The sequence below is a fragment of the Marinobacter sp. DY40_1A1 genome (genome assembly GCF_016597815.1).
Taxonomy (GTDB): Bacteria; Pseudomonadota; Gammaproteobacteria; order Pseudomonadales; family Oleiphilaceae; genus Marinobacter; species Marinobacter xiaoshiensis.
Genome location: NZ_VCHA01000006.1, coordinates 57,672 through 113,851 on the forward strand (window position 1 = coordinate 57,672; position 56,180 = coordinate 113,851).

General features: G+C 55.1%; 58 protein-coding genes (2 of these 58 cut by a window edge). 34 read left to right on the forward strand and 24 right to left on the reverse strand.

What is annotated here, in order from left to right; translation table 11 throughout:
• From pepQ to FFI61_RS15260, 4 genes are all read left to right on the forward strand, one after another.
• Positions 1-1,213, forward strand: the 3' portion of a protein-coding gene (gene pepQ, locus FFI61_RS15245) for a Xaa-Pro dipeptidase (protein WP_200371631.1). 80 nt of this gene lie to the left of the window's left edge; only the last 1,213 of its 1,293 coding nucleotides appear in the window; its start codon lies off the left edge, out of view; its stop codon occupies positions 1,211-1,213.
• A gap of 98 nt (positions 1,214-1,311) precedes the next feature.
• Positions 1,312-1,518, forward strand: a complete 207-nt coding sequence (locus FFI61_RS15250) for a bacterioferritin-associated ferredoxin (RefSeq protein WP_200203197.1) — start codon at positions 1,312-1,314, stop codon at positions 1,516-1,518.
• A gap of 182 nt (positions 1,519-1,700) precedes the next feature.
• Positions 1,701-2,177, forward strand: a complete 477-nt coding sequence (gene bfr, locus FFI61_RS15255; RefSeq protein WP_200203199.1) for a bacterioferritin — start codon at positions 1,701-1,703, stop codon at positions 2,175-2,177.
• A gap of 8 nt (positions 2,178-2,185) precedes the next feature.
• On the forward strand, positions 2,186-3,538 hold the full coding sequence (locus FFI61_RS15260; protein ID WP_200371632.1) for a phosphomannomutase: 1,353 nt from the start codon (positions 2,186-2,188) through the stop codon (positions 3,536-3,538).
• Between the two features lie 172 nt (positions 3,539-3,710).
• Here the strand turns inward: FFI61_RS15260 and FFI61_RS15265 are convergent, their stop codons facing one another.
• Together FFI61_RS15265 and FFI61_RS15270 are read right to left on the reverse strand one after the other, a co-directional pair.
• Entirely contained in the window at positions 3,711-4,835 is a 1,125-nt protein-coding gene (locus FFI61_RS15265) for a phospholipase A (RefSeq protein ID WP_200371634.1), read from the reverse strand.
• A 13-nt stretch (positions 4,836-4,848) separates the two neighbouring features.
• Complete coding sequence (locus tag FFI61_RS15270) at positions 4,849-5,187, reverse strand: hypothetical protein (RefSeq protein WP_200203206.1); 339 nt, start codon at positions 5,185-5,187, stop codon at positions 4,849-4,851.
• Positions 5,188-5,386: 199 nt separating this feature from the next.
• Here FFI61_RS15270 and FFI61_RS15275 point away from each other — a divergent pair, with 199 nt between their 5' ends.
• Positions 5,387-5,800, forward strand: coding sequence for a c-type cytochrome (locus tag FFI61_RS15275; RefSeq protein ID WP_200371635.1), 414 nt, complete (start codon positions 5,387-5,389; stop codon positions 5,798-5,800).
• A 50-nt stretch (positions 5,801-5,850) separates the two neighbouring features.
• Here FFI61_RS15275 and rep read toward each other — a convergent pair whose 3' ends face one another.
• On the reverse strand, positions 5,851-7,869 hold the full coding sequence (gene rep, locus FFI61_RS15280) for a DNA helicase Rep (RefSeq protein WP_200371636.1): 2,019 nt from the start codon (positions 7,867-7,869) through the stop codon (positions 5,851-5,853).
• Positions 7,870-8,018: 149 nt separating this feature from the next.
• Here rep and FFI61_RS15285 point away from each other — a divergent pair, with 149 nt between their 5' ends.
• The 4 genes from FFI61_RS15285 (at position 8,019) to rmf (ending at position 14,144) form a co-directional block, all read left to right on the forward strand.
• Complete coding sequence (locus tag FFI61_RS15285) at positions 8,019-9,755, forward strand: putative bifunctional diguanylate cyclase/phosphodiesterase (RefSeq protein ID WP_200371638.1); 1,737 nt, start codon at positions 8,019-8,021, stop codon at positions 9,753-9,755.
• Between the two features lie 47 nt (positions 9,756-9,802).
• Entirely contained in the window at positions 9,803-12,160 is a 2,358-nt protein-coding gene (locus tag FFI61_RS15290) for a Tex family protein (RefSeq protein ID WP_200371640.1), read from the forward strand.
• A 68-nt stretch (positions 12,161-12,228) separates the two neighbouring features.
• On the forward strand, positions 12,229-13,782 hold the full coding sequence (gshA, locus tag FFI61_RS15295; protein ID WP_200371642.1) for a glutamate--cysteine ligase: 1,554 nt from the start codon (positions 12,229-12,231) through the stop codon (positions 13,780-13,782).
• A 143-nt stretch (positions 13,783-13,925) separates the two neighbouring features.
• Positions 13,926-14,144 (forward strand): ribosome modulation factor, encoded by a 219-nt coding sequence (rmf, locus tag FFI61_RS15300; protein WP_200203218.1) that lies wholly within the window; start codon positions 13,926-13,928, stop codon positions 14,142-14,144.
• A 38-nt stretch (positions 14,145-14,182) separates the two neighbouring features.
• On the opposite strand, the gene FFI61_RS15305 is transcribed toward rmf, so the two are convergent.
• Positions 14,183-14,644, reverse strand: coding sequence for a flagellar basal body-associated FliL family protein (locus tag FFI61_RS15305; protein ID WP_413785039.1), 462 nt, complete (start codon positions 14,642-14,644; stop codon positions 14,183-14,185).
• A gap of 96 nt (positions 14,645-14,740) precedes the next feature.
• Here FFI61_RS15305 and FFI61_RS15310 point away from each other — a divergent pair, with 96 nt between their 5' ends.
• Entirely contained in the window at positions 14,741-15,247 is a 507-nt protein-coding gene (locus FFI61_RS15310) for a disulfide bond formation protein B (protein WP_200203222.1), read from the forward strand.
• Between the two features lie 102 nt (positions 15,248-15,349).
• Positions 15,350-15,829: a sigma D regulator gene (gene rsd, locus FFI61_RS15315; RefSeq protein WP_200203224.1), complete on the forward strand. Its 480-nt coding sequence runs from the start codon at positions 15,350-15,352 to the stop codon at positions 15,827-15,829.
• 98 nt (positions 15,830-15,927) lie between these two features.
• Here the strand turns inward: rsd and FFI61_RS15320 are convergent, their stop codons facing one another.
• The 3 genes from FFI61_RS15320 to FFI61_RS15330 form a co-directional block, all read right to left on the reverse strand.
• A complete protein-coding gene (locus tag FFI61_RS15320) occupies positions 15,928-16,662 on the reverse strand; it encodes an FKBP-type peptidyl-prolyl cis-trans isomerase (protein WP_200371644.1) in 735 nt (244 codons plus the stop codon).
• A gap of 160 nt (positions 16,663-16,822) precedes the next feature.
• Positions 16,823-17,209, reverse strand: a complete 387-nt coding sequence (locus FFI61_RS15325; protein ID WP_200203228.1) for a DUF4124 domain-containing protein — start codon at positions 17,207-17,209, stop codon at positions 16,823-16,825.
• Complete coding sequence (locus tag FFI61_RS15330; RefSeq protein WP_227714974.1) at positions 17,203-17,763, reverse strand: DUF2390 domain-containing protein; 561 nt, start codon at positions 17,761-17,763, stop codon at positions 17,203-17,205. Before FFI61_RS15330 ends, FFI61_RS15325 begins: the two co-directional genes overlap by 7 nt.
• A gap of 46 nt (positions 17,764-17,809) precedes the next feature.
• Here FFI61_RS15330 and FFI61_RS15335 point away from each other — a divergent pair, with 46 nt between their 5' ends.
• Positions 17,810-19,786 (forward strand): ATP-binding cassette domain-containing protein, encoded by a 1,977-nt coding sequence (locus tag FFI61_RS15335; RefSeq protein ID WP_200371645.1) that lies wholly within the window; start codon positions 17,810-17,812, stop codon positions 19,784-19,786.
• Between the two features lie 22 nt (positions 19,787-19,808).
• Here FFI61_RS15335 and ppx read toward each other — a convergent pair whose 3' ends face one another.
• Positions 19,809-21,290, reverse strand: coding sequence for an exopolyphosphatase (gene ppx, locus FFI61_RS15340; protein ID WP_227714996.1), 1,482 nt, complete (start codon positions 21,288-21,290; stop codon positions 19,809-19,811).
• 358 nt (positions 21,291-21,648) lie between these two features.
• Between ppx and trxA the strand changes: the two genes are divergently transcribed.
• Positions 21,649-21,975 carry a thioredoxin TrxA gene (gene trxA / locus FFI61_RS15345; RefSeq protein ID WP_100639177.1) on the forward strand — a complete coding sequence of 109 codons (327 nt, stop codon included), beginning with the start codon at positions 21,649-21,651 and terminating at the stop codon, positions 21,973-21,975.
• Between the two features lie 58 nt (positions 21,976-22,033).
• On the opposite strand, the gene FFI61_RS15350 is transcribed toward trxA, so the two are convergent.
• Together FFI61_RS15350 and FFI61_RS15355 are read right to left on the reverse strand one after the other, a co-directional pair.
• Positions 22,034-23,158: a putative sulfate/molybdate transporter gene (locus FFI61_RS15350; protein WP_200203242.1), complete on the reverse strand. Its 1,125-nt coding sequence runs from the start codon at positions 23,156-23,158 to the stop codon at positions 22,034-22,036.
• A gap of 35 nt (positions 23,159-23,193) precedes the next feature.
• Positions 23,194-24,078 carry a helix-turn-helix transcriptional regulator gene (locus FFI61_RS15355; protein ID WP_200371646.1) on the reverse strand — a complete coding sequence of 295 codons (885 nt, stop codon included), beginning with the start codon at positions 24,076-24,078 and terminating at the stop codon, positions 23,194-23,196.
• A gap of 117 nt (positions 24,079-24,195) precedes the next feature.
• Between FFI61_RS15355 and FFI61_RS15360 the strand changes: the two genes are divergently transcribed.
• The 7 genes from FFI61_RS15360 to FFI61_RS15390 all read left to right on the forward strand — a co-directional run bounded on the left by FFI61_RS15360 (position 24,196) and on the right by FFI61_RS15390 (position 29,765).
• On the forward strand, positions 24,196-24,894 hold the full coding sequence (locus FFI61_RS15360) for an ABC transporter permease (RefSeq protein ID WP_200203246.1): 699 nt from the start codon (positions 24,196-24,198) through the stop codon (positions 24,892-24,894).
• Complete coding sequence (locus FFI61_RS15365; protein WP_200203248.1) at positions 24,891-25,634, forward strand: ATP-binding cassette domain-containing protein; 744 nt, start codon at positions 24,891-24,893, stop codon at positions 25,632-25,634. The genes FFI61_RS15360 and FFI61_RS15365 overlap by 4 nt, the downstream gene beginning before the upstream one ends.
• 32 nt (positions 25,635-25,666) lie before the next feature.
• The gene (locus FFI61_RS15370) at positions 25,667-26,473 is read left to right on the forward strand and encodes a substrate-binding domain-containing protein (RefSeq protein WP_200371647.1); all 807 of its coding nucleotides are present in this window, start codon (positions 25,667-25,669) and stop codon (positions 26,471-26,473) included.
• A gap of 65 nt (positions 26,474-26,538) precedes the next feature.
• Complete coding sequence (fdhD, locus tag FFI61_RS15375; RefSeq protein WP_200203252.1) at positions 26,539-27,408, forward strand: formate dehydrogenase accessory sulfurtransferase FdhD; 870 nt, start codon at positions 26,539-26,541, stop codon at positions 27,406-27,408.
• Positions 27,401-27,988 (forward strand): molybdenum cofactor guanylyltransferase MobA, encoded by a 588-nt coding sequence (gene mobA / locus FFI61_RS15380; protein WP_200371649.1) that lies wholly within the window; start codon positions 27,401-27,403, stop codon positions 27,986-27,988. Before fdhD ends, mobA begins: the two co-directional genes overlap by 8 nt.
• Complete coding sequence (gene mobB / locus FFI61_RS15385) at positions 27,985-28,521, forward strand: molybdopterin-guanine dinucleotide biosynthesis protein B (RefSeq protein WP_200371651.1); 537 nt, start codon at positions 27,985-27,987, stop codon at positions 28,519-28,521. Before mobA ends, mobB begins: the two co-directional genes overlap by 4 nt.
• A complete protein-coding gene (locus FFI61_RS15390) occupies positions 28,518-29,765 on the forward strand; it encodes a molybdopterin-binding protein (protein ID WP_200203262.1) in 1,248 nt (415 codons plus the stop codon). Before mobB ends, FFI61_RS15390 begins: the two co-directional genes overlap by 4 nt.
• Here FFI61_RS15390 and FFI61_RS15395 read toward each other — a convergent pair whose 3' ends face one another.
• The 4 genes from FFI61_RS15395 to FFI61_RS15410 are packed head-to-tail and all read right to left on the reverse strand — an operon-like array spanning position 29,766 to position 33,683.
• Complete coding sequence (locus tag FFI61_RS15395; protein ID WP_200203264.1) at positions 29,766-30,242, reverse strand: DUF6505 family protein; 477 nt, start codon at positions 30,240-30,242, stop codon at positions 29,766-29,768. It abuts the gene before it with no gap.
• Complete coding sequence (locus FFI61_RS15400; RefSeq protein ID WP_200203266.1) at positions 30,239-30,943, reverse strand: biotin/lipoate--protein ligase family protein; 705 nt, start codon at positions 30,941-30,943, stop codon at positions 30,239-30,241. Before FFI61_RS15400 ends, FFI61_RS15395 begins: the two co-directional genes overlap by 4 nt.
• Entirely contained in the window at positions 30,940-31,788 is an 849-nt protein-coding gene (locus tag FFI61_RS15405) for an Mrp/NBP35 family ATP-binding protein (protein WP_200203268.1), read from the reverse strand. The genes FFI61_RS15400 and FFI61_RS15405 overlap by 4 nt, the downstream gene beginning before the upstream one ends.
• 17 nt (positions 31,789-31,805) lie before the next feature.
• Complete coding sequence (locus FFI61_RS15410) at positions 31,806-33,683, reverse strand: 4Fe-4S binding protein (RefSeq protein ID WP_310965304.1); 1,878 nt, start codon at positions 33,681-33,683, stop codon at positions 31,806-31,808.
• Positions 33,684-33,928: 245 nt separating this feature from the next.
• Here FFI61_RS15410 and FFI61_RS15415 point away from each other — a divergent pair, with 245 nt between their 5' ends.
• The 9 genes from FFI61_RS15415 (at position 33,929) to FFI61_RS15450 (ending at position 41,300) form a co-directional block, all read left to right on the forward strand.
• Positions 33,929-34,507: a DUF3305 domain-containing protein gene (locus tag FFI61_RS15415; RefSeq protein WP_200203272.1), complete on the forward strand. Its 579-nt coding sequence runs from the start codon at positions 33,929-33,931 to the stop codon at positions 34,505-34,507.
• Positions 34,507-35,133, forward strand: a complete 627-nt coding sequence (locus FFI61_RS15420; protein ID WP_200371653.1) for a DUF3306 domain-containing protein — start codon at positions 34,507-34,509, stop codon at positions 35,131-35,133. The genes FFI61_RS15415 and FFI61_RS15420 overlap by 1 nt, the downstream gene beginning before the upstream one ends.
• Positions 35,134-35,240: 107 nt before the next feature.
• The gene (locus FFI61_RS15425; protein ID WP_200203276.1) at positions 35,241-35,852 is read left to right on the forward strand and encodes a molecular chaperone; all 612 of its coding nucleotides are present in this window, start codon (positions 35,241-35,243) and stop codon (positions 35,850-35,852) included.
• A 41-nt stretch (positions 35,853-35,893) separates the two neighbouring features.
• Positions 35,894-36,085, forward strand: a complete 192-nt coding sequence (locus tag FFI61_RS15430; protein ID WP_200203278.1) for a twin-arginine translocation signal domain-containing protein — start codon at positions 35,894-35,896, stop codon at positions 36,083-36,085.
• A gap of 89 nt (positions 36,086-36,174) precedes the next feature.
• A complete protein-coding gene (locus tag FFI61_RS15435) occupies positions 36,175-39,060 on the forward strand; it encodes a molybdopterin-dependent oxidoreductase (protein ID WP_227714975.1) in 2,886 nt (961 codons plus the stop codon).
• 15 nt (positions 39,061-39,075) lie between these two features.
• Positions 39,076-39,684: a formate dehydrogenase FDH3 subunit beta gene (fdh3B, locus tag FFI61_RS15440; RefSeq protein WP_200203280.1), complete on the forward strand. Its 609-nt coding sequence runs from the start codon at positions 39,076-39,078 to the stop codon at positions 39,682-39,684.
• An 86-nt stretch (positions 39,685-39,770) separates the two neighbouring features.
• Entirely contained in the window at positions 39,771-40,943 is a 1,173-nt protein-coding gene (locus FFI61_RS15445; protein WP_200371655.1) for a formate dehydrogenase subunit gamma, read from the forward strand.
• Positions 40,940-41,068, forward strand: a complete 129-nt coding sequence (locus FFI61_RS17990; protein WP_265091936.1) for a hypothetical protein — start codon at positions 40,940-40,942, stop codon at positions 41,066-41,068. Before FFI61_RS15445 ends, FFI61_RS17990 begins: the two co-directional genes overlap by 4 nt.
• On the forward strand, positions 41,061-41,300 hold the full coding sequence (locus FFI61_RS15450; RefSeq protein ID WP_200203285.1) for a sulfurtransferase TusA family protein: 240 nt from the start codon (positions 41,061-41,063) through the stop codon (positions 41,298-41,300). Before FFI61_RS17990 ends, FFI61_RS15450 begins: the two co-directional genes overlap by 8 nt.
• A 13-nt stretch (positions 41,301-41,313) precedes the next feature.
• On the opposite strand, the gene FFI61_RS15455 is transcribed toward FFI61_RS15450, so the two are convergent.
• Genes FFI61_RS15455 through moaB form a run of 4 tightly spaced genes read right to left on the reverse strand, consistent with a single transcriptional unit; the run spans position 41,314 to position 43,832 of the window.
• Complete coding sequence (locus tag FFI61_RS15455) at positions 41,314-41,763, reverse strand: molybdenum cofactor biosynthesis protein MoaE (protein WP_200371657.1); 450 nt, start codon at positions 41,761-41,763, stop codon at positions 41,314-41,316.
• Position 41,764: 1 nt separating this feature from the next.
• Positions 41,765-42,025, reverse strand: a complete 261-nt coding sequence (moaD, locus tag FFI61_RS15460; RefSeq protein ID WP_200203289.1) for a molybdopterin converting factor subunit 1 — start codon at positions 42,023-42,025, stop codon at positions 41,765-41,767.
• Position 42,026: 1 nt separating this feature from the next.
• Positions 42,027-43,238, reverse strand: coding sequence for a gephyrin-like molybdotransferase Glp (glp, locus tag FFI61_RS15465; protein WP_200203291.1), 1,212 nt, complete (start codon positions 43,236-43,238; stop codon positions 42,027-42,029).
• A gap of 21 nt (positions 43,239-43,259) precedes the next feature.
• Positions 43,260-43,832 (reverse strand): molybdenum cofactor biosynthesis protein B, encoded by a 573-nt coding sequence (moaB, locus tag FFI61_RS15470; protein ID WP_200203293.1) that lies wholly within the window; start codon positions 43,830-43,832, stop codon positions 43,260-43,262.
• Between the two features lie 366 nt (positions 43,833-44,198).
• On the opposite strand from moaB, the gene rho reads away from it, so the two are divergent.
• The 3 genes from rho to FFI61_RS15485 all read left to right on the forward strand — a co-directional run bounded on the left by rho (position 44,199) and on the right by FFI61_RS15485 (position 48,220).
• The gene (gene rho / locus FFI61_RS15475; RefSeq protein WP_200371659.1) at positions 44,199-45,461 is read left to right on the forward strand and encodes a transcription termination factor Rho; all 1,263 of its coding nucleotides are present in this window, start codon (positions 44,199-44,201) and stop codon (positions 45,459-45,461) included.
• Between the two features lie 265 nt (positions 45,462-45,726).
• Positions 45,727-47,214: a 4-hydroxy-3-polyprenylbenzoate decarboxylase gene (gene ubiD / locus FFI61_RS15480; RefSeq protein ID WP_200371660.1), complete on the forward strand. Its 1,488-nt coding sequence runs from the start codon at positions 45,727-45,729 to the stop codon at positions 47,212-47,214.
• 1 nt (position 47,215) lies between these two features.
• On the forward strand, positions 47,216-48,220 hold the full coding sequence (locus FFI61_RS15485) for a 2Fe-2S iron-sulfur cluster-binding protein (protein WP_200203645.1): 1,005 nt from the start codon (positions 47,216-47,218) through the stop codon (positions 48,218-48,220).
• A gap of 35 nt (positions 48,221-48,255) precedes the next feature.
• Here the strand turns inward: FFI61_RS15485 and FFI61_RS15490 are convergent, their stop codons facing one another.
• The 6 genes from FFI61_RS15490 to FFI61_RS15515 form a co-directional block, all read right to left on the reverse strand.
• A complete protein-coding gene (locus FFI61_RS15490) occupies positions 48,256-49,497 on the reverse strand; it encodes a heme biosynthesis HemY N-terminal domain-containing protein (RefSeq protein WP_200371661.1) in 1,242 nt (413 codons plus the stop codon).
• Positions 49,494-50,576 (reverse strand): uroporphyrinogen-III C-methyltransferase, encoded by a 1,083-nt coding sequence (locus FFI61_RS15495; protein WP_200371662.1) that lies wholly within the window; start codon positions 50,574-50,576, stop codon positions 49,494-49,496. The genes FFI61_RS15490 and FFI61_RS15495 overlap by 4 nt, the downstream gene beginning before the upstream one ends.
• Positions 50,577-50,584: 8 nt before the next feature.
• A complete protein-coding gene (locus FFI61_RS15500; protein WP_200203303.1) occupies positions 50,585-51,397 on the reverse strand; it encodes a uroporphyrinogen-III synthase in 813 nt (270 codons plus the stop codon).
• The gene (gene hemC / locus FFI61_RS15505; protein WP_200203305.1) at positions 51,378-52,319 is read right to left on the reverse strand and encodes a hydroxymethylbilane synthase; all 942 of its coding nucleotides are present in this window, start codon (positions 52,317-52,319) and stop codon (positions 51,378-51,380) included. Before hemC ends, FFI61_RS15500 begins: the two co-directional genes overlap by 20 nt.
• Positions 52,320-52,413: 94 nt before the next feature.
• Positions 52,414-53,184, reverse strand: coding sequence for a LytR/AlgR family response regulator transcription factor (locus FFI61_RS15510; protein WP_200203307.1), 771 nt, complete (start codon positions 53,182-53,184; stop codon positions 52,414-52,416).
• Positions 53,181-54,197: a sensor histidine kinase gene (locus FFI61_RS15515; RefSeq protein ID WP_200371663.1), complete on the reverse strand. Its 1,017-nt coding sequence runs from the start codon at positions 54,195-54,197 to the stop codon at positions 53,181-53,183. The genes FFI61_RS15510 and FFI61_RS15515 overlap by 4 nt, the downstream gene beginning before the upstream one ends.
• A 262-nt stretch (positions 54,198-54,459) precedes the next feature.
• On the opposite strand from FFI61_RS15515, the gene FFI61_RS15520 reads away from it, so the two are divergent.
• Positions 54,460-55,311 carry a substrate-binding periplasmic protein gene (locus FFI61_RS15520; RefSeq protein WP_200371664.1) on the forward strand — a complete coding sequence of 284 codons (852 nt, stop codon included), beginning with the start codon at positions 54,460-54,462 and terminating at the stop codon, positions 55,309-55,311.
• Positions 55,312-55,369: 58 nt separating this feature from the next.
• Positions 55,370-56,180 carry the 5' portion of an argininosuccinate lyase gene (gene argH / locus FFI61_RS15525; RefSeq protein WP_200203313.1) on the forward strand. The gene runs 599 nt beyond the window's last position, so only the first 811 of its 1,410 coding nucleotides appear in the window; its start codon is at positions 55,370-55,372; the stop codon falls past the right edge of the window.

Consider the following 56,180-nt stretch of genomic DNA (forward strand, 5'->3'; position numbering starts at 1 on the left):
TCACGGATACGACGGCCTGCTAATTAGCTCTGGTGCAGCGCCCATGTGTTATGGCGATGATCAGTCCTGGCACTTTCAGGGCTATGGACCTTTCCTGCACTGGACAGGGCTTGCTGGCTTTGAGCACGCCTGGCTGCTGATTCGCAAAGGCAAGAAACCACAGCTTTCATTACATCAACCCGTTGATTTCTGGCATGCCAGCCTGGAAGTCCCGCAGGAGCCGTGGCTGGAGAAGTTCGATCTACGCTTCAGTGAAAGCCCGTCGGCGCCTGAGCTGGAAGGAATAAGCCAGCTAGCAGTTATTGGTGATCCCGCTTTGCTTGCGGGCTTGCCCGGAGACGAAAACCCGGGCGCGCTGTGCAACGCGCTAGACGAAACCCGGGTGCATAAAACTGCCTACGAGATAGCCTGTCTTGCCCAGGCCAATAAACTGGCAATCGCAGGTCACCATGCAGCCCGCGATGCCTTTCTGGCGGGAGCTAGTGAATTTGAAATCAACCTGGCCTATCAGCGTGCGACTCAACAGCGCGAGGTAGATGCGCCCTATAACAGCATTATTGGTGTGAACGGGCATGCGGGCATCTTGCACTACCAGTATTACGACACGGCAGCACCGGCTAAATCCCGTAGCCTGCTGATTGATGCGGGCGTGCGTTATCGGGGCTATTGTTCTGATATAACACGCACCACTGCAGGTGTGGGGGAAGGGCGATTTGCGGCACTCGTGCATGGGCTTGAGCAATTGCAGTTCCGGCTTTGCAAGATGGTAGCTCCGGGTGTTGATTACCTGGACATACACCGGAAAACCCACTTCGGCATTGCTGCACTATTGAGTGCCGCCGGGCTGGTGGAGGGTTTGAGCGATGAGGAACAGGTTTCAGAAGGCATAACCCGAGCGTTTTTCCCCCACGGAATTGGTCATTTCCTGGGCGTACAAGTGCACGATGTTGCTGGTAAGCCGGTAGCGCCGCCTGACGATGCGCCTTTTTTGCGCCTGACGCGCACGTTGGAGGCGGGCATGGTAGTAACCATTGAACCCGGTCTGTACTTCATTCCCTCCTTGCTGGAGCCGATACTTTCTGGGCCACTGGGGCATCACATTAACCGCTCCCTGCTTGATGAATTGCAGGGCTGTGGTGGCATACGCATAGAAGACAACGTGGTGGTGACCGAATCAGGTTATCGAAACCTTACCCGGGAGGTCGAAGCCTGAAACATCCTGTTGCACAAAATTAACACAACAAGCTTGCAATCTTTGATGCTAATGATAATAATTGTCATTAACTTTAGTGTTGATGGTGAGATTGCATTATGTACGTATGCCTATGCCACGGAGTGACAGACAGAGACATCCGCGCAGCCGCAGAAAATGGTGTTTCCTCCATGCGCCAGCTTGGTAAAGAGCTGGGCGTAGGCACCCAGTGCGGGCGCTGCGCCAGCATGGCGCGGGGCATACTGCGCGAAAGCCGCTCACCGGATTACCTGGCTCTTGCGAACATGTTGGCAAGCCCCGCCTGACACCTTGAGCGTTTATTTCCTTTCCGCAATTTTGTAATGCGCCCTAACGCGCTATCCTTGTCGGGTGACGAGAGAGTTATTCAAACAGAGCGTTGAGAGCTCACCGAACCCGAATCAACCAGCCAGGCAGACCTTTCGACAGTGAAAGGCGAAGTAGCCGGCTGAGATCAAGGAGTGCTGCAATGAAAGGCGACAAAAAAGTCATCCAGTATCTGAATAAAGTTCTTGCCAACGAACTGACGGCCATCAACCAGTATTTCCTGCACTCGCGCATGTACAAGGATTGGGGCATTACCAAGCTCGCTGCCAAGGAATACGAAGAGTCCATCGATGAGATGAAACACGCTGATCAGTTGATTGAGCGCATCCTGTTCCTGGAAGGCCTGCCCAACCTGCAAGATCTGAACAAGCTTATGATCGGCGAGAACGTTGAGGAGATGATTGCCTGTGACCTCAAAATCGAACACATCGCCCATGTTGATCTGAAAGAAGCCATTGCTTACTGCGAAGAAGTTCAGGATTACACCAGTCGTCAGTTGTTCCGCAGTATCCTCGATAGCGAAGAAGAGCACATTGACTGGCTGGAAACCCAGCTTGAGATGATCAACCAGATGGGCATTCAAAACTATATTCAACTTCAGTCTTCTGCTTCGGAGTAAATCAGACAATGGATTTGTCCTGTTTTAAAGCCTATGACCTGCGCGGCAGTGTGCCAGAGCAATTGAATCCTGCTCTGGCAGAGCGCATAGGGCGAGCCTACGTGGAAGTCACCGGCGCCAGGAAGGTCATTGTTGGATACGACATTCGCCTCTCAAGCCACGAAATCACCGAAGCCTTGAGCTCGGGCCTGATGGCGGCAGGTGCGGACGTATTTGATATCGGCTTGTGCGGCACGGAGCACGTGTACTTTGCTACCAACCATTATGGAATGGACGGTGGCATTATGGTTACCGCCAGCCACAACCCCAAAAATCACAACGGAATGAAAATGGTTGGGCCGGGATCCCGCCCTATCAGTTCTGATAATGGCCTGAACGACATTCGCGACAGGGTGCTCGAACCCTTCGGGGATGCACCGGTGCAAGGGCGATATGAGCCACTGGAAGTCACCAGTGCCTACATAGATCATCTTTTGGGATATGTGGATGCCGCAGCTCTGAAACCCATGAAAATTGTCGTCAACGCCGGCAACGGTGGTGCTGGGTTGGTGATCGACCAACTCGAAAAGCACTTGCCCTTCGAATTCATCAAGGTGCACCACCAGCCAGACGGCAACTTCCCTAACGGCGTTCCAAACCCCATCCTCGAAGAAAACCGCGCGGCTACAGCCGACGCAGTCATCGAGCATGGTGCCGCCATGGGTATCGCCTGGGACGGCGATTTCGACCGCTGCTTCTTCTTCGACGAAAACGGCCGTTTTATTGAGGGCTATTACATAGTCGGCCTGCTGGCAGATCAGTTCCTGCGCAAAACCGGCCCCGGCAAAGTCATCCACGACCCGAGGTTGATCTGGAACACCCAGGACCTGGTAGAAGCCGCCGGCGGCGAAGCCATTGAAAGCAAAACCGGCCACGCCTTCATCAAACAGCGCATGCGCGACGAAGATGCCGTATACGGCGGGGAAATGAGCGCCCACCACTACTTCCGAGACTTCGCCTACTGCGACAGCGGCATGATCCCCTGGCTACTGCTAGCCGAGCGCCTGTGCCAGTCCGGCAAGCCGTTCTCATCCCTCATTGACGCCCGAATCGAAGCCTACCCGGCCAGCGGCGAAATCAACCGCACCATCGATAATCCACCCAAGGTAATCGCGGCCATCGAGGAGAAATACGGCGCCGACGCAAAAAGCGTTAGCTACGTAGACGGCCTGAGCGTTGAGTTCGACAACTGGCGCTTCAACCTGCGCATGTCCAACACCGAGCCCGTCGTTCGCTTGAACGTGGAATCCCGTGCTGACATACCGCTGATGAATGCTAAAACTGAAGAGCTGCTTGCAGAAATGGAGCGGTTGAATAAATAAAGGCGAGGGGGGGTAGTGGAAAGCTATTCCTGAGTTGGGGCCGGGGTGCCGGTACACGCTGCGAAAACTGTGCGGAGCCATGGATGGCGGAGCCAAGCTTACATGGAAGTATTCACAGCGTGTTTTCGCAGCGTGTACCGGCACCCCGGCGAACTCCGAAACTAAAGAAAAATCATAGCCAATCGTTCAGCATAATCCCAAGCCCAAACCGCTCAATCCGGTGGTTGTAGTCAATCAGGCTCTCTCCATAGCCATTGTAATACTGGAAAAACCCCTTAATCGTATCCCCCAATGGGAAGCTGTAACCAAACTCCACCGACGTGTGGTTATCTGAACGCAAATTGTTCATCAGTTGCAGCGAAAACGTCCGATCCTCCGCAAGCTTGTAAACCATATTGTAGGTCGCGTAGCCCAGATACTTCTCAATGTCTGCGTTATCATTCTCGCTGCTGCTCTCCGGAATCCGGTACCAGGGTTTTACCGCAAACAGCCAGCGATCGTAAGTAACGGCAGCACCCGCCACAATCCGGTTCCAGCTCCGCGACCGGGGCTCCGACTGGCCGTTGGACTGATGGTTGAGGCCAATCGTCAAACCGCTAAGCGTCACCCCGCCCATATTCCAGTTGGTCTGGTGCCGAAGAAAAATCTCAGGCTCGTAGTTGGTCTCACGAAAAGGTGCAGACTCATCCTGATTGTAGACCTGCCAGAAAGAGCGCTGGGTATACCCGAACCATAATGTGGTGCGCTTATCCAGCCAGCCTGTCAGCATTGGTACCTTGAAACTGATCTGATACTTGGCTTCCTCGTTCTCAAGCCCGTAATCATAACCAGTTGTACCCAGCCTGGGGCTTGTTGGTGTCGGGTTGGGATTATCGACCCAGGTGATCGGCATGATGTACGTGGGGCGATGACTGATGAAGCTGCCGGAGAACGAAAACAAAGCCCTCTCAGCGGTTAGAGACTGATCCACTATATTGGTCATCACCCCGCTGTCGGGATCATCCTCGTCAATGACCTCAGCTAATCGTTCCTGACTTTCCCTGTTCGGGGCCAGTGTGTCGGCTGCCTGCTCGGCTTTTTCAACAGCCTGCTCACTTGCCTGCGTACGGGCTGCCTTTGGGTCGTTAAAAGAGTCATAACAGGCCAAACGCTGAACGCCATCCTGAATCAGGGGGCATTCATCAGAAGAGGTAGCCTGTCGGTTCTCTGCGGGAGTGGGTTCCTGGGCAATCGCCACTGCTGGCCACAAAACCAAAAGTATGGCGGTCTTCAGAACCTGGTTGGGGCGTTTGTACATCCTTCTAATCTCTCTATGCTGCATTGAGGCTGAGCCATGTGCTGGCGATACCGTAAACCCAGACACCCAGCAGGGTAAGGGCGAGTAAGAAGAAAACAATTTTATGCCGGAACTGGTTCGCGGCGCTCACTGCCACTACCCAGCGCAGGTACATAAGGCCAATAAAGCTGATGAAAACACCGAGGCTTGCAAGAGCGGGTATCAGCAGCCACGCCGGATTGATACTATGGCCGGTGTCTGTCTGACTCGAGAACCAGCCCATAGATATCAGCAGCACTGCCAAGGCGCTGAACTCTGTAATCAGCAGCGCTTTGCGCAGGGGATGTGGGGAGGGTTTCTCCGGGTTATTCATGGGTCGGATCCTGGAAGTTCTGAGTAAGCTGCGACATGGTAACCGGATGGCCCGAAAGAGTCTCCACGCTTACGAAATGGCAATAAAAATGGTGGAAATCAATTTATGATTTTGCTATTCGGTTTTTTTGCCGGGATTCAGTCGCTATAATGCGGCAACCAAAAGATTATAACGCTCAAATGCGAGGTGCATTGTGAAGATGAAGAGAGTCCTGGCTGTCGTACTGCTTGGTTTCGGCATTACTGCCGGTGCCGTCATGGCAAGTGTTGATGATGAAATCCGCGCGCGCATTCAGCCGGTTGGCGAAGTGTGTCTGCAGGGTGAAGAGTGTGGCGAAGCCGCAGCCGCTACCCAAACGGCCAGTGCTGGACCTCGCTCAGGCAGCGAAGTTTATAACGCCGTATGCATGGCCTGCCATACCACAGGTGCAGCAGGTGCGCCGGTCATTGGTGATTCTGCAGCCTGGGCGCCGCGTATAGCTCAAGGCATGGAAACACTGTTCAGCCACTCTCTTAACGGCTTCAATGCCATGCCCGCCAAAGGCGGCTGTGCAAGCTGCGCTGATGAGGAAATCACGGCTGCTGTCGAACACATGGTGGCAGAGAGCCAGTAATTCCTGCGCTCACACCATAAAAAACCCCGCGTCTGCGGGGTTTTTGCATTTTATAGCCCCAAATCACCAAGCAGGGCGCTCAGGGTTGCCTTGCCTTTTTTCTGGTTGGCTTCAACATCCAGATCTCCAGTACCCTCCCAGCGCACGTCGTCCGGGGGAAGTTCATCCAGAAACCGGCTGGGAATAGTCTCGATCTTTTCGCCGTACTGCCTGCGTTGGGCGGCGTATGTCAGGGTCAGGGTTTCTTTTGCGCGGGTAATGCCCACGTACATCAGGCGTCGCTCTTCTTCTACGTTGCCTTCTTCAATGCTGGAACGGTGGGGCAGGATTTCTTCTTCCAGCCCCAGAATAAACACATGGGGAAACTCCAGCCCCTTGGAGGCGTGGAGTGTTAGCAGTTGCACCTTGTCGCTGGCATCCTCTTCTTCCCGCTGCTCCATCATATCGCGCAGAATCAGTTTGGTGATGGCATCCTCTATGCCCAACTCATCGGCGGTGCCTTTGCCGTCCTCCAGCATGCGCTGGATTGACTCCACCAGATACCAGATGTTCTCCATGCGGCGCTCCGCCTGTTTGGGCGTGCCGGAGTGCTGATGCAGCCATTCCTCGTACTCGATATCCGTGAATAGCTGCTTGATCACGGGCACCGGGTTTTCGCTGTGCAGGCGCTCGCAGGTGACATCCACCCAGTGAGCAAACCGGCGCAGGCGATCCAGGCCTTTCTCGGTTACGTGGGATTCCGCGCCCATGTCACCCAGGGATTTAAACAGACTGACGTTGCGCGCACGGGCATAGTGGCTGAGCTGTTCAAGGGTGCGCGGGCCGATTTCACGTCGTGGCACGTTTACTACGCGGAGGAATGCAGCATCATCATCCGGATTGATCAGCAGACGCAAATAAGACATGGCGTCTTTGATCTCGTTTTTCGAGAAAAACGATTGCCCCCCCGAGATGTGATAGGGAATCTGGTAGGCCTGTAGTTTCATTTCCAACAGACGAGCCTGATGGTTGCCCCGATAAAGCACTGCAAAATCCTTGAACGCCAGACCCTTTTTCAGCTTCTGGTCGAGAATTTCTGTGGCCACCCTTTCAGTTTCTGCATCTTCATTCCGGCACCGCACAATACGGATTTCGTCGCCGATGGTGTGGTCACTCCACAGAGCTTTTTCGAATACGTGTGGATTATTGGCGATAACCGTGTTGGCGGCCCGCAGAATGCGCGATGTAGAACGATAGTTCTGCTCAAGCTTTACAATCTTCAGGCTCGGAAAGTCTTCTTTAAGTTGAGCCAGGTTTTCTGGTCGCGCCCCTCGCCAGGCGTATATCGACTGGTCATCATCACCAACAACAGTAAATGCTGCACGCTCGGCAACCAACATTCTCACCAGCTCGTACTGGCAAATGTTCGTGTCCTGGTATTCGTCCACCAGCATGTAACGTATTTTCTTGCGCCACTTCGCCAGGATTTCCGGGTTGTTTCGGAAGAGTTGCACTGGCAAAAGAATCAGATCGTCAAAATCAACCGCGTTGTATGCCTTCAGGTACTCGTTATAATGCTTGTATACGATGGCAATGCGCTGCTCCCGCTCATCTGCGGCTTTGCTGTAGGCTTCAGCTGGCCCGCGTAAGGCGTTTTTCCAGGACGATATGGTCATCTGCACTTCGTTAAGCTCGTCGCCTGCATCGGCGCTGGCTTCCCGAAGCATCAGATCCCGTATCAGGGCTTTGGCATCTTCTGCATCGAAAATGGAAAAACCGGGGTGGTAGCCCAGGTGAGCATGCTCCTCCCGGATCATGTTCAGGCCGAGGTTGTGGAAGGTGGATACAATCAGCCCGCGGGCCAGTTTGCGGTCGACGATCCGGCCTACCCGCTCTTTCATCTCGCGAGCTGCCTTGTTGGTGAAGGTGACAGCGGCAATGTGGCGCCCCGGAATGCCAAGGTGCTCTATCAGGTAGGCGATTTTGCGGGTGATTACGCTGGTCTTCCCGCTGCCTGCACCAGCCAGCACCAGCAGAGGGCCATCGGTGTAACGGACTGCTTCATTTTGTCGCGGGTTGAGTTTGTTCACGAATACATTGCCAGAATGGTTTGAGACGGGGGTGTTCTCTCACTAGGACATTAGTCTACACCAGCCAGACTTTCTGTACCTTGTCGATCTATCAGCTATTCTTTTTAACAGAACAGGATTGTTGTTCACGCACCCATGGACTCTGCTTAATGACCTTGCCACTGGAAACTGTCGAACATGACCAGCTTCGTCTTCTGGTCTTGACGCCGGATTATACCGATTTTCTCTGGCTCAATGCGCTGCTGGCGGATGAACCGGAGATCCACACGGATTCAACCTGGTGTCCGGAGCTTATGGATTGCGACGATCTTATTCGCAATGCAAAGTTCGATGTTCTGGTTTGGGACTGTGCGTTCCACGGTGGCTCAGAAATCGCATTTTTGCAGTACCTGGCTGTTGCCAGCGGCGACAGACCCATACTGGCAATGGGTGCGGAAACATCCCGTGAGCGCGCGGCAAGCATGATGTCCAGTGGGGCATCCGATTATTTGAGTCGTCAGGAACTTGATTCCTGGAATTTTCGCCGCGCAGTAAAATGCCTCTGGTATCGGGAACAGTTGGCAAACTCCGCCCACAGCCTGCTGGGTCGAGGGGTAGCAAGTGGGTTCATTAACCGGGATTTGTTCTTTGACAGGCTGCAGCAAGCGCTACACAGGGCTCAGCGAGGGAACTATCGGCTGGCGCTTTTGCATCTTAATATCGATGATTTCCGCAGTATTAATGAGTCCTTTGGCTACCAGAAAAGTGATCAGCTGATGATCAAAGTGGCCGCCAAGGTTCGACAGGCATTGCGCCGTGTGGATTCCCTGATGCGCATTGGTGGTGACGAACTGGCCATTATTGTTGAGAAACTGGAAGATACCCTGGATATCACCCAGATTATTCGCAAGATTGTGCAGGTGCTGGATGAGCCAATATCGATAGATAGCCAGAGTGTGGTTGTCAGTGCCAGCCTGGGTGTGGCGACCTATCCGGAGTCCGGAGATAGCCCTGAAAATCTCATGCGCCGGGCAAACCGGGCAATGTTCGAGGCCAAGCGTGACCCGGGCAGCAGTTATCGTTTCTACGACCGGCAGTTACACATTTCAGCCGGCTACCAGCTCAGGTTGGAAGCAGACCTTCGTAATGCGCTCCGGGGTAATGAACTGGAGCTGTATTATCAGCCAAGAATCGATCTGGCCACTAATGAGGTGCGCGGCGTTGAGTGCCTGTTGCGCTGGAATCACCCGGAGCGAGGGCTGGTGGGGCCAGATGAATTTATACCTGTTGCCGAACGCAGTGGGTTGATCGTTCCGATTGGCTATTGGGTGATTGAACAGGCCTGCAAACGCTTGCAGGAGTCTGCAGAAATCGGTTATCCAGGGCTGGTGTTTGCGGTGAATCTTTCATTCCGCCAGTTCCATGACCGCAAGATGACGGAAACCATATTCCGAATCATTTTCAATGCCAACGTTGATACCAGCTTGCTGGAACTGGAATTGACGGAAAGCGCCATGATGCACGACCCGGAGTACGCACAACGCTGCCTGCGGGAGCTTAACCAGCTGGGCATCAGTTTTGCGCTGGACGATTTTGGCACTGGCTACTCCTCTCTCAGCAACCTTCAGCATCTGCCAATCTCGCTGGTGAAAATCGATAAATCATTTGTGCAGGCGCTCGGTAAATCTGCTGATGCCGAGCACATTATCCGCGCGATTATCAGCCTGGCTCATAGCCTCCAGATCAGTGTGGTGGCTGAAGGTGTCGAGACAGAAGGCCAGCTTGAGTTTCTGCGCCAGCAGCACTGTGATGAAATTCAGGGATACTATTATGCCCGCCCCATGCCCTGGGCTGACCTTGTGCAATTCCTGAACAAGCGTGGCGAGTCCGCTTGCCTGCAACTGTAAGCCGCTGTACCTTTGCTGCTTTATCAGAAACGCATCACAGAGGTTGCATGAACAGTATCTCCAGGCGCATAGCTGACGAACTCGGCGTACGCGAGCAACAGGTTAATGCCACCGTCGCCCTGCTGGACGAAGGTTCCACCGTTCCGTTTATTGCCCGCTACCGTAAAGAGGTGACGGGTTCTCTGGATGACAGCCAGTTGCGGTCGCTTGAAGAGCGCCTGCGCTATCTCCGGGAACTGGAAGACCGCCGCAGCACCATCCTCAAGAGCATTGAAGAACAGGGCAAGCTGACCGACGAACTGCGCAGCAGCATTGAAAGTGCGGATGCAAAGAACCGGCTGGAAGACTTGTACCTTCCTTACAAGCCAAAACGCCGTACCAAGGCTCAGATTGCCCGGGAGGCAGGCCTTGAACCTCTGGCCGACGCCCTTTACGGCGATCCCACCCTTGAGCCGGAAGCAACCGCTGAAGGCTATATCAATGCTGATGCCGGTGTTGCAGACACCAAAGCCGCGCTCGATGGCGCCCGCTTTATCCTGATGGAGCGCTTCGCCGAAGATGCAGAACTTTTGGGTGAACTGCGTGACCTCATCTGGAATCAAGGCCAGTTAAAGGTCACCGTGATTGAAGGTAAAGAGAACGAAGGTGCCAAGTTCCGTGATTACTTCGATCATGTAGAGCCTTTGAAAAAGGTGCCTTCACACCGGGCGCTGGCCATACTTCGTGGTCGCAACGAAGGCGTTCTCACCTATAACCTGGTTGTAGGCGATGTGGAGGATGACCGTCGCCAGCCGCATCCAGCGGAGCAGCGGATTGCCGCGCGCTGGAATATCCGCGATAACGGCCGCGCTGCCGATAAATGGCTGTCAGACGTTGTGCGCTGGACCTGGCGGGTAAAGCTGTCCACACAAATCGAGACAGATCTCATGACCCAGGTACGTGAAGCGGCTGAAACCGAAGCCATCAACGTATTTGCTGCCAACCTGAAAGATTTGCTGTTGCTGGCGCCTGCTGGGCCCCGTCCGACCCTTGGCCTGGACCCCGGGTTACGCACCGGCGTTAAGGTCGCCATCATTGATGGTACTGGCCAGGTGGCAGGGCATGGGGCTATCTTCCCCCATGCGCCCAAGAACCAGTGGGACAGCTCCATTGAGAAACTCGCGGCCTGGTGTCGTGAATACAAAATTGAGTTGGTGGCCATCGGTAATGGCACAGCCTCCCGTGAAACCGAAAAGCTGGTGGCTGATCTCAGCAAGCGCTATCCGGAGCTCAAGCTGGCGCGAATAGTTGTAAGTGAGTCCGGTGCTTCTATTTATTCCGCTTCAGAGTTTGCCTCCAAAGAACTGCCTGACCTGGATGTGACCATCCGTGGTGCTGTTTCCATCGCCAGACGGTTGCAGGACCCACTGGCCGAGCTGGTAAAAATTGAACCCAAGTCCATTGGTGTTGGTCAGTATCAGCACGACGTATCCCAGGTTCAGCTTTCCCGTAGCCTGGATGCCGTTGTTGAAGATTGCGTTAACGGTGTTGGTGTTGATTTGAATACGGCCTCTACGCCTTTGTTGGCGCGAGTGTCAGGACTGAATCAGACCATTGCGCAGAACATCATCGAATACCGCAACCAGAACGGCATGTTCCGCAACCGCAAGCAGCTGCTGAAAGTACCCCGCCTTGGCGCACGCACGTTCGAGCAGGCCGCAGGCTTTCTGCGTATTGCCAGCGGTGAGAACCCGCTGGACCGCTCATCTGTGCACCCGGAAGCATACGGGGTGGTTGAGCGCATCGCGGCAAAGAACAATCGGAAAGTTGAGAATATTGTTGGGGATTCCGCGTTTCTGCGTGGTCTGAATCCCCAGGATTACGTAACAGATCAGTTCGGTGTGCCGACCATTCGGGATATTCTCTCCGAGCTTGAAAAGCCTGGTCGCGATCCGCGCCCCGAATTCCGTTCCGCAAGCTTTGAAGAAGGCGTGGAAACACTGGGTGATCTCGTGCCAGGCATGATTCTGGAAGGTTCTGTTACCAACGTGACCAATTTTGGGGCGTTTGTAGACATTGGCGTCCATCAGGACGGGCTGGTGCATATATCGGCACTTTCCCATACCTTTATCAAAGACCCCCGGGAAGTCGTCAAAGCCGGGGACATTGTTAAGGTCAAAGTGATGGAAGTGGATATCCCCCGTAAACGGATCGCCCTGTCCATGCGGATGGACGACCAGCCAGGTGAAAAGGCAGATTCGAAACGCTCGGCTTCGGGCAAGTCCGCTGATAATCGTGGCGGTCAGTCGGCAGGACGTTCTGCGCCGCAGGGTCAGAATAAAAATGCAGGTTCGGGTGCCGGGCAGAGTGCCATGGGAGGCGCACTGGCCCAGGCATTTGCATCGGCTCGCAAAGACAAGCGTTAAGCCGTTTCAACTATTTCCAACAGCCGGCACCGCCCACAAGGCACAGCCGGTTGCAGCAGGAGTCAATCATGGCCGAATCCCGCCACTCTGTATTCCGCCAGTTCGCAGCCAGCGACTGGAACGGATTTCTGAAAGGGGTAGAGAAAGAAGGTTTGCGCGTTGACCGCAACGGTTTCATTGCACAAACACCACATCCGGAGGCCCTGGGCTCTGCGCTAACGCATCCGAGCATTACAACGGACTATTCCGAAGCCTTGCTGGAACTTATAACGCCTGTGTGCAGCAGCACGTCCGAGATGATGGAGTCTCTTCGCAATACCCATCGGTTCGTACAACAGAACCTGGGCGATGAGGTTTTTTGGCCGGCCAGCATGCCTTGCGAGCTAAATGGCGACGCCAGTATCCCTATTGCGGAATATGGCTCGTCCAATACCGGCCGGATGAAGCATGTATATCGTCAGGGGTTGGCAGTGCGGTACGGGCGCATGATGCAAAGCATCGCCGGCACCCACTACAACCTCTCGTTACCTGACAGCTTTATGGAAATCTGGCAGCGCGCGCTGGGTGACCAGCAAAGCATGAAAGACTTCAAGTCTGATCAGTATTTTTGGCTGATTCGCAATTTTCGCCGTAGAAGTTGGATGCTGATGCTTTTGTTCGGTGCCTCGCCGGCCCTGGATGCGAGTTTTGTAGACGGAGTCCGTCATGACCTGACCCGGCTGGGTGAGCGGAGCTGGTTTGGCGAAAATGCCACCTCCCTGCGCATGAGCGATCTGGGATACCACAACAACGCCCAGTCGTCGTTGAATATCTGTTTCAACAAGCTCAGCACCTATACCCAGACATTGGATAGAGCCATTCACACCAATTGGCCGGCTTATGAGGCGATTGGTACTCAGCGTGATGGCGAGTTTATTCAAATCAACACCAGCATTTTGCAGATTGAGAATGAGTACTACAGTGCGGTGCGCCCCAAGCGTACTGCCCGAAGTGGAGAGAAGCCGATTCACGCGCTGGAATCCCGTGGTGTGGAATACATCGAGGTGCGCTGTCTGGATCTCGACCCATTCTCTCCAGTAGGGGTCAGTGAGGCTCAGGTCGACTTCCTTGATCTCTTCCTGCTGGACTGTCTGCTATCCGAGTCGCCGCGTATCGGTGATGAGGAGTGCATCATGTTGGATGACAACTACAAAGATGTTGTCGCTAAAGGGCGAGATCATGCGCTAACGCTTTGCCAGGCTGGCAAGCGTACGCCTATTGGTGATGCTGCAACGGCAATACTGGATGGCCTTGAGCCGTTGGCAGAAATACTGGACGGCTGGAGTGGCGGAGAGGTTTACCGCAAGGCTCTTTCAGCCCAGAGAGGTGTTCTGTCGGGTGATGGCCAGGTGCCGTCTGCCAGGGTTGTTGATGCGATGCAGGCGTCTGGGCTTGGCCACCGGGACTGGACAATGGAGATGGCGCTCAAACACCAGAATACACTTCGCAAGGAAGGCATGGACGCTGCTGTAAATGCTTCATTTATTGCCGCGGCCAAGGACTCGCTGGCGCAGCAACAACAGATTGAAGCGTCAGACACCATGGCGTTCAGTGATTTTCTGGAGCAGTATCTGCGCTCCTGACCGGAATAGGCTATTGTTTTGAATCAGGCGGATTTTACAGAATTGTAAAATCCGCGGGCCTGCTTCACAGAAGGTGTGCAAATGTTTGTCACTTTCTGACGCTGGTGCTAAATTCATTAGCATTGGCTTAAGGGAGAATTGGCATGGCAAGGGATATAAAGCTCGGCTGGGATGTTGAGGCGCTGAACAAAGCCTATCGTCAGGGGTATATGGCAGCGTCCATGGGAATGGATAAAACCCGTTGCCCCTATCGTGGCGAAGTTGTTGTAGCCGCCTGGGAGTCTGGCTGGGAAGATGCCGGTGAGGTTATCCAGGAAGAAAACGCCAACGTGGATAGTGGCCTGTATTCCCGGATTGCCTGAAGCGCGCTGGTCCCGTGCCAGTTCGCGCTTTACTTTTACTATTTCTGTACAACAAATTCCGTAAACAGCACGCCGGTAATAGTCTCACCGGTTTGCTGCTCTTCCAGTACCCCGTTTATTCTTGATTTAGCTTCTTCCCGTAGTGCCTGCTGGCCGACCATGGTGGTCAGCTTATCCGTATCTGTCTGTTCACCAAAAAGCATCACAAGCTCATGCCGAAGCCGTGGCATGTGCGCTTCTACTGCGGGTCGAGTTGTCTGCTGAGAGGCCCTGAGGCTTACCGCTGCCTTCAGATAGGTCAGCTTGCCCCCCGGGCTGCCAACGTGGGTTACAAACGGTGGATCCATGGCAATATAATCGGTGATACCCGCTTTGTCTGTGGCGTCCCCTTCTCCATTGGCAGCTTCTTCAGCTGAGGCTGTAGAAAATACTGAAAACAGTAGGAAGATACTGAGTAGAACGAATTTTGGCTGAGGTGTCATAGTCTTGCAGTTCGTTATGGTTTAGGGTTTAGTGACAAAATCAGCAGCGTTTCCGCCGGATAATCCGAGAATAGCAGGCCGGACAACGTATTTGTGTAAAACTGAGGAAACTTTGTGAAAGTAAGAGCAATCTTTGCACTCGTTTTTATTGTCTGCGCCGGGTTGTTGGGTGTGGCGTTTTATATGGAGCACGTAATGGGGCTTGAGCCCTGTCCTTTGTGTTGGCTCCAGCGCTTTGGCTTTATGGGTGTGGGTCTGGTGAGCTTGCTGGCGGCGTTACATGGCCCCGGAGAAGTGGGGGTGCGTGTATACGGCTTGCTGTTGGCAGTAACGGCAGGTGCCGGGTTGGGCGTGGCGGGTCGACAGTTGTGGCTGCAGAACTTGCCTGCTGATCAGGTGCCTGCCTGTGGTCCCTCTGTGGACTATATGCTTGAGGTGCTGCCGTTTATGGAAGTCTTGTCTACGGCTCTCAAAGGCACAGGAGACTGCGCCGCCGTGGTTTGGCGCTTCCTTGGTTTGAGCATTCCGGGATGGAGCGCTGTGTTTTTCGTCCTGTTGGTGATTATGGGTCTGACGATGCTCTTTCACCGGGGGCGCGTGAAAAACTGGCTGGTGGGCTGAAACGGTTGCGAGCGGCAGCCAGCATGGGGTAACTTGACGTGGACTTAATCAATATCAGCGCCGGGGCTGAATGTCAGGATTTCCAAGCGGAGAGCAGGTGTCATGTTGGAAAATTGCCGAAATGCCAGGGAGCGCTGGGGTGGTGTCAGCGAACTTATTGACCGCTGGCTCAAGGATCGTCAGGAGTTGCTGGTTCATTACTGCGAGTTGTCCGGAGAAAGCGACTTCTCGCAAACAGAAGCCCTGAAGCAAAAGTTTGTCCGCTTGTGTGAAGTATTGGTGGACTATGTTTCGACCGGTCACTTTGAAATATACGAGCAGCTCGTCAGGGAGGCCCGAGAGTTCAATGATGGAGGTCTGGAGTTGGCCGGCAAGGTATACCCCCGTATTGAGCAAACCACAGAAGTAGCGCTCAATTTTAACGATCAGCTGGGGGAGGGTGATTTATCCGAACAGGACATCGCTGCCCTTTTTGAGCAGCTTTCTCATCTGGGCGAAACCCTGGAAAGCCGGTTTGAAATGGAAGACTTCCTGATACAGCATCTCCACACGGTGCATGCAGACAAAGTAGCATCGGCCTGATTTGATCAGGTAATAGAAAGGGATAAAAAAAGCCTCAGTAGCGTTAACGCTCTGAGGCTTTTTTGTGGCTTCAACCCAGCTGAAGACGGCTTGCCATATTACTCGGAAGCAGAGCCTTCTTCGCTTTCATCCGGGTTAATGGCCAGTAGCTCCACGTCGAACACCAAGGTCTCGTTGGGGCCGATTGCGCGGCTTCCGCCCGGGCCGTAAGCCAGGTCAGAAGGGATATACAGCTTGTAGCGGGCACCTTCGCTCATTAGCTGCAGGCCTTCGGTCCAGCCGGGAATGACCTGGTTCAGACCAAAGGTCACAGGCTCGCCCCGCTCACGGGAACTATCAAAAACCTCACCCGAGAGCAGTTCGCCGGTGTAGTGCACTTGCACCATATCGGTTGCGCTTGGTTTTGTGCCATTGCCTTCTTCCAGAATTTCGTACTGAAGGCCGGATTCGGTTGTTTCGATGCCGTCGCGCTCAGCATTTTCGGCAAGGAAGGTATCGCCGGCTTCGCGGTTTTTCTGGGCCAGCTCTTCAATTTGCTTGCTCTGCTCTTCCTGCAGTGTCTGCTGGTACTCCATCAGCGCTTGCTGGATTTCTTCGCGGCTCATGCGCTTGGCTTCTTCATCGCCAGCGTGTCCGTGCTGAATACCCTGGAGGAATTGATCCATTTGCAGGCTGGGCAGGTCATTGCCCATGCGCTCGCCCAGCACCAGGCCCATGCCGTAGCTGACTTTCTGGTCGGTGGATTCCAGCTGTGGGTCCGCCGGAGTTTCAGGAGGCGTTGAGCAGCCGGCAACCAAGCCGGTTATCGCCAATGCAAGCAGCGTCTTTTTCATTACATCATCCTTTTGGGTTATGACAGTTTTGTGGCGCAGTGGGCCGTGGCCCAGCAGTTGTGCTTAATCAGGTGAGAAAAGGTAGCGGGTTCTGGGCGCAGATTCCACTGAACATATGTTAAGGCGCTACAGATTGTTCTTTGTTGGAGCCTGTAGGCCCTCAACTTTCATTGTTAACAGCGCCAGGAGGGCTCAGAGAGAAGGGCGCGCTGTAAGGAGATTGCCAGTCGGTCTCAGGATTGGAGATTCTCGAGGGTGATCTTTGCTTGTCTATTCTTTCAATGGCCAGTGTGTTCCAGGGACCCTGTTCCGGTGGTTGGTCGGCGTAATGCCAATTGCCATCAGTATCCTTCCACTTGAATACAATGTCGGGGCCTTCTGTTGGGATTGGAGAGGGAACCAAGCCTTCAAATGCAGGTATTCCTGACTGCGTTTCTTTGGCGACAGGCTCCGATGCTTGCTCTGCTTCATTCAGGCCAAAGAACATAAGTAGCATCAGCAGCCCAAGGGCAGGGAAAGCCAGCCGGACAAGCCATTTGATCAGCATGGCTGAGTATCTCCCGAGGCAAAGGCAGACATAATGTCGCCTAACGCGTTAATTAACTGCCTGGACTCCGGAATTACACCGGGGGCCGGCGCTGCAGCGGCAAGGTTGGACTGGATGAGCTCGTCACATACGTACATGTTGCGTTGTTCCGGTTTCGGGTCCGCAAAAGACCGCCAGGCTAAAGCCAGTTCGATGCGCTCAGCCTCCAATTCAAGGCTGGCAAGGTTTGTGCGCAGGATATTGTAGGCTATCTGCGCCTTGGGTACCGACATGCGAATGGCTCGCAAGCTGCCGGTTACACGATCGCGCCACTCTGTTACCGTAGCCTCTTCGATACCGGTATATGCCCTGCCGTTGAGTGCAAGCCATCCCGCGCATAAAATTCGTGTTACGCTCCAGCCCTCATTTTGTAAGGCCAGACACGTTTCTTGTGCCAGCGAGTGCTGCCAGAATGCCAGCGCAAATCGCCAAAGCGGGTTGTCTGGCTCCAGGTCTGCCGGCAACTCCATGGTTTGTATAGATAAACCCTGGCTGGCTTGAAAGCTGGCTGGCATGGGCAGTGAACCGACTCTGACAATTTCACGTTGATTATATGACCGCATGTTAACGATAACCGATCTCAGTTTACAACGGGGTGGCGTCTGGTTGCTAGATTCTGTCGCTCTGACAGTGCAATCCGGCCAGCGCGTAGCAATTGTCGGGGCCAATGGTGCCGGTAAATCCAGTCTGTTTCAGTTATTACTGGGTCAGCTGTCACCCGAACAGGGTAGTGTGTCACTCCCTGGCGGTACCCGTATTGCCCACATGGCGCAGGAAGTTGAAGCGACAGGGCGAAGCGCCAGAGACTTTGTTCTTGATGGCGACATTGATCTGCGCCGGCTTGAACGAGAACTTGAGCAGGCTGAAGCCCGCGGCGACGACAATGCCGTTGCGCACATCCACGGCGAGCTGGATATACATGAAGCCTGGTCAGCAGCAAGACGCGCAGAAGCCCTTTTGCGGGGCCTGGGCTTTCAGAATGAAGACGCAGACCGACCTGTATCCGCGTTTTCTGGCGGTTGGCGCATTCGCCTGAATCTTGCACAGGCGCTGATGCGCCCCTCAGACCTTCTGTTGCTTGATGAGCCCACCAACCACCTGGACCTCGATGCCTGCCTCTGGCTCGAAAACTGGCTGCGCCGCTACGATGGCACCCTGTTGTTCATATCTCACGACCGGGACTTTATGGACCGGGTTGCCACCCACGTGGTGCATTTTGATCAGCGTAAGCTGGAGGTGTATACGGGTAATTACTCCGGGTTTGAGCTTCAGCGCAGCGAAAGGCTGGCGCAACAACAAGCAGGTTTTGAAAAGCAGCAAGCGAGAATTGCGGAGATACAGCGCTTCATTGATCGCTTTAAGGCCAAGGCCACCAAAGCCCGTCAGGCGCAAAGCCGGGTTAAATCGTTGGAGCGGATGGAGAAGATTGCCCCTGCGCATATCGATTCGCCGTTCAGTTTCGAATTTCCAATGGCAGACAAAGTATCTAACCCTCTGCTATCGATCAGGCACGGGCAGGCGGGGCACGGTGACACCACCATTCTCAGCAACATCAATCTGACTCTGTTGCCGGGCAGTCGCATAGGGCTTCTGGGACCAAACGGTGCCGGTAAGTCCACCTTGATGGATGCCTTGCTGGGGCAGGGTGAGCAGGGCGGTTCAAGCACCCTGCTGTCGGGCGAGCGAACCTGCGGTGAGCATCTGGCGATAGGCTATTTTGCTCAGCACCAACTGGAATCCCTGGATCTTGATGCCAGCCCCTTTCTGCACTTGCAGCGCCTGTCCCCGAAAGCCTCTGAACAGAGCATTCGTAATTTTTTGGGTGGCTTCGATTTTCACGGAGATGAGGCGCTAAGCCCTATTCGCTCCTTCTCCGGTGGTGAAAAGGCCCGGGTGGCCCTGGCGGTTATTGCCTGGCAAAAGCCTAACCTGCTCTTGCTGGATGAGCCCACCAACCACCTTGATCTGGAAATGCGCCAGGCATTGACCATGGCCTTGCAGAACTTTGAGGGTGCCATCGTGGTGGTATCCCACGACAGGCACTTGCTGCGTAACACAGTTGATGAATTCTGGTTGGTGAATGATGGCCGCGTTGTGGAGTACCAGGGCGACCTTGAAGATTACGAAGGCTGGCTGGCAGATCGCCGAAAAGACGATACTGAAGCACCAAAGCGGCAGTCGGCCGGCACCATGAACCCTGGAGGTATTGCAGGGGCTGAGCCAGACGCTGCTGTGGGAGAAAGTGCCGACGACAGGAAAGCCCGCAAGCGTGCAGAAGCAGCCTTGCGGCAAAAACTGAGTCCATACCGCAAGCGCCAGACTGCACTGGAAAAGCAGATGGATTCCCTGAATGAGGTGCTGAGCAATCTTGAAGCGGAGCTTGCCGATCCTGCAGTGTACAGTGATGCCTCGAAAGCCCGTTTGAAGGAGTTACTGGCCAAACAGTCAGATGCGAAAGGCAAACTCGAAGACACAGAAGCAGAATGGCTGGAGGTTAGTGAAACGGTCGAGGCTATGGAAGAGGAGCTGGGAGGGTAGCTGTACCTCTCCCAGCAACAGGTTAGCCGCCCGCCAGTTCGAGTACAAAGTTCTGCTTTGCGAGATATTCCTGTTCGTTCATCAGATCGGCATAGGTGAGCGGGCGCTCATCAAACCAGCATTCCGGGAACGTCAGCAGCAGGCCGTTTTCTCGTGGCTCCAGCGTGAAGGCGGGTGGCGGCTCCAGATTTCGTGAATGCTGGATCAGCACGGCCAACCGCACAAGAATACAGAGATGCCTGAGTCGCTCCAGATCACCGGGGTCGACCCCGTCAAAAATGGATGAGCTGAATTTGCGTCTATGGCCGCGCACCAGAATCGCCAGCTCCATTTGTGCCTGTTGTGTGAAGCCCGCCAGGTCAGAGTAGCGCAGCAGATAGGCACCATGTTTATGGTATTGGCTGTGGGAAATGGCCAGGCCAATTTCGTGCAGCCGGCAGGCCCAGCGCAGTGCCTCTTCATCGGCAGGGGTGTTCAGCCCCCAATGCTCGGCAATCTGCCCCCATGCAGCAACGGCCGTTGCCTCCACAGCAGCCCCGTGGCTCTGGTCAGCTTGATACCGCTCTTGCAGTGCTGAGATGCTGCGCTCCCGCACATCTTCATGCTTGATTCTACCGGCAATTCCGTACAACAGGCCTTCCCGAAGGGCACCGTCGGTATAGGTCATTTCCTGAATGTTCAGGGACTGGAACACACCCATGAGAATGGCAAAGCCGGCAGGGAAAATATTTTGTCGATCAGGCCGTAATCCCAATTCGCCGAGTTTTTCGACGCTGCCCATATCCACCAGTCGCCGACGCAGCTCCTCCATGGCACTCCAGGTGACGGTGCCATCGGTGATTTTCAGGGTTGCCAGTACGTTGCAAATGGCTTTGATTGAGCCGGATGCACCGACAGAGCTTTCCCATCCCACTGAGCGAAAACGCCTGCGAATTCCCAGTAGTTCCTGCTCGGCATGGGTAATAGCATTATCCATTTGCTTGCGGGTAATTCGGCCGTCGGCAAAATACCGGTTCCGGAAGGATACGCAGCCCATGTGCAGGCTTTCCAGCTCCTGGGGCTCAAAGCGTTCGCCAATTATCAGCTCGGTACTGCCGCCACCTATGTCGACCACAAGGCGCCGCCCGGCGTCGTCAGAGAGTGTGTGCGAAACCCCCAGATAGATAAGGCGAGCTTCTTCCCGCCCCGCAATGATCTCCGCCGGATAGCCCAGAACCTCCTCTGCCCGTGCGATAAACTGATTGGCATTGCGTGCCACCCGGAGCGCATTTGTACCTACAATCTGAACTCCCTCAGGGGGCGTACCGTTAAGTCGTTGGGCAAAGCGCCGCAGGCAGTCGAGGCCGCGTTGCTGGGCTTCTTCCGTCAGATAGTTGTCGGCATCAAGGCCGTCGCCCAGCTGAACTTTCTCGCCCATTCTTTCCATGGTTCGGATTTCGCCCTGTACTAGCCGGGCCACAACCATATGGAAACTGTTTGAGCCCATATCAATGGACGCAAGCATGTCTGGTTGCGCGGCCAGGTTTTCGGCGGAAGAAGTGTCCGTCACGGTGATCAGGATCCTTTGGTAAGAACTTGCGCGTACTATAAGCGATAATTCCGGGATATGTCAGTCAATACACCGTTGCGCCACAAGCGGAAAGGTGATCAATTTGATTGAGGTCAGAAGATTAGGGATTCAAGCCTGTGGATCTACTGCTTCACATACGCGGGACCAATCGCGTAAAGTAGTCGATAAAGTGATGGGGATGAAAGGGTGTTTTTCGAACAACGGCACCCCTAAAAACAGTCAACTGCACGAGCATTCAGGTGCCGGTGTAACCGCCGAAAGCCTGTTGTAGTGCATGAATCAGGAAAATGAAATGAGCGGAAATATTGTAAACGTAACGGATGCATCTTTTGAGCAGGACGTACTTCAGTCTGACGTGCCCGTGCTGGTAGATTACTGGGCGGAGTGGTGCGGACCTTGCAAAATGATAGCGCCTGTACTCGAAGAAATTGCCGACGAATACGCTGGTAAGCTGAAAGTCTGCAAGCTCAACATCGACGAAAACGAGCAGACTCCGCCCAAGTTCAATATCCGTGGTATCCCGACCCTGATGCTGTTCAAAAACGGCAACGTCGACGCTACGAAAGTGGGCGCACTGTCCAAATCCCAGCTGGCGGCATTCCTGGACAGCAATCTCTGATTTGCATCCTGGTTGCCAAAAACCGCCCCGGAGCTATGTTCCTGGGCGGTTTTTTCGTCTAGGCAATCTTTCGCCTGCGCAGCAAGGCAGTCCGAACAGTTTCCGCAGCGACTCCGGCCAGAAGCCCGAAAAACGGGTCGGTCCATACGGTTATCACGGCTGTTATGGCGATAACCGGCCAGCAGGAGGGTTTCGCCGTCCACAGGCGCTTGGACAAGGCTAGTTCAGCGGCTGCCACGAACAACAAAGCCCCAAGACCTGCCATCGGAATCGCCGCAATCATTGCGAGGCCGCCTGGTATCAAGGCAATCAGGAGCAAACTTGTGCCCAGCAGTACCGGCGCCATGCCGGTTCGAGCGCCGAAGCGGTGGTGAGCTGCCACGCCGCCGGCTCCATGACACATGGGTAAAGCGCCGAAGGGGACCAGAAAGAGATTGGCCAGGCCGGTAGAGATGGATAGCCGGGCGGGCGTGACGCGATGGGATTGCTCACCGAAGTAATCCCCAACCACCAAAGCCGTCAGAACGATGGCGTTGGTTAACGTAAGGGCCAATTGCGGCAGGACCAGCGTTGAGAGCCCTTGCTGCCAATCTTTAAAGCCCGGTAGTTCCGGCAATGAAAAAGCAACCGAATCTGCCGCAGGAAAAATGAGTCCTTGGGCGCCCAGCAAAGTACCGAGCGCAACAGAACCAATTAACCCTATCAGCGCTGCAGGCCAATGTGGCAACAGCTTGAGAGTAGCACCCAGTAATGCCAGCGTGACGATGCCCAAGGGCAAGGATGTGGCCATCAGGCCGACGCTCATGTGGGCCAGCATTAGCCCCAGACCCAACTGAAGCCCGCTCAATACTGATCGAGGTATCAGGCGCGCGGCCCCGTTAATCCAGCCGGTCACACCGAGAATCAGCAATATGCCCCCTATGAGAACACCGCTGGCTACCAGGCTCTGGGGGCTCACCTGAGTGGTTAATAACAGCGCAGCAACTGCTTTCATAGGCTGCACAGGTACCGGCAGGCGGTAATACAGTCCCGTCGCGATATAGAAAATGGCAAAACCCAGCAGCACTGGAACCGGTGCCAGCCCCGCCACCCCAACAGCTCCGAGACCCAAGGGAATCAGAGTGCCAAGATCCCCCAAGGCTCCACTGGCGTTTTTCACCAGGTTTTTATGCACGGAAGGCATGATTAATCCGCCTGTATTGTTGTTATGGGCGCTGTTCAAGCGTTATAGACGACTTTCCCCAGTTCACTGATATCGTAACCACCGAGTGTTTCAGCGCGTTGTCTGAAGCGGGCACTGCGGGCAAACGCCAGCAAATGTTGGATCGCCGATTCAAAATAATGGCGTCGACGCATCGCCAGGTCAAAGTGCTCTTGTTGCAGGGGAATAAATGCCAATCCCTGGCGCCGCGCCGCTGCTTCTATCCCTATCCCGATATCTGCCTCGCCCTGACGAATAGCCAAGGCCAGATCGTCCTCACTGAGTGATGGGTGAGGGGCCCATGTAAGTTGGCGGGCATCGATGCGGTGTTGAGTCAGCAGGCTTTGCAGCAAGTGACTGACGCCCGCGTCTGGCTGTCGGTGCGCTACGCGTATGCCTGGGCGTGCTATATCCCCAAGCCGCTCGAGTCCATGTGGGTTATCGGTTGCCAGCAGGAGCCCTTGTTGGCGCTTTGCCCAGCGAATCAGCACCAGATCACGCATACCGCTCAAGCCCAAGGTGTCAGGATCGTTGTAATTCTGACTGTCAGCATGCCAGATGTGCATGCCCGCGAGCATTGCCCGCCCGTCAACCAGTCTTTGCACGCCATCGCCGCTGCCCTGGCATAACAAAGCCAGTTCTGCGTTGCTCTCCTTTAAAGCCCATTCCAGCAATGGATCCTGGCTACCGGCAAGAACGGGAGGGATGGGAGAGCTGACAGCATCGTCGCCCTCCAGATGGTTCATCAGCCATAAATCAATCCGCTGCCGTGGGAACAGAAGCTTCCCCGTTACACGCACACAGGGGATAACGCCCTGACTGACCAGGTCATAGACCTTGCGTTCTTTCAGGCGCAAGTACTCGGCAGCTTCAGCCGTGGTGAGGTAGGCGGGGAGGGGCATCTATCTCTCCTGCAGGATAAATACAGCGTAAGGCTGTTTTGGGCTGCATATTTTTCAATACGCTGTGCAAAGCGTATCCATAAGCGCCACGATGCTCAAGATCAAGGAGTCGCAGCTGTGGAAAATAATGCGTTTTACGTAGCACTATCGCTACTGTTAAATCTCGACGCTTCGCTCTTTCAGATCGTGGCGCTCTCACTTCAGATTTCACTTCTCGCAGTGCTGATTGCGGCAGTGCTGGGTTTCCCTTTGGGGGCTGCGGTGGCGATATGGCGTTTCCCCGGGCGCGGCGGAATGATTGTTGCCCTCAACGCACTGATGGGACTGCCACCGGTTGTGGCCGGGCTTATGGTGTATTTGCTGCTATCGCGCGCTGGCCCGCTTGGAGAGTGGGGGCTGCTGTTTACACCAGGCGCTATGATATTTGCGCAGGTGGTGCTGGTATTACCTATTCTGGCAGCACTTTCCCGGCAGAAAGTGGAGGAGCTTCTGGGTGAATACAGGGAGCAGTTTGTTTCACTGGGCATGTCACACTCACGCATGATGCCCACTCTGTTGTGGGACGCACGTTTTGCGCTGCTAACCGTTCTGCTTGCCGGCTTTGGCCGCGCCAGTGCCGAGGTGGGTGCTGTAATGATGGTGGGCGGCAATATTGATGGCGTTACTCGGGTAATGACCACCTCCATCGTCCTGGAAACCGGCAAGGGTAACCTGCCTCTTGCACTGGGTCTGGGCATTGTCCTGCTCACGCTGGTGATGCTGATCAATGCTGGCGCCTATCTGGTGGGTGAGTTGACCAGGAGGCGGGTAGGGTGACGGCCTTTCAGGTTCCACGTCTCGCGTCGTCCATCCTGTCTCCGTCACCGGAGCTCTGCTTTAAGGATGTCAGCTTCAGCCATGAGGACAAGGTGCTGTTGGGGCCTTGCTCATTTACCCTCAAAGGCGCCGGTCCCACTCTTGTGATGGGTCCTAATGGAGCGGGCAAAAGTCTTCTGTTGCGGCTGTCACATGGCCTGCTTCTGCCGACCCAGGGGCAGATTACATGGTCAGGTGAGATTCGGCCTCGTCAGGCGATGGTCTTTCAGCAACCTGTGCTTTTGCGTCGTTCGGCTGTTGCTAATCTGATTCACGCTTTGGCAGTTAATAACGTGCCCCGCAGAGAGCGCGTAAAGCTGGCGCACGATGCGCTTGAGCGTTTCGGCCTCACCGCCTGCTGTAATACGCCGGCTCGGGTACTTTCTGGCGGTGAGCAACAGCGCCTGACACTGGCGCGGGCCTGGGTACTTTCACCACAGGTGCTGTTTTTGGATGAACCCACCTCCGCGCTCGACCCGGCGGCGATTAAAGCCGTGGAGGCGGCCGTACATGAGTTTCATCAGCGAGGAACCCGCATTGTGATGACCACCCATGATCTGCATCAGGCAAAGCGACTCGCCGGGGACATCCTTTTTCTGTCGGGCGGGAAGGTGCGTGAGCACAGCCCGGCCGAAGCATTTTTTGAAAAACCCGTCTCGCGAGAGGCGCAGGCGTACATGGCAGGAGAACTGGTCGAATAATTCGGCCCTTCAATAAAAAAGGAGAAAACAAGATGAAGAAGACGTTAAATTTGTTGCTCGCGGGTGTAGCCAGCATGGGCCTCGCGTTTGCCGCTTGCGCTGAGGATTACATCACTCTGGCATCAACCACATCAACCGAGAATTCAGGGCTGTTCGCATCCATTTTGCCGAAGTTTGAAGACACCACTGGCATTCAGGTTCGCGTGGTTGCCGTGGGTACTGGTCAGGCTTTTGAAATTGCCCGTCGCGGTGATGCCGATAGCCTTCTGGTCCACGACACCGCAGGCGAAAAACGCTTTGTCGAGAATGGCTTTGCCACCGAGCGGGCCGATGTCATGTACAACGACTTCGTATTGATTGGCCCCGCCAATGATCCTGCCAATATCAGGCAGGCCCAGAGCGCAGAGGAGGCTTTTGCAGCGATCGCCAAGGCCGAGGCACCGTTTGCGTCACGCGGTGATGACAGCGGCACCAACCGTGCCGAGTTGAGGCACTGGAAAAACGCCGGCGTTGATCCTGACGGCGACTGGTACCGCGAACTGGGCAGTGGAATGGGGCCAACGCTCAATACTGCAGCTGCAATGGATGCTTATGTAATGTCGGATCGCGCTACATGGGTGGCTTTTGGTAACCGCCAGAACCTGACCCTGCTTTTCGAAGGTGATAAGGTGTTGTTCAATCAGTATGGCAGCTTGCTGATGTCTGAAGAGAAACATCCCCATCTCAAGCATGACCTTGCACAACAGTGGCATAACTGGCTGATCTCCGAAGACGGCCAGCAGGCGATTGCCGACTTCAAGGTGGACGGGCAGCAGCTGTTTTTCCCGAATGCCAAATAGGCTAATCTCTGGCATTATCCGAACACATTCCACTCGGGGCCGTCCATGAGGCGGCTTTAGCAAACATGACGATTGACCTCATACTTCCAGATCCTGAAGATCCTCGCCTGTCCCGTGCCGTTGAGGGTGTTGATGAAAACGGCCAGGGCAAATCAATCAGGGTAATAGAAGAGCGGCCCCTGACTATCTACCTGAATAGCCAGGAAATCGTCACGGCCATGACCATCGGCGATCACCCGGAGTATCTGGCGCTCGGCTTTTTGCTGAATCAGGGTATGCTGAAAAAGAGCGACCAGATCACCGGGATTGATTTCGACGAAGAACTTGAAGTTGTCGTGGTTCGTACGGCGGGCGTTACCGATGTCGAGGATAAGCTGGAAAAGAAAACCCGTACCTCGGGTTGCGCTGTGGGTACGGTTTTTGGTGACATGATGGCTGGGCTTGAGGGGCTGACACTGCCGGACACGCCAGTACACACCAGCACCTTTTACGATCTGTCCTACCAGATTAACCACACGCCCAGCCTGTACATGGAAACCGGCGCCATTCATGGCACGGCTTTGTGTCAGGGCCGCAAAGTCCTTGCCTACATGGAAGACGTGGGGCGCCACAATGCGGTCGACAAGATCGCAGGCTGGATGTACCTGAGCGGTGTCCCGGCAGCAGACAAAGTTCTCTACACCACCGGGCGCTTAACCTCTGAAATGGTGATCAAAACGGCGCTGATGGGCATCCCGACCCTGATCAGCCGGTCGGGCTTTACGGCCTGGGGTGTCGATATTGCACAGCAGGTCGGGTTGACGCTGATCGGGCGGATGCGAGGCAAGAAATTTACCTGCCTCAGTGGCCAGCATCGCTTGGTGTTTGACCAGGATTTGTCCCTGGTGCCGGACGAAGACAAAAAACAGCGTCGAAAAGGGGCAGTGCATGACTGAGTGCGCGGTTATTCTGGCAGGTGGCCAGGCAAATCGGATGGGCGGTGGCGACAAAGGTCGCCTGATGCTGGGCGACAAGTCATTAATTGACCGTGTCATTGAGCGAATTTCTCCGCAGGTTGAGGCTATTGTACTGAATGCCAACGGGGATCTGAGCCGGTTCGACGACCTGAATTTACCTGTGGTGCCCGACTCTATCGGCGACTTTCCGGGGCCTTTGGCCGGTGTTCTTGCGGGAATGGATTGGGCAGCGGAGCGGGGCCATGAATGGCTGATCAGCGTCGCAGCTGATACGCCTTCGTTCCCCAGGAATCTGGCAGACCGGCTGGCCGCGTACGATACGCCTGTGGTGCTGGCTGCCACGCCAGACCCGGTGCGCGGTCGACTGCCCCAGCCGACCTTTGGCCGCTGGCGGGTCTCGTTGCGGGATGAATTGCGAGCAGCGCTGAACGACGGAGTGCGCAAAATCCGTCAGTGGACTCAAACCCAGGGCGAAACTCTGGTGGTTTTTAATGAAGGCGACTTTTTCAACATCAATACGCCAGAAGACCTGGCCTGGGCGGAGAAAAATCTCAAGTGAATGTTATCGGCATCGTGGGCTGGAAAAACTCCGGAAAAACCACTCTGGCCAGTGCATTAATTCGTGAGCTTTCCGGCAGAGGGTTAACCGTCAACTCGATCAAGCACGCCCATCACATGGTGGACGTGGATCAGCCTGGTACTGACAGCTACAAACACCGCGAAGCTGGCGCCCAGGAGGTCATCCTGGCCGGTGGTCAGCGTTTCGCCATCATGCACGAACTCCGGGGAGCCAAAGAGCCTACGCTGGATGTATTGCTGGCTCGCCTGGGGTCGTGTGACTGGGTAGTAGTAGAGGGTTTCAAAACACACACACACCCTAAAATTGAGGTTCATCGCCGGAAAAGTTCGGGCTCGCCTCTTTTTAGAGAAGATAAAAGCATTGTGGCTGTTGCTGCAGACTACCCGGCTGACTTTCAGGGACCCGTGCTCGACGTAAACGATGTAACCGCTATTGCAGACTTTGTTCTGAGCCGTGAAAAGCCACCGTCGGTATCCTCGGATACCAAACCATCGGATGCACAAAATCCATGAGTATGCTTCGTAACGACTGTTTTGCACTCCCCCCTGGAGTTAACTGGACGCCGGTCGAAGAGGCGCTGGAGCGGCTGCGGTCACGCTTGCACCCCGTAGTGGATGTGCAACGCTCAGTTCCGCTGGCAGAAATTAATGGACGTATTCTGGCAAGCGACGTTTATGCGCCGCGAGCTCACCCCCCAAGTGATAACTCTGCGGTTGATGGCTATGCCTTTGCCGGCCCGCTAACGGAGGTGCCCAGCATTCTGCCTCTCGTGGAAGGTCGCAGTGCCGCCGGAGAGCCTTATAAGGAGCGAGTGCCCGAGGGGTATGCTATACGGATTCTGACCGGCGCGGTCATTCCGGACGGCACGGATACGGTCGTCCTGGAGGAAGACAGCGAAATCACCGATGGCCGGTTGCACCTGAACGGCACCTTGAAAGCCGGTGCCAATGCCCGCAGAGCGGGTGAGGACATCAAGGTTCAGGACAAGATTCTCACTGCGGGAACCCGACTGAACCCAACCCATATTTCGGTGCTCGCAAGTGTGGGGGTCGAATCAGTTGATGTGTATAACCGGCTACGGGTTGGCGTGCTATCAACGGGTGATGAGGTAAAGCCGGTAGGCGCAGCGGTTACGGACTGGCAGATATACGACGCCAACCGCCCGATGCTGAGCGCTTTGATTACGCAGCTTGGTTATGAGTTGGTTGATCTTGGCCATGTGCTTGACCGCCCGGAAGAAGTGAAGGCCGCGTTGGTGCGGGGAGCGGAGGAGTGCGATCTGGTCCTGACCAGCGGGGGAGTGTCTGCCGGTGACGAAGACCGGGTTTCTGAAGCCCTGAAAGAGCACGGCGAAATCAGCAACTGGCGCATCGCTATCAAGCCCGGAAGACCGCTGGCACTTGCCATGTACCAAGGAACACCTGTGGTAGGCTTGCCGGGTAACCCTGTGGCTGCCTGGGTTTGTGCGCTGAGGTTTGGCGCACCGGCGATGGCTTTGCTGGCCGGGGCGGAGTGGTTTGAACCCCAGGGTTATCTTGTGCCGGCCAATTTTTCGAAGAACAAAAAACGAGGCCGCAGTGAGATGCTGCGGGCCCGGATTCGGGAAGGGCAGGTTGAGGTATTCGGATCTGAAGGCTCTGGTCGGGTAACCGGACTGGCTTGGTCTGAAGGCCTGGTAGAGCTGGATGAGGCCGCCATGCAAATTGAGCCGGGCACCCCTGTACGGTTTATTCCATACGGCAGCTTCGGGCTTTGATCAGTCAACGCTGCCATGGACCGCAAATGCCTCGAGTGAGGCATCTTGCGGTGCCCGGGAACGGTAGGTTTCCTCTACACCCAGCTCGGTCAGCGTGCGGCTGACCATCAGCAGAGTGTTGTCCTCGAAGTCCTCGCACATAGCTCGCATCTGATCGATCTCATCACAGGCCACAGTGTAGGCCGCGTCAAAATCCGGTGCTCCGTAGTGGTCAACAAATGTCTGGGCCAGGGCGGCCCGAATCTGCTCAAGCTCCGCGTCAGTAATATTACACACGCCAACAAAGCTGGCGCGACCGCCAGACTCAATGCTGTACCAGCCATTACTGAAGGCCTGGCGCGCTTTGCCCTTCAGTTCCGCTTCAGACCAGTTAGAGAACTCAAAGCCGCCGGAGATCGCCCATTCGCCGCTGGGTGCAGGTTTCTCAAATACGTTTTCGTCGGATATATCCAGCTGCAGGGTTCTGGCCAGTTTCATACGTGCTCCGCGAATTCAATCAAGCTCAATGTCTCGGTCATCACATCCTGACGCAACAGCATCCGGCCTTTTTCATCCAGGCCAACAAAGAGGCCCGGCCTTGGCCGCTCCACCGACTTGCCCAGCGTGTCGCAACGCGGCCGCCATTCCTTGTGCACGCGCTCAAAGCCACTGTCCATGAAATACGTCAACCATAAAAGCGTGTGCTTGGACCAGCTCTCCAGCAATGCCATGGGCGTCATATCAACGCAGCCTTCCTCGTAAAGACAGGTTTCGTCCGGATTATCTCCAGGCTCGTTAGCCTCCTGAATGAAAGGCACAGTGATGCCGATGACCAGCCAGTTTGGATGAGCCAAAGGGTCTGAAACATCCGCAGCGAATCGAATGCTGCCACAGAGGGCGCCATTGACCTTGATTCGGTCAGGCCATTGAAAATGCACCGGTACTTCAGGTGGCGCCAGAGCGCCAAGGCTCTCGGCAAGGCCTATCTGGGCAACGTAGACTGCTTGAACGGCCTCTTCCAGGGTCGTTTCCGGTGCCAGCACCAACGCCGCCCGCAAGGTGTCGGCTGCCTCAGAGTAAAATACCATGCCTGAATCAACACCTGCGATGGCCCGGCTGACCGCCTTGTTAAAGGGATCGATATGCCTGGGCACTACTTCTCCGGTGAGCAAAGGAGGGAACTGGGGTGATACAGTCATTGGATAGCCCGGGCGTATAATTCGGAGGCAACAATTTCATCCGCGATGCGCTGGAAACTCATCGCTTGAGGACTATTTGGCTTTGATACCACAATCGGAACGCCGCCGTCCGAACCGATTCGGATATCCAGATCCAATGGAATCTCGCCAAGGAAAGGCGCACCCAGTTTTTCAGCCTCTGCCCGCGCACCACCATGTCCGAATGGATGGTGCTCTTTATTGCACCCGTCACAGATGAAAGAGGCCATGTTTTCGATCAAGCCAAATAGCGGCACGTCCATTCGCTTGAACATATCAATGCCCTTGCGAGCGTCCATCAGTGCAATATCCTGGGGTGTTGATACGACAACCGCGCCGGCAACGAAAAACTTTTGGCTCAGAGTCATCTGAACATCGCCGGTACCCGGCGGCAGATCGACTAACAGCACATCGAGTCGCCCCCACTCTACCTGGTTCATCATCTGTTGCAGCGCACCCATCAACATGGGCCCCCGCCAGACTATGGCTTCATCCTCTGGTGCCATCAGTCCCAGGGACATCAGGGTAACCCCGTGATTTCTCAAAGGCAGAATGGTGCTCCCATCCGGGCTGGAAGGACGACCGGAAACACCCAGCATACGGGGTTGGCTGGGGCCGTATACGTCGGCGTCCAGAAGGCCAACCTTGAGACCTTTTGACGCCAGGGCAACGGCCAGATTGGACGAAACCGTGGATTTGCCAACGCCACCCTTGCCTGAAGCAATGGCGATGATGCGATCAACGCCTCTGGGATTTTTGTCCTGAGGCCGGGGTGCGTCCGTTCCAATCAGATTCGGTTTTTTACCAACTTCGGTGTACTCGACCATGGTGTATCCCGTTGTTATCAACTGTCCAGATAGTCATCGCTGGTTCGGATTCGCGGCCGCTCACCGCCCGCCATGGGAGCGCTGTCTCCATGGAACTGAGCCTTGACCCGGCAGTCGTCACACATCTTGATGAGCTGGACATTGTCAGAGTTCTTGTACATCCAGTGCTGGTTTTCCAGCTTCTCGATGATTCGGTTGATGGTGCTTGCAACGCCAAATGGAGTGCCACATTTAATGCACTCGAAAGGATCTTCTCCGTGCAAAACCCGGGCGCTCAATGCTGCCTTGGACACATCCAGCCGGGGCTGCAGGGTAATAGCCGTTTCCGGGCAGGTGCTGTCGCAGATACCACACTGAACACAGGCGTTTTCCGTAAACTGAACCTCCGGGCGGCCCCCGTGATCGCCAAGTGCGCCGGTCGGGCACAGTGATACGCAGGCCAGACAGAGCGTGCACTTATCCGAATCAATTTCGATCGCTCCATAAGGTGCGCCCGCCGGGAGCGGAATCGGCTCTTCAATTTTGTCTGACATGGCTGCGACCGTCACTCGCGTGATGTCACGGCGACCGCCGACCAGCAATACAGGATCACTCACCCGCCCCGCATTGGCACCGGCATCGCAAAGTTCAATTGCGGAGATAACCCGTGCCCGGCTTGGCGAGTTGTGAGTGCCCTGAAGCAGCGCCTGGGCCAGTTCAACTTCCGCAGCCACCATCCGCTCATCCAATTCGTTGTCCGCCAGGATGAGCACCTCGGCATAGCCGGCGCCGAATGCCGCCATTATTTCAGCATGGCCAATCCGGTCTATATGCTCCAGCCCAATCGGCAGCAGGTCATCTGCCAGCCCGTCATCGTATCGCGCCAGGTTGGCAATGGCTTCTGTTCCAGCATCCAGGGAATGAAACACCAGTCGCGGAGATTCGCTGGTATGTTCCCGATAGACCTTTGCCATCACCTCCGCGACCTTGGTGATCGCCTCGAATGAGGTTTCGTTCATGGTAATTGCGGAAGTGGGGCAAACGGCAGCGCAGGCTCCGCAGCCGGCGCAAATATCCGAATCGATCTGGATATGGTCGCCTGCAGAAAAAATGGCTTCTGTGCAGCACACATCCAGGCAGCGTGTACAACCGGGTTTGCTGGCCCGGGAGTGGGCGCACAGGGATTCTTCCAATCTGAAATATACGGTCTTTTCGAATTCACCAACCCGTTCCCGGGCTGTCAGGGCTATGCGCTCCAGTTCGCCAGTCTTCTTAGGGTCAGCCCAGAAATAGCCGTTGCGTTTCTCATGACTCGGAAATGCCGGGGCACCGCCCCTCAGGTCGATAAATACATCGCATTCGCTGCGGGCGGTAGGCTTTGTTTGGCCATAACCCAATTCACCCCGCCCGGCCGGGTTCAGGGTTTGCAAGCGGGCAAACTCCAGTTTGAAATTGCCAAGTGCGCCGTAGGCGCTCGTCAGTTGACCCTTTGCAACATCGTAAGCCGCGGAGGGCAGTTGAATCGGACCGGCATCATTAACAATGCAGGTAACTCCCAGCTCGTCCTGAACCAGCTCGGCCATTCTGATGGCCTGCTCGGTGGGGCCGACAATGCAGCAGATGCCGTTGGACTCAATGGTTTTCGACGGTGCTATGGGCGACGGCAGTTGGGCAGCGGCAATCAGAGCGGCCTGCTTGGCATGCTGGCGCTCTGGCTTTGCATTGGAAGCGCTCCAGCCGGCTCTGTCCCTGATATCAATAGTATGGAAAGGCGCGGCGTGATTATGTTCGGCGAACAGGTCTTCAGACAGGCGTTCGAACAGGGCTGACTGCTGGCTGCATGCAATGAGCACCTCATTGTCTGCACCGAGATGTTCAGCGGCGACGCCTAATTCTGTGCCACACAGTTGATCCACTGCAATCACCTGCGTCGCAGCGGCGGCCTTCTGAAGTGCCTTTGGATCAAAAGACTGTGTCTTGTCACAACTACATAAAAGTAGGGTCTTGTATGCCGTCATCAGGAGTTTGACTCTCTCGTTGTTTTTTACATGCTCTCACCGAATTTGCTAATCGAGCATGCCACAGCCATTTACTTTTGGACAGTTGGATAATCGCTGGGGCCCTGCTATTTTGGGCTTACAAGAAAACAATGAGAATTGCCATGAGTAGTCGGACAGGTCATTGGAGACGCGAATTACAGGTAGGCGCCGTTGTTCGCAGGTCACCGGGGGTGACGCGCTGGGTGCGAGAGATCTGGAAACCGGTAGCTGTGATCCCGGGTGCGCCGGAAGCCTTCTGGAAGGAGCTGGTGCGCGAAGGGGAAGTGGTCGATTATCACGCTGGCACAGTCACGATGGAGCTGTTTCGCGCCGATGTTGAGGGTTACCTGGTATCCCTGAATATGGCGACTCCTTCTGTGTGGATCGTAATGGACAGGGATGTCACGAGCCAATCGCCATCTGGCTGGGTTGTCAGTACCGTCACCGCCAGTGCCCATGAAGCGCTGGATTCTCTCGATAGTGGCGAAAGTATTGTCGAAGCAGTTCCCATTCCAGAGTCTCTTGCGGCCTGGATTATGGAGTTTGTCGACATGCACTATATAGAGGAGCCTTTCAAGAAACGCCGCCGAGACGAGGTTCGTGTTGATGGGTCTGAAGATGCGAAAGGCGATCCACGTATCCGTCAGCAGAGTGATGTCTATCGCGCACCTGCCAACATCAAAAAACCGAGGCTTCAGTAATGGCCGAGTCACGTTTACAGCGTTGGTCGCGTCAAAAAGCAGAAGCTGCCAGGCAACCGGAGTCTTCGGCTACTCCGGTCGTTGCAACCGAGCCATCACCAGAGGCGCAGGAACTCGCTATCAATGAGGCCCTGCCAGAGCATGAAGTGCTTGCGAAGTACGGATTGCCAGACCCGGACGCCATCAAGCTGGGCACCGACATCACCGGATTCATGCGAAAAGAAATCCCCGATCTCTTGCGTCGCAAAGCCCTCCGGGCGCTATGGAAATCCAACCCTGTGCTTGCGGTGCTGGATGGCCTTAATGATTACGATGAAGACTTCACTGCATCAGGTCCTACGATAAAAGGCGCGAAGACCCTGTACAAGGTTGGACAGGGGTTCATCGATAGAGCCAAAAAAGCCGACGAATCAATTGAGGATCAGGCTGAAGAGCCGGCTGGCATTGTGGATAATGTCAGACCTCCAGAGGTTGTCAAACCCCCTAAGCCAGACGTTCGCCTTGAAACCGGGAACGCTTCTGCTCAATCAGAGGTTGCTGTGGCGCGACAGGTGAAAAACGAACCGAATCAATTGGATGAGAGTCAGGCACCACGCTTTCGGCCCCGAATGCGTTTCGACGATTAACGGCAAAGATTTCAGTTATTGGCGAGCTACAGCAAAATTCACCACTAGCTCATTGTGTGTACTAGACTGATAGTGCAGATTGCAGATAAAAATTAAAGGAACACGATTTGACTAACACTGCAGAAATACAGTGCCCGCGTTCGATAACTGATGAAGATCGTGCCCGCGCTCAGATTTATCAGTTGCTTGGGGTTTTGCTTTCCGGCCCACCCTCGAGTGAGCTACTGAAAGGGTTGGCGTCATTGCAGGGTGATGACACCCCTTTGGGCGGGGCTTCCAAAAACCTGGCAGTGCTTGCGGAGCGGACGAATCCCTATGACGCTGAACGTGAGTACAATAATCTTTTTGTCGGGCTTGGCCGCGGTGAATTACTTCCTTACACCAGTTACTATCTGACTGGCTTTTTGAACGAAAAGCCGCTTGCGGAACTGCGTGCTGACCTCATGGCAAGGGGTATCAAAGCCCGCAGCGATGTAAAAGAGCCTGAAGATCATATCGGAACCCTGTGCGAAATCATGGCCGGCATCATTACCGGCGAGTTTCCCTGCGACAGTGACCTGCCATCGCAAAAAGCTTTTTTTGACGCACACCTGGCAAAGTGGGCGGAACTATTTTTTACGGATTTGGAAGAAGCGCAAAGCGCCATCTTCTATGGTCCTGTGGGCTCGCTCGGGCGGGCCTTTATGGCTATAGAAGCAGATGCTTTTGCAATTCAGTAACCGGAATCTGAGCGATTCCTTAACCCGTGGGGAGGTGTCCTATGGACAACCCGAAGCGTGAAAACAGCCGTCGCCATTTCCTGAAAATGGCAGCAGTTGCAGCTCCGGCTGCCGTTGCAATGGCGGTTGCACCGAATGCCGCAGCCGAGGTCGTTAACCAAAACGTACCGAAAAGCCGCGGCCTGCGTAGCACTGAACACACACGTAAGTATTTCGAATCGGCTCGCTTTTAAGGATGCGTGAATCATTCAAGGTTGCGTGATGCTCTTGAATGACCACACCTCCAGAGAAAACGAGAATAATAAAGAGAGAGGTAAGAGACATGTTAAGGAAGAAGACCAACGGGGTAGCGAAACGCTCCCGTGCAGGCTCTTTGCTTTCATCTCTCGCTGCGAAGACGTTGGATCGCCGTCAATTCTTGACGGCTTCCGGTGTTGCGGTGGGTGGCATGGCGGCTTTATCGCTGACGTCGGGGAGAGTTGAAGCTGCAGCTCCATCGACCAGTGGCAGCGAAGTCGTTCGTAAAAAATCGGTATGTACGCACTGCTCGGTAGGCTGCACCGTCGAAGCTGAAGTTCAAAGTGGCGTATGGATCGGTCAGGAACCTGGCTGGGACAGCCCCTTCAATTTGGGTGCACACTGTGCGAAAGGTGCTTCAGTGCGTGAGCATGCCCATGGCGAACGCCGCCTCAAGTCCCCCATGAAAATGGTCAATGGCCAGTGGCAGAAAATTCCCTGGGACCAGGCAATCAACGAAATTGGCGACAAGATGCTTCAGATCCGCGAGGAAAGCGGACCCGACTCTGTCTACTGGCTTGGCAGCGCCAAGTTCAATAATGAGCAAGCCTATCTTTTCCGCAAATTCGCGGCGTACTGGGGCACCAATAACGTTGATCACCAGGCCCGGATTTGCCACTCGACAACGGTCGCCGGCGTAGCCAATACCTGGGGTTACGGCGCGATGACCAACTCCTACAATGATATTCACAAATCGAAAGCGATTTTCATCATTGGGGGTAATCCCGCCGAAGCGCACCCTGTGTCGTTGCTGCATATCCTGAAAGCTAAGGAAGAAAACAACGCACCGCTGATCGTTTGCGACCCGCGCTTCACACGTACCGCAGCTCATGCTGATGAGTTTGTGCGTTTCCGCCCTGGTTCAGACGTGGCGTTGGTCTGGGGTCTCCTCTGGCACATCTTCGAGAATAAGTGGGAAGACAGAGAGTTTATCCGCACCCGCGTCTGGGGTATGGACGAAATCCGCAAAGAAGTGAAACGCTGGGATCCGGAAGAGGTTGAACGCGTTACTGGCGTCCGGGGCGCGCAGCTTGAGCGTGTAGCCCGCACCCTGGCTAATAACCGCCCTGGCACAGTGATCTGGTGTATGGGTGGTACCCAGCACAGTAACGGTAATAACAACACGCGTGCTTACTGCATTCTGCAGTTGGCATTGGGCAACATGGGCACTTCTGGCGGCGGCACTAACATTTTTCGCGGTCACGATAACGTTCAGGGCGCCACCGATGTTGGTGTACTGGCCGACACCTTACCTGGCTATTACGGCCTGAGCGCTGGTGCCTGGGCCCACTGGACGCGAGTCTGGGAAGAAGATAAGGATTGGCTGAAAGACCGATTTGCTGTGTGGGACAAAAACGGCAAATCCAGAGCCATGATGAACGAGAAGGGTATTCCGGTGTCTCGCTGGATCGACGGTGTTCTGGAGGCAAAGGAAAACCTCGAGCAGCCGGACAACACCCGGGCCATGGTGCTCTGGGGCCATGCGCCAAACTCACAGACTCGTATGCTGGAAATGAAGGAGGCTATGGAGAAGCTCGACCTGCTGGTTGTAGTGGACCCTTTCCCGACCGTTTCAGCGGTGTTGCACGATCGCAAAGACGGCGCCTACCTGCTTCCAACAACTACTCAGTTCGAGACCCGTGGTTCTGTAACCGCATCCAACCGCTCGCTCCAGTGGCGCGAAAAAGTGGTTGAACCACTGTTCGACTCGAAGGTTGATCACGAAATCATAAAGCTGTTTGCAGACAAGTTCGGGTTCACCGATCGCCTGTTTCGTAACATTGCGATTGAAGGTGATGAGCCAGTTATTGAAGACATCACTCGTGAATTCAACCGTGGCATGTGGACCATCGGCTACACAGGCCAATCGCCTGAGCGTCTCAAGAAGCACATGAAGTACCAGCATCACTTCGACAGGACCACCCTCCGTGCAAATGGTGGGCCTTGTGATGGGGATATCTATGGTTTGCCCTGGCCATGCTGGGGTACAGCAGAGATGAATCATCCGGGAACACCGAACCTTTACGATATGTCCCTGCCGGTGTCCGAGGGTGGCCTCACTTTCCGCGCCCGGTTTGGTGTAGAGCGCAACGGTGAGAGCCTGCTGGCTGAAGGCGTTTACTCGAAAAATTCGGGCATCAAGGACGGCTATCCCGAGTTCACCATGCAGATGTTGATGGATCTGGGTTGGGACGGTGATCTGACCGCTGAAGAGCGGGCCAGCATTGATGCTGTGGCCGGTCCTGAAACCAACTGGAAGACCGACTTGTCTGGCGGTATCCAGCGCGTGGCCATCAAGCACGAATGTGCGCCTTTCGGTAATGCCAAAGCGCGCACCGTGGTCTGGAACTTCCCGGATCCGGTGCCGGTGCATCGCGAGCCACTGTACACAACACGTCGCGACCTGGTGGCTGACTATCCAACCTATGAGGACAAGACGTTCTGGCGCGTGCCGACCTTGTATGAGTCCATTCAGAAGAAGGACTTCAGTAAGGACTTCCCCATCATTCTGACTTCCGGCCGACTGGTCGAGTACGAAGGTGGTGGCGATGAGACGCGCTCCAACCCATGGCTGGCCGAATTGCAACAGGACATGTTCATTGAGGTGAATCCGCGTGATGCGAATAACCTGAACATTCGTGATGGTAACGACGTTTGGGTATCCGGGCCGGAGGGCGGTCGTATCAAGGTCAAGGCCTTGGTAACTGAGCGTGTCGGCGAAGGCGTAGCGTTCATGCCGTTCCACTTCGGCGGACACCTGGAGGGTAAATCCCTGAGGGATAAGTATCCCAAAGGCGCTGACCCCTACGTTCTGGGTGAATCTACAAACGTTGTTCAAACATACGGGTATGACTCGGTCACGCAGATGCAAGAGACCAAAGCCACCCTGTGTTCGATCATGCCGGCATAACAAGAGGTGTAGACCATGGCACTTGAAGGACAAGCACGCGCAAAATTCCTTTGCGACGCCGAACGCTGCATCGAATGTAATGCCTGCGTAACGGCCTGTAAGAATGAGAATGAAGTCCCTTGGGGTATTAACCGTCGACGCGTGGTAACCATCGAAGATGGTAAGCCGGGCGAGCGTTCGATCTCGGTTGCCTGCATGCACTGCTCAGACGCGCCTTGTATGGCTGTCTGCCCGGTTGACTGCTTCTACCAGACCGAAGACGGAATCGTTTTGCACTCCAAGGATCTTTGTATCGGTTGTGGGTATTGCTTCTACGCATGCCCCTTTGGTGCGCCTCAATTCCCGCAAGCGGGTAATTTCGGCAGCCGGGGCAAGATGGATAAATGCACCTTCTGTGCAGGCGGTCCTGAAGAAGACAATTCGGCAGCCGAGTTCGCCAAGTACGGAAGCAACCGTATTGCCGAGGGCAAACTTCCCCTCTGCGCGGAAATGTGTTCGACCAAAGCCCTGCTGGCCGGTGACGGTAACGAGGTGGCGGACATCTATCGCCAGCGTGTCGTGAGCCGTGGTTTTGGCTCCGGCGCCTGGGGATGGGGCACAGCCTATGAGAAGAAGGGTGCATAAACTGGCCTGAGTGTTCAGGGCCCGAAAGGGCCCTGGAACTTCTTGAGGCACGAACTTCTTCTTGTGGCTTTCGCTGGAGTGCTCTGATGAATATAAAATTATTGGGCGCCGCCTTTCTGGTATTGGTGACGCTTTCGTTCGGTCATGCCTGGGCACAAGAGAGCCCGGGGATTGACCGCTCTGCAACCGGGGGTGCTCAAACCCTGGAAGATATTATGGCTCGTCAGCAGAAGCTGAAAGTTGACGGGGCTTTCCGGTCTGAAAATCTGGGTAACCCGGCCAATGCGGCGCCGATCAGCGATCATTTAGGTACGCGCGGCGGGGTTTCCAGGTCAGACACATATCGTGCCATTCGCTATAACAATTTTGACGCCCGCACACAGGCTCGAGGGCCTGCAGCTGACGTTATGATCCAGGATGGTGGCATGACCTGGCTGAAGCTTCGCGAAGGGCCTGTCATCAATTATGGTGGCGGCGCGCTTTTGTGTTTTCTTGCCTTGCTTGTGGTGTTTTACTTTATTCGCGGCAAAATCATGATCGATGGCGGCCCTGCAGGTACCACGATTCAGCGATTCAAAGCTGTCGAACGGTTTGGCCACTGGTTATTGGCGGGCTCATTTATTGCGCTGGCTATAACCGGGCTCATCACTTTGATGGGGCGGAGCTTCCTGATCCCTGTACTGGGCCCCGAGGTATTTGCAACTTTGGCCGCTGGCTCCAAGTGGGTTCACAACAATATTTCCTGGGCCTTTATGATTGGTCTGGTGATGACGTTTGTTATGTGGGTAGCTCACAATATTCCTGACAAGCTTGATTGGCAGTGGATCAAGGCGGGCGGCGGTATTTTCACCAAAACCCACCCTTCTGCAAAGAAATTCAACGCTGGGCAGAAAATTGTTTTCTGGACCGTTATGGTGCTGGGTTTCTCGGTTTCACTGACGGGCCTGTCGTTGTTGTTCCCATTTCAGTTACCCATGTTTGCCGATACCTTTGGTGTGATAAACAGTGTCCTGGGGACAGAGTTCGATACGGTTCTGACACCGCATGAAGAGATGCAGTTTGCCAACATCTGGCACTCGGTCGTGGCATTCGCAATGATGCTAGCCATTATTGCTCACATCTACATTGGTACCGTAGGCATGGAAGGTGCATTCGACGCGATGGGTAGCGGCCAGGTTGATGTGGAATGGGCGCGCCAGCATCACGATTTGTGGGTGGCTGAGGTGGAGGCCAAGCAAAGTAAAGGAGAAGCGTCGTGAAGGTTATGATTTCTGCATTTGTCGCCTCGCTGTTGATTGCCACCGCTGCCCCGATGGTACTCGGTCAGTTTGGGTGGTCATCGGCTGAGCAGGGCAGCAGCGCAACGAGCGTGCGCCTTGACTGAGCGATCAGAAGTACACCAAATCGATGCTATCGGTTTGGTGTGCCCCCTTCCTGTTTTACGCTTTAAAAAGCGGGTTCAGGGTTTGTCTTGCGGGACACTGGTCGAATTCCTTGCGGATGATCCCACGGCGCGCAAGGATTTGCAGGCGCTGTGCGATATCGCAGGCCACAGGATCGAATGGGTTCGGGAAGAGGATGCGGGGGTTATCCGTTATTGTATCTGTCTGGCTTGAGCGAGGTTCGGGACTACTTGTCCCAAGCCTCACCACGAGCAACATCTGAAGCTTTTTGCTCTACCCAATGTTCGCCAGCCTCAGCAAGCTCTTTTTTCCAGAAAGGCGCCGAAGTTTTCAGGGCATCCATAATAAACTCGCAAGCTGCAAATGCATCTGCCCTGTGAGCGCTACACACACCGACGAACACAATTTGCTCCTGCAGTAACAGCCTGCCTACCCGATGAATTACCCGCGCTTTACGCACATCCCAGCGCAGGGAGGCTTCTTCAATAAGGCCGGCAATCACCTGTTCTGTCATGCCCGGGTAGTGCTCCAGAAACAACCCCGATACATCCAGTGTGTCGCCGTGGTCCCGCACTAGCCCGGTAAACGTAGCAATAGCTCCAGTGCCCGCGCCACTGTCGCGCAGTGCGGCATATTCAGATCCAGCATCAAAATCGTCAGTCTGGATGCTTATCATATTAACCCCCGGTTACCGGTGGAAAAAAAGCAACCTCATCGCCGGCCTTCACGGCTGCGGCGGGCTTAGCCATAGCCTGATTGATTGCAATCATCACCGGCTGGTTGCCTTGCAGTTGTGCCCAGGGACCGCCGCGGCTTGCCAGCACTGCAAGCAGGTCGCCAGCTGTCTGATTCTTTTCTGCCGGCAGCGTGAGTTGTTCAGTGCCCAACTCTTCCCGGAGGCGGGCAAAAAAACGAACGGTCAGGGTCTGGTCAGTCATGTCAGCTCAACAATTCAGTGAATGGGTAATAAGTCAGCAAGTCGCCCTCTGCAACCAAGGCGTGTTCCGGAACCACCGCAAGCCCAGCGGACCAGCAGGCAGAGCTCAACATGCCAGAACTCTGATTTGCATACGCGGCGATCTGAACTTTGCCGTCAACGGATTCTGTACGCGCACGCAAGAACTCTCTGCGCGCCGAGGGTGAAGTAATATTAAATGCAGCAGGTACCTGCTGACCCACCGGGTGAATTTGCAGACGCCCCTGGCAGGTACGGATGTAAGGCATCCCCACCATCATAAAGGTCACCAGCACTGAAGCCGGGTTTCCTGGCAGGCCGAATACAGGCGTACCTTTGATCGAGCCAAATGCCAGCGGCTTGCCAGGTTTGATCGCCATACGCCACAGAGACAGTTGGCCGGATTCTTCCAGCACGGCTCGCACGTGGTCTTCCTCACCGACAGAGACACCGCCACTCGTAATAACGAGATCCGACGCTGCAGCTGCGCGTTCTAGGGTTTCCCGGGTAGCAGAGCGAGTATCCCGGAGGGTTTCGCACAGCACCACCTCACAGCCGGCTTCTGCCAAAAGACCGAGTAGGGTGAAGCGGTTGGAGTTGTAAATCTGGCCTGGGCCCAGGGGAAGCCCCGGCTCTACAAGTTCATCACCTGTTGACAGAATCGCCACCCGCAGTTTTTTCACCACAGTTACTTCGGCGACACCGATGGAGGCCAGGAGACCCATTTCCTGGGGTCGGATCTTAATGCCTTGTTCCAGGCCCAGGCTGCCTTGGGCCAGATCCTGGCCACGCCTGCGTATATTCTGGTCTGCCTTTACTTCACCGTCGATGAGAATGCCACTATCTGTAACCTCGACCCGCTCCTGCATGACAACTGTGTCCGCACCAGCTGGAATTTCGGAGCCGGTGAAGATGCGAACAGCAGTCCCGGGTTGCAGAGGGCTGGGAGCTGAGCCAGCGGGGATGCGGTCAGATACTGAAATAGCCTGCCCTTGCACATAATCCTCAGCCCGCAGAGCGTAGCCGTCCACCGCACTGTTATCCGCTGGCGGCACATCCGCCGGCACTCGATAATCCTGTGCCAGTATTCTGCCCAGGCTCTCTGTGAGGGGCAAAAGCTCGGTTTCCGTAATCACCGGCGCTTTGCTCAGTAGGTGAGCGATAGCCTCATCAACCGGTGTCAGATTGCCTGCCATGGTTTTCTCTCCGTGTTCAGATTAGCGTTCGGCGCGATTACCAATGACTTCCTGGAGGCGCTCAATAGCGCGCTCTGGTTTACGGCCGACCAGTGATGAAAAGTTGCAGGGGCCGTGGCGACTGTCGAGTTGGGAGCTCAGAATGCCATTCCAGCCCGTGCGACAGGCTCCAGTGGAACCGGGCAAGCAGAAAATAGCCGTGTGATTCGCAAGGCCGCCAAAAGCTCTGGATTGGATCGTCGAGGAGCCGATTTCAGATGCCGAGAGGCGCCGGAACTCTTCGCCAAATCCTTCAATACGCTTGTCCAGCAGTGGAGCAACCGCTTCCGGGGTGCTGTCACGCTCGTAAAATCCGGTGCCACCGGTGATGATCACCACGTGAACATCCGCATCTGCAATCCAGGACGACATAGCCGCCCGAACCAGGTAGATGTCATCTGGCAGTATGCGCCTTGATATCAGCTTGTGCCCGGCCTCAACAACACTGTCTTCAAGAAACTGACCGGAGGAATCTTCATCAAACCCGCGGGTATCGGAGACTGTAAGAATCGCGATATTGAGAGGTTTGAGTTTGCTGGTGAGTTCACTACTCATGAGAATCTGCTCCGAAAATCACAGGAAAAATATTGACTGCCAGTATCCCTTTCAGAAGCGGTGAATGGAAGGGAGTAACCCATCAGGGGGAGGCTCAGGGCGGTGCGTGAAGGCATTTCGTCCGAAAAATTGGCTTTAATTTGGACAGTGGCCTTGACATTGGCCAGCAAGGTAGATGATTATCGGTCTCGCCCTACGAACGTTTGTACCCACTCTATACTGGCTTCTGTTTTTTTCCGGCTTTCATTCGCACCGGTTGTTTCATCTGGCCAGCATCTGTTTCGACAATGAATTACACAATCAGTTCAGGGGCGCCCCTGTCATACCAACTTCCGTTTAATTCCATTCCTGAAAATCTAATAACCTATGAATCTTACTGAACTCAAGCAGAACTCCATGCCCGAATTGCTCGAAATCGCGCAAGAGATGGGCCTCGATAACCTGGCACGTTCGCGGAAACAGGATGTTATCTTCACTATATTGAAGAAGCATGCGAAAAGCGGCGAAGACATATCTGGCGACGGCGTACTGGAAATTCTGCAGGACGGTTTCGGCTTTCTTCGCTCTGCCGATGCCTCCTACCTGGCGGGACCAGACGACATTTACGTCTCCCCAAGCCAGATCCGCCGCTTCAACCTGCGCACCGGTGATACTGTTGCCGGCAAAATCCGCCCACCGAAGGATGGTGAGCGTTACTTTGCCCTGTTGAAGGTTAGCGAGATCAACTTCGACAAGCCGGACAACGCCCGTAACAAGATCCTGTTTGAAAACCTGACACCGCTGTTTCCTGACGAGCGCATGCAACTGGAAACCGGTAACGGCAGCACCGAGGATCTGTCCTCCCGCGTGTTGGATCTGGTTGCGCCTATCGGTAAAGGCCAGCGTGGTTTGATTGTATCGCCACCCAAGGCTGGTAAAACCCTGCTGATGCAGAGTATTGCCCAGTCTATTGCGCGTAATCATCCTGAGTGTCACATCATTGTTCTGTTGATTGATGAGCGCCCGGAAGAAGTTACCGAAATGCAGCGCACGGTGCGCGGCGAAGTGATTGCTTCCACCTTTGATGAGCCACCTGCGCGTCACGTTCAGGTTGCTGAAATGGTCATCGAGAAGGCCAAGCGTCTGGTCGAGCACAAAAAGGACGTGGTAATTCTTCTGGATTCCATCACTCGTCTTGCTCGCGCCTACAACACAGTTATTCCATCCTCAGGCAAGGTGTTGACCGGTGGTGTAGATGCCCATGCTCTGGAAAAGCCCAAGCGCTTCTTCGGTGCGGCCCGTAACGTAGAAGAGGGCGGTAGCCTGACAATTCTTGCAACGGCTCTGGTGAACACGGGTTCCAAAATGGACGAAGTGATCTACGAGGAGTTCAAGGGTACAGGCAACATGGAGATTCACCTGGATCGCAAAATTGCTGAAAAGCGTGTGTATCCTGCTATCAACATCCGCAGTTCCGGCACGCGCCGTGAAGACCTGCTGATGACCGAGGCGGACATTCAGCGTGTGTGGATTCTGCGTAAGCTTCTGCACTCCATGGACGACGACACTGCGGCCATCGAGTTCTTGCTCGACAAGCTCAAAGATACCAAGACCAACGACGAGTTCTTCCAGTCGATGAAGCGCCGGTAGAGACGAAGTTTTGGGCGAACGCCTTTATTGGATGACAGTTGAGTTTTGATGGGTTTTGCCCCCTGAATTAACTGGTAATTCGATGAACGCGGTGAGGGCCTGCTTTCCCAGACTGTGTCTTGCCAAGGATGGCAAGACCAAGCCCCCAGGGATGGGTTCACGGCGTGTCTGGGAAAGCAGGCCCTCATTGCGTTCTGCGCACCGGGCGAGAAGTCCGGAAAGCGATTAACTCCGTATTAGAAGCTAACCGAGAACGGAGCCGACGATGAAATACAACGATCTGCGGGACTTCATTGACCAGTTGGAGAAACTGGGCGAGCTGAAACGCATCTCAGTTGAAGTAGACCCCCATTTGGAAATGACCGAAATCTGCGACCGCACGCTGCGGGCAGGTGGTCCTGCGTTGTTGTTCGAAAACCCCAAAGGCTACGACATGCCTGTGCTTGCCAACCTCTTCGGCACTACCCGAAGAGTGGCGCTGGGCATGGGGCAAGAAGACGTAACTGCGCTCCGGGAAGTCGGCAAACTGCTGGCCTACCTGAAAGAGCCTGATCCCCCCAAGGGATTCAAAGACGCCATCGAAAAACTGCCACTGCTACGGCAAGTAATGCGCATGAGCCCCAAAGTGCTCAGGTCAGCGCCCTGTCAGGAAGTGGTCATAGAAAAAGATAAAGTCGACCTTTACCAAATCCCGGTACAGCATTGCTGGCCTGGGGATGCCGGGCCGCTGGTGACATGGCCGCTGGTGATTACCCGTGGGCCCCACAAAGAACGGCAGAATCTGGGGATTTACCGGCAGCAGGTGATTGGCCGTAACCGACTCATTATGCGCTGGTTGAGCCATCGTGGTGGCGCATTGGATTTTCAGGAGTTCCAGAAACAGAACCCTGGCAAACCTTATCCCGTTGCCGTCGCCCTTGGCGCCGACCCGGCAACCATTCTGGGTGCTGTGACGCCTGTTCCTGATTCTCTTTCCGAGTATGCGTTTGCAGGCTTGTTGCGGGGTAGTCGGACCGAGTTGGTGCAGTGCGGCCTCAGTGATTTGCAGGTGCCAGCCAGTGCCGAAATAGTTCTGGAAGGCTTTATTTACCCGGATGACAACGCCCCGGAAGGCCCGTTTGGGGACCATACCGGTTATTACAACGAAGTAGACGAGTTCCCGGTGTTCACCGTTGAGCGGATTACCCACCGCAAAGACCCGATATACCACAGTACCTATACGGGCAGGCCGCCCGATGAGCCGGCGATTCTGGGTGTGGCGCTGAACGAAGTATTTATCCCCATATTGCAAAAGCAGTTTCCGGAGATCGTGGATTTCTATTTGCCGCCGGAAGGCTGTTCCTACCGTCTTGCAGTAGTGACCATGAAGAAGCAGTACCCAGGCCATGCGAAGCGCGTGATGATGGGGGTATGGTCGTTCCTGCGCCAGTTTATGTACACCAAGTTCGTCATCGTGACCGATGACGATGTGGATGCCCGTAATTGGGAAGATGTGATTTGGGCCATGACTACCCGTATGGATCCTATTCGCGACACCACACTGGTCGAAAATACGCCCATTGATTACCTGGACTTTGCCTCGCCTGTATCTGGCCTTGGCTCAAAAATGGGCATGGACGCCACCAACAAATGGCCCGGAGAAACCACCCGCGAGTGGGGGGAGCCTATTGCCATGACTGATGCTGTGAAACAGCGTGTGGACGAGCTATGGGGAAGCCTGGGCATTGAAACTCCGGCTAACTGCCCCGACTGATATGGGTAGCAGGCAGTGGAATGTGAGTCTTGAGCCATCGAGCATTCGCTACGCGGCAAGTGCCGATGAAGATTTGCTGAGTGCTGCGGCCAAAGCCGGTATTGCTGTTCCCCATGCCTGTAGAAATGGTGTTTGCGAACTTTGTGAAGCCCATTTGCTCGGTGGCTCCGCTCTGAATACTCGAAGCCAACAGATTATGCCGGTCGGTGCGCGACTGATGATGTGCAGAACTGCCGCGCTCGACCATCTTGAATTGGAGATTAATGCCGTTATGGCAGCAGGACAGAACCAGCCCCGAAAGTTTCAGGCAAACGTCGTGAACCTGAGCTCTATAAGCCACGACGTGTATCGGGTTGAGCTTCAGTTGCCCAGGCGGCGAGAGTTGTCTTTTCACGCCGGCCAGTACTTGTCGATCAATTTGCCGGATGCTGAACCCTGCTATTTCTCCATTGCCAGCAGTCCGGCAGAGCAGAACATTGAGCTGCACATCCAGGCTTCCCCTGAGTGGCTGTCCGCACAGAAGGTCATCGATGCGCTAGCCTCTGGTGAAACGATCACTGTGGAATTACCCCATGGTAAAGCCTGCCTGGCCTGCGCCCCTGAAAAGCCATTGCTGCTGGTTGCGGCCGGTACAGGGTTCGCACAGATGAAAAGCCTGGTGGATTATTTGCGCGGCACATCTTCTACCCAGCCGGTAAAGCTGTTCTGGGGCGTGCGTCGCCATGAGGATATGTACCTCAGGTCCATGGCTCGTCAGTGGGAGAAAGAGTGGTCCGCCTTCAGCTTTCAGCCTGTGGTGGGTGATGATGAAGACAGCGAATGGGGCGGACACCACGACCAGCTTGTGCGTGCTGTGCTGGCGTCTGGCACGGATCTGGGTAATGCGGAAGTGCACGCCAGTGGTTCACCCACGATGGTTTACACCTTGATGGACGCGCTGGTGGAAGCGGGGCTCCCACCAACGGCATTCTTTTCTGATGTGCTGGAGTATGCGCCTCGCAATTGAAGTGCTCCGGGCAGGCAGAAGAAGGGTGCGGTCGTTCAGGCTCGGGGCATGGGCAGTTCTGGTAGCCCGTTGTCGGTCGCCAGCCCTTGCATCATAAGCTTGATGCTCATTTCTTCGTCGCCCATATGAGCGCTCAGCCGGCTAAGTTCTGCCAGAGTGTCGCGGCTGCGGCGTAGCTTCAAACTGGTCTCAAAATATTCCCGGGCTTTGCCCCACAACTCATTTCTCAAGCTCAGCCGGCCCAGTGCCAGCAGCAGTTCTGCATTGCTGGGGCGATCTTTTAGCCACTGCTCGGCGGTCAGAAGCTGTTCGTCGGGCTTGCGCCCTTCTACCCGGCCATAAAGATTGACCAGGTCATCGCTCCAGTGGTTGTGCAGAACTTTGCGCAGCAGGGTTTCGGTTTGGGCTTCGTCGCCAAGATCAGCCAGTAAGCGAGCGTAATCAGCAATGGTTTTTTCGTCTCTGCGCAAAAAGCCCGGCAGTTCATCCCAAAGACGGGTGAGCGGCTCAAGTGATGTGTTGGGATCTTGTTGTTGTTGCCGACGGCAGTCTTCAGCGGCCTTTTCCAGCAGGTTGTGCCATACCTGTCGTTCAAGTTCTCCGAGTTCGGACTCCGGAAGTACACTACGTTTGCGCAACTCGGGTAGCAGTTTCGAGAGTTCGCGCCAATCTTCGAGGCGAAGATAGGTGGTTTTCAGTAGCTTCAGAACGAAAGGGTGGTGTGGGGACTGTTTACGCAGACGCACCAGTGTTGCCAGCGCCTGCTCCAGTCGGTTCCCTGCAAGCTGCAGCTGAGCCTGGGTGATGCCCACAGCCATGTCCGACCCTGGAGTGCTTTCAAATGCTTTTCGCAGCAGTTCATCTACGGCTTCATGGTCGCCACTCTCAAACGCTGCCTGGGCTGCTGCCAGATAGTTGATAAGGGGTGTGTCTGCGTGGCTGGCGGCTGAGGTCAGCATCTTGCGGGCCCGTGGCCAGTTCCCTTCAGCAAGAGCCAGCAGGCCCTGAGTCGTGCGCCTGCGGGCCCGACGCTCTTTGCCGCGGGAAACCCAGTTGGCAACCAGCCCTGTGCCTTGCCGCATGCGGCGAATCAGGTTTGTGGTGAGTACCATCAGAGCAACCACAACCACGATGAGTACAAGCCCAACCCAGAAATTGGTTTCTACCAGATAGTTCCCAAGGCTGATGCGAATGTAACCCAGGTCGTATTGCAGCCCGAGTGAAAGTGCGGTGCCGATGAGCAGGGCAAACAGAACAATCAGAAGCAGGCGAATCATGAATCACTGCCTTTGTTTAGCCGACCTGCCAGCCGCTCTTTGAGCAGTCCCAGAGATTTGCTTATGTCTGGCAAGTCCGGAGCAACGTTACGCGCTTTCAGTTCACCAAGAGCGTTGGTCAAGGCGCTTACTCGTGGGTTGCTTCCGTCGTACCAATCCTCAACAGCAGCTTGTGCCTTGGTTAGAGAGCGCTCATAGAGTGTCTGGTTGCCTCTGAGGACGGCCATCTCGGCTTCTTCAAGCATAAGTTGCAGGTTCAGCCGTGCGTAAGCACTTTGGTCTGGCGACAGCAGTGGCTTGACGGATTCGTCCAGGCGACGAACCACAACCACTTGCATCAGGGTGGATTTGATCTTTTTCCAGGTTCTGAGTAGAAGGCCGGGCTCGCCGCCCTCTCCGGGACCTTCCTCCGACTGGGCATTGCCAACAAATCCCGGGGCTTGCTCGCTGATAAGGGCTTGATCGGTTAGCTGGTGTACGCTGTCGATTGCGGCTTCAAGAGTGAGATAGAGGCCGGTTCTGTCGACACTGGAAATGCCTTTAAGTGCCAGGATTTCCCGGGCCAGTTGCTGACGAACAGGGTACACGCCAACATCGTCGGATTCGGTCAGCACTTCATCTGCAGCTTCAAGTGCAGACAGAGCGCCGCGAATGTCCTTTTCAATCAACAGGCGCTGGTTGGCTATACGCAGTAAATACTCGGCCTCTGCCAGCAACCAGTCAGTGCGGGTGCGGTTTCCGGCTTCCAGTAACTCGCGGGCAGTGTGGTCAATCTGCCGCTGTTGGGTGGCGATCAGCTCACGTTGGGAGGCAAGTTTGTCTTCCAGGGCCTGCAAACGTTGGCTCTGTTGGGTTCCCCTGTCGCCATAAAGGCTCTCAAGCTGTGCAGTGTCCTGCTGTAAGCCTTTCAGCAATTGTATGGTTGCCTGGTTATCGTTCCACTGTTGCCAGTTCCACAGCGCCAGCGCGGCAACACAGGCCAGTGCAACTAAGGCGATAACCCAGACCGGCCAGACTTTCTGTCGGGCGAGCGGTTCTTTGGCAATCGGGGCAGGTAATTGTTTTGTTGTTTCGGTCACGGGCGTCCTTACTTGGCTTTTCCGGAGCCACCGTCCCGGCCTGCCAGTTGTTCTGCGACGGCGGCCACGATGTCGTTATCGGCAAGGCTTCCTGGTATACACGGAGCGTTGAATCCCGCCGCAAGAGCCTGGTCGGCGATACGCCGAGCGGGCACGATGACGGGTCTATCGTATAGATTATGGCTGCATTTGGCACATAGTGCGATGAGATTGTTCAAGGTTTCTCCGGAGAGCGCAACAATGGCATCCGGGGCAAACGCAATCAGGGCGGTGTTGATTTGCGCAGGGGTGTAATCCGGACAGAATCTGCGATACAGCGGCATTATGGTAACCCGGGCACCACGCTCTTCCAGCGTTCGGCGGGTTAATTCCCGTCCTTCCTCGCCCCGGGCAACAAGTACACGCTCGCCCTCGATATTTGTCAGGGAGGGAAGTTTCAGCAGTGCTTCGCTGGTCCAACCCTCGTCGGGTTTGCGCGGGGTTACGCCATATTCGGCCAGTGCTTTGGCCGTCCCGGCTCCTACGCCATACCAATTTAATCCGGTAGGTAGTTGCGGCCACCAGGTATCCAGCTCATCGAGCAAAAGCCTTGCTGCATAGGGGCTGACGGCAATGACATGGGAGAATTCGTCAAGGTTGAGAAGGGTGGTGCGTCGTTCCGGGGTTTCTGGTAGCGGCTCTCGGTCTACCAGCGGGAACACGTGCGTCTCAGCGCCGGCAGCCTGAAACTGCCGGGCCAGCCGGGACGCTTCCGGTTCTGGCCGGCATATAAGAACACGCCGGCCGGTTAGCCTGGTTGAATCAGTCTGGAGTGTGGCCATAAACTTCAGCCAGAATCTTGTCTGCACCCAGCGCTAAAAGCTCTTCTGCCAACTCGCGGCCCAGGCGCTCGCCTTCGGCGCGCGGCGCGCGGCCCTCAACACGGAGAATTTTTGTGCCATCCACGGCGCCAACCAGCCCGCGCAACCATAATGTATCGTCGTCTTCCAACAGGGCGTAGGCTGCGATTGGCACCTGGCAGCCACCCTCAAGACGACGGTTCATCGCCCTTTCGGCTTTCACCCGATCGGAGGTATCAGCATGGTTCAGGGGGGCCAGCATCGCCCGCAGTTCGTCGTCGTTTAGCCGGCATTCAATGCCGAGGGCACCCTGGCCAACCGCTGGCAGGGATACTGTGTCTGGCATTGAGTAGCGGATCCGGTCATGGAAACCCAAACGCTTAAGGCCAGAACTGGCCAGAACTATGGCGTCATAGTCACCCGCATCCAGTTTTGCCAACCGGGTGTTTACGTTGCCCCGCAGAACACGAATTTCCAGGTCTGGGCGGTAGGCGCGCAGCTGGGATTCCCGGCGCAGGCTGGCAGTGCCCACCACAGCGCCTTGTGGCAGAGCGTCTACGTTCGCGTAGTTGTTGCTGACAAACGCATCGGTAGGATCGTCCCGCTCGCAAATAGCGACCAGGCCCAAGCCTTCGGGAAAGGCCATGGGTACATCTTTCATGGAGTGCACTGCGAGGTCGGCGCGGCCGTCAAGCATGGCTTCTTCCAGCTCTTTTACAAACAGGCCTTTACCTCCAATTTTAGCCAGAGGTACATCGAGGATTTTGTCGCCCTGGGTTTTGATCTTGATCAGTTCCACAACCACGTTGTCGTGGAGCCGTTCCAGTTCGGCCTTGATGAATTCTGCCTGCCATAGTGCCAAGGCACTACTGCGGGTTGCGACGCGAAGGGTTCGTTTGGACATGATGCTCACTGTCAGTTATGAAAATGTTCGCCAAGGTTACCCTGTGGCGCCGTAAAAGTCCCGCGGATGGCCGCGCTGCACCGCCTGCAATGCGTCAGCCCGGTTGTTGTCTTTGTAGCCACTGACGCACATTGCTGGTGTGCCGGCGACTTACCTGAAGCTCCCCCAGATCGTCTCTGAGCAACAGCAGGTTGTGGCCGTCGGGTGTGCGCCTGAGTGCCTGAATATAGTGTACGCCCACCAGGGTGTTGCGATGAATCCGAAGCAGTTGGCTCGGGTAGGCGTTTTCCAGTTCTTTAAGCGTGTAGTCAGAAACAGTCTCACCACGGGCATGATGAATGGTCACGTATTTCTGATCCGCCTGGCAATAGCGGATCCCGGCTATATCAATCAGCTCGGTACCCCGATGGGTGCGAACCGATAGTTGCTCATCTTCCGCTGTTTCCCGTTCGCTGGTGCCGCCTGCGATGCTGTCGGCAAGGGTGCGTAGCTGTACGCGATTAATCCGCCCGGCACGGGCAAGGGCCTCTGCCAGCGCATCTTTGCGCACGGGTTTGAGCAGGTAGGCCACAGCCTGAACCCCGAAAGCCTGAATTGCATAGTTGTCGTAGGCGGTGCAGAAAATGATTGCCGGCGGGTTGCTGAGCTGGCTCAGGCGCGCTGCTGTTTCCATGCCATCAAGACCGGGCATGCGTATGTCCAGCAGCAGGATATCCGGCTGCAGTTCGGCAACTTGAGCAAGTGTGGTTTCGCCATCACCGGCTTCGCCGCAGATCACATAACCCGGCAGGCCTTCGACCAGTCGCATCAGGCGCTGCCGTGCCAGAGGCTCATCGTCTGCGATTAGAATCGTCTGTTTGGTCATGAGTATTGAGTAGTTTCAGGGAGCCGTAAGGTAACGGTATAAACGTCCCCTTGATGGCTGTGTTTGAGTACCGCAGCATCCCCGAATAGCGCCTGCAGCCTTGCCTGAATATTGCCGAGGGCCATTTGGTTGCCGCTGTGCTGACTGCTGTTATTGTCCGGCTTGGGGTTTTGAACGAGCAGATACACGTATTTGCCCCGCGCTTCGGCCTCTATGCGCACCTTGCCACCTTCCGGGCGGGGCTGTATGCCGTGATATACCGCGTTTTCTACCAATGGTTGCAGGGTCAGAGGCGGTATTGCCTGGTGCTCCAGCCCGTCGGCAATGTGCCACTCCAGTTTCAGGCGGGGGCCAAGGCGCAGGGATTCGATGGCCAGATAGCGCTGGCATAGATCCAGCTCTTTCGACATCGGAATGAGTTGGTCGCCGGTGCGCAAGCTGGCGCGAAAGAGCTCTGAAAGATCCAGAACGGCTTCTTCGGCCTGCTCTGGATCTGAAGCAATAAGGCTGGCGATGGTGTTCATGCTGTTGAACAGAAAGTGAGGTTGTATACGCGCCTGCAGGGCTGTCAGGTGTGCCTGCATTTCCGCTTCCCGTTGCTTTTGCCACTGATGCTGCAAGTAGAAGTAGCGAAGGATCATGAGAATTATCAGTAGGGCCATCAGCAGCTTTTTAGCAATTGCCTGCCAGTCGAAGATGCCCGGTTTTGGGTGCAGTACGCTGTCTGCAAACAGGCTGAACGCGAGTACATCTATTAGCACTATGGCCGCAATGAAAAAGGTGGCTCGGGGCACAGGCATTTGAGCCAGTCGGGCGCGCAGCAGGCAAATCAGCGCGGCACTGGTGAGGGTGGTCCACTGCACAAACAGCGAGAGAAGTGCGAAATAATTCCAGTCAATCCAGCTGTCGCTGGCCTGAACAATCGCCAGCACCAGAACCAGTAGTTCACTGGTGATCAGAAGCATGAACACAGACCGCACCCGGCAAAGATCGGGCACGAAAAAATTCTGCATGGCGACAGCCTTGTCCCGGCTCAGGGTGGTCTCTTTTCTGCGGGTCAGAATGTTATACTCCCGTCACGATCAATGTGCTCATTCCGCGCGAGGATAGTGCGGGTCTGTCAGCACAAAAGATAGACTATATTCAGTACTCACTAAAGCGTTGTCTGTTGTGGCCAATGAATTTGAACCTTCTGCTTCAAGCCCGGGAGAGTTCCGCCGGTTTCGGCTGGGGCGTTTGTTCGATCCATATCAAGATAGTCAGGCGGAACTCATAATGAAACAGGCCACCAATGCCCTTGAATCTGCGGCATCATTGATTCCGCAGGGTGCTGCGTGCGCAGTACTTTGCAAGGCGGTTGTATTGGTTGTTTCATTGCTCGGGTTTGCGGCCCAAAGTGTTGCTGAGTGCCGCATAACGATGCGCTGGGATGACGACGCACCTTACTTTTTCCCGCAGCTGGGCCATGTTGCAGGTATCGATGCTGATATCAGTCGTGAAATTATGCAGCGAATGGGGTGTAACCTTTCATTGGTAAAGCTTCCCTGGGCGCGAGCGCTGGTAGAGTTGCGTGAGGGACGTATCGATATGGTCTCTGGTGCTCATCGGACATCTGAGCGGGAAAAATACGCTTATTACGCAAGTACAGTTCCGACCGTCTCGCCCAACCTGCTGTTTATCCGGCGTTCTGATAGGGCTGAGTTCAGGTTTTCGGGATTGCGAGAGGTTCTGGACTCGGGTTTCAGATTAGGGGCGCAAATCAACGTATCTTATAGTGAGGAATACAGCGCCCTCGTCCAGGATTCAAGGTACAGAGGGAATATCGAGTACACATCCCGCCGGGATTCGCTTTGGAGAATGCTGGCTTTGAATCGTATTGATGGGGTAATTGCGGATAAACTGACGGCTATGCACGAAATTCAAGCGCTGGGGCTTTCTGACCGGATAACGCACAGCTCCATGGTCGTCTCGAACAGAAAAGCCCATTATATTTTCTCAAAAGAATCAGTCAGCCCGGAGTTTGTTGCAGATTTTGATCGTGCGCTGGAGGCCATGCAGAATGACGGCACCTACTCAGCCATTGTTCATCGTTATGTTTGCCCTTCCTGTCGAGATATGCCCGATTGATCACACGCTGATGTATACATCTATTTGACTCATTACATGTAACGAGAGTACCTACACCATGACGGACAAGAAACAACCTGATCAGGCCGCAACCTCCGAAAAACCATGGGGTGGACGCTTCAGCGAGCCCACCGACGCATTTGTGGAGCGCTTTACTGCATCTGTCGGGTTCGATCAGCGCCTGTATCACCACGACATTACCGGTTCTATCGCCCATGCGACCATGCTGGCAGAGGTTGGCGTTCTGACGCTGGATGAGCGTGATCTCATTATTGAAGGCCTGAATGGCGTAAAAGAAGATATTGAAGCTGGGCGCTTTGAGTGGTCCGTCAGTCTCGAAGATGTTCACATGAACATAGAAGCCCGCTTAACGGATCGTATTGGCATTACGGGTAAAAAACTGCACACCGGCCGCAGCCGAAACGATCAGGTGGCCACGGACATTCGCCTGTATCTGCGCGATGAAATCGATGTGATCGCAGAAGAGCTCAAACGTTTGCAAGCTGGCCTGCTGGACTTGGCCGAACGCGAAGCCGATACCATCATGCCTGGTTTTACTCATCTTCAAACGGCACAGCCGGTCACGTTCGGGCACCATCTTCTGGCCTGGTATGAAATGCTGGTGCGGGATGGTGAGCGTTTGCAGGACTGTCGCAAGCGCGTGAATATTATGCCCTTGGGCGCAGCCGCACTGGCAGGCACCACTTACCCGATCGATCGTGCCATGACCGCCCGGTTGCTGGGCTTTGAGCGCCCTTCTGAAAACTCGCTGGACTCGGTCAGCGACAGGGATTTCGCCATTGAATTTTGCAGCTTCGCGGCCTTGCTGATGACGCACATGTCCCGCTTCAGTGAAGAGCTGGTGCTGT

Coding starts and splice junctions, on each gene's coding strand:
- FFI61_RS15355 (WP_200371646.1), bottom strand. CDS start 24,078: ATGCCCCTCCCCGCCTACCTCACCACGGCTGAAGCTGCCGAGTACTTG.
- rsd (WP_200203224.1), top strand. CDS start 15,350: ATGTTGGAAAATTGCCGAAATGCCAGGGAGCGCTGGGGTGGTGTCAGC.
- FFI61_RS15370 (WP_200371647.1), top strand. CDS start 25,667: ATGAAGAAGACGTTAAATTTGTTGCTCGCGGGTGTAGCCAGCATGGGC.
- FFI61_RS15350 (WP_200203242.1), bottom strand. CDS start 23,158: ATGCCTTCCGTGCATAAAAACCTGGTGAAAAACGCCAGTGGAGCCTTG.
- FFI61_RS15250 (WP_200203197.1), top strand. CDS start 1,312: ATGTACGTATGCCTATGCCACGGAGTGACAGACAGAGACATCCGCGCA.
- moaB (WP_200203293.1), bottom strand. CDS start 43,832: ATGAGTAGTGAACTCACCAGCAAACTCAAACCTCTCAATATCGCGATT.
- FFI61_RS15510 (WP_200203307.1), bottom strand. CDS start 53,184: ATGACCAAACAGACGATTCTAATCGCAGACGATGAGCCTCTGGCACGG.
- ppx (WP_227714996.1), bottom strand. CDS start 21,290: ATGCTTGCGTCCATTGATATGGGCTCAAACAGTTTCCATATGGTTGTG.
- FFI61_RS15275 (WP_200371635.1), top strand. CDS start 5,387: ATGAAGAGAGTCCTGGCTGTCGTACTGCTTGGTTTCGGCATTACTGCC.
- FFI61_RS15515 (WP_200371663.1), bottom strand. CDS start 54,197: ATGCAGAATTTTTTCGTGCCCGATCTTTGCCGGGTGCGGTCTGTGTTC.
- fdh3B (WP_200203280.1), top strand. CDS start 39,076: ATGGCACTTGAAGGACAAGCACGCGCAAAATTCCTTTGCGACGCCGAA.
- trxA (WP_100639177.1), top strand. CDS start 21,649: ATGAGCGGAAATATTGTAAACGTAACGGATGCATCTTTTGAGCAGGAC.
- mobA (WP_200371649.1), top strand. CDS start 27,401: ATGACTGAGTGCGCGGTTATTCTGGCAGGTGGCCAGGCAAATCGGATG.
- rho (WP_200371659.1), top strand. CDS start 44,199: ATGAATCTTACTGAACTCAAGCAGAACTCCATGCCCGAATTGCTCGAA.
- hemC (WP_200203305.1), bottom strand. CDS start 52,319: ATGTCCAAACGAACCCTTCGCGTCGCAACCCGCAGTAGTGCCTTGGCA.
- FFI61_RS15405 (WP_200203268.1), bottom strand. CDS start 31,788: ATGGTCGAGTACACCGAAGTTGGTAAAAAACCGAATCTGATTGGAACG.
- FFI61_RS15520 (WP_200371664.1), top strand. CDS start 54,460: ATGAAACAGGCCACCAATGCCCTTGAATCTGCGGCATCATTGATTCCG.
- gshA (WP_200371642.1), top strand. CDS start 12,229: ATGGCCGAATCCCGCCACTCTGTATTCCGCCAGTTCGCAGCCAGCGAC.
- FFI61_RS15285 (WP_200371638.1), top strand. CDS start 8,019: ATGACCTTGCCACTGGAAACTGTCGAACATGACCAGCTTCGTCTTCTG.
- FFI61_RS15335 (WP_200371645.1), top strand. CDS start 17,810: ATGTTAACGATAACCGATCTCAGTTTACAACGGGGTGGCGTCTGGTTG.
- FFI61_RS15415 (WP_200203272.1), top strand. CDS start 33,929: ATGAGTAGTCGGACAGGTCATTGGAGACGCGAATTACAGGTAGGCGCC.
- FFI61_RS15265 (WP_200371634.1), bottom strand. CDS start 4,835: ATGTACAAACGCCCCAACCAGGTTCTGAAGACCGCCATACTTTTGGTT.
- bfr (WP_200203199.1), top strand. CDS start 1,701: ATGAAAGGCGACAAAAAAGTCATCCAGTATCTGAATAAAGTTCTTGCC.
- FFI61_RS15500 (WP_200203303.1), bottom strand. CDS start 51,397: ATGGCCACACTCCAGACTGATTCAACCAGGCTAACCGGCCGGCGTGTT.
- FFI61_RS15320 (WP_200371644.1), bottom strand. CDS start 16,662: ATGAAAAAGACGCTGCTTGCATTGGCGATAACCGGCTTGGTTGCCGGC.
- FFI61_RS15420 (WP_200371653.1), top strand. CDS start 34,507: ATGGCCGAGTCACGTTTACAGCGTTGGTCGCGTCAAAAAGCAGAAGCT.
- FFI61_RS15270 (WP_200203206.1), bottom strand. CDS start 5,187: ATGAATAACCCGGAGAAACCCTCCCCACATCCCCTGCGCAAAGCGCTG.
- FFI61_RS15330 (WP_227714974.1), bottom strand. CDS start 17,763: ATGCCAGCCAGCTTTCAAGCCAGCCAGGGTTTATCTATACAAACCATG.
- FFI61_RS15260 (WP_200371632.1), top strand. CDS start 2,186: ATGGATTTGTCCTGTTTTAAAGCCTATGACCTGCGCGGCAGTGTGCCA.
- FFI61_RS15490 (WP_200371661.1), bottom strand. CDS start 49,497: ATGATTCGCCTGCTTCTGATTGTTCTGTTTGCCCTGCTCATCGGCACC.
- FFI61_RS15430 (WP_200203278.1), top strand. CDS start 35,894: ATGGACAACCCGAAGCGTGAAAACAGCCGTCGCCATTTCCTGAAAATG.
- moaD (WP_200203289.1), bottom strand. CDS start 42,025: ATGACTGACCAGACCCTGACCGTTCGTTTTTTTGCCCGCCTCCGGGAA.
- FFI61_RS15485 (WP_200203645.1), top strand. CDS start 47,216: ATGGGTAGCAGGCAGTGGAATGTGAGTCTTGAGCCATCGAGCATTCGC.
- rmf (WP_200203218.1), top strand. CDS start 13,926: ATGGCAAGGGATATAAAGCTCGGCTGGGATGTTGAGGCGCTGAACAAA.
- FFI61_RS15435 (WP_227714975.1), top strand. CDS start 36,175: ATGTTAAGGAAGAAGACCAACGGGGTAGCGAAACGCTCCCGTGCAGGC.
- glp (WP_200203291.1), bottom strand. CDS start 43,238: ATGGCAGGCAATCTGACACCGGTTGATGAGGCTATCGCTCACCTACTG.
- FFI61_RS15290 (WP_200371640.1), top strand. CDS start 9,803: ATGAACAGTATCTCCAGGCGCATAGCTGACGAACTCGGCGTACGCGAG.
- FFI61_RS15445 (WP_200371655.1), top strand. CDS start 39,771: ATGAATATAAAATTATTGGGCGCCGCCTTTCTGGTATTGGTGACGCTT.
- FFI61_RS15400 (WP_200203266.1), bottom strand. CDS start 30,943: ATGACTGTATCACCCCAGTTCCCTCCTTTGCTCACCGGAGAAGTAGTG.
- ubiD (WP_200371660.1), top strand. CDS start 45,727: ATGAAATACAACGATCTGCGGGACTTCATTGACCAGTTGGAGAAACTG.
- FFI61_RS15390 (WP_200203262.1), top strand. CDS start 28,518: ATGAGTATGCTTCGTAACGACTGTTTTGCACTCCCCCCTGGAGTTAAC.
- FFI61_RS15455 (WP_200371657.1), bottom strand. CDS start 41,763: ATGATAAGCATCCAGACTGACGATTTTGATGCTGGATCTGAATATGCC.
- FFI61_RS15325 (WP_200203228.1), bottom strand. CDS start 17,209: ATGCTGATCAAATGGCTTGTCCGGCTGGCTTTCCCTGCCCTTGGGCTG.
- FFI61_RS15395 (WP_200203264.1), bottom strand. CDS start 30,242: ATGAAACTGGCCAGAACCCTGCAGCTGGATATATCCGACGAAAACGTA.
- fdhD (WP_200203252.1), top strand. CDS start 26,539: ATGACGATTGACCTCATACTTCCAGATCCTGAAGATCCTCGCCTGTCC.